Genomic DNA, 55,225 nt, shown 5'->3' on the forward strand with positions numbered 1-55,225 from the left:
CGCGGTGGCCGCCGATGCGGCTTTGCCCTACGAGGGGCGGATGGACGTCGCCGGGTCCATGAACATCACCTTCGAGGCGGACCTCTCCGACCTCGTCCGGCACCGCCCTTCGGTGCTGTACTGGGTGATCCAGCCCGGCGCGAACGTCGGCGGCATCGGTGCCGGGCTCGTGCGGATGGTCCGGCCGTGGAACGAGTGGCTGATCGTCTGGGGCTTCGACCTCGCGCAGGGCGTGCCCGAGGTGACCGAGGACGACGCGCTGCAGATCGTCCGCAACCTCGTCGGTGACCCGTCGCTGCAGGCCAAGATCACCGGAATCTCGTTGTGGGGCAACAACGAGCAGTACGCGACGAGACTGCGGAACGGCCGGGTGTTCTGCGCAGGGGACGCCGTGCACAAGCACCCGCCGAGCAACGGACTCGGCTCCAACACCTCGATCCAGGACTCCTACAACCTGGCGTGGAAGCTCGCCGCCGTCCTCACCGGACAGGCCGGGGAGGCCTTGCTGGACACCTACTCCGACGAACGGGCCCCGGTGGCGCGGCAGATCGTCACACGGGCCAACAAGTCCGCGCGTGAGTTCGGCGCTCTCTTCGAGGCGCTCGGGCTCGACGCGTCCCAGTCGGCCGACGAGATGGACGCGCGCATCGAGGAACGCAAGGACGGCAGCCTCGCGGGTGCCGCCAAGCGCGTCGCCGTCCGGGAGGCCATGGAGCTGAAGAACTACGAGTTCAACGCGCACGGCGTCGAGATGGGCCAGTCGTACGTCTCCAGCGCCGTGGTGGCCGACGGGACCGAGAAGCCCGAGCCGTCACGGGACCCGGAGCTGTACTACGAGCCGTCGACCTGGCCGGGAGCGCGGCTGCCGCACGCCTGGGTCGGCGACAGCCGGAGCAAGGTCTCGACGCACGACCTGGTGCCGTACGGGCAGTTCACGCTGTTGACGGGGATCACCGGCGAGGCGTGGGCCGACGCCGCCCAGAAGGCCGCCGACCGGCTCGGCGTACCACTGCGGGCCGTGGTCGTCGGTCCCGGACGGGCGGTCACCGACCTCTACTTCGACTGGTCGCGACTGTCCGGAGTGGACGAAGATGGAGCGGTGCTCGTGCGTCCGGACAAGCACGTCGCCTGGCGCAGCCGGTCGTTGCCCGCAGACCCCGAGGCCGAGCTGATGGCCGTCCTGACCACGGTCCTGAGCCGGGAGGAGAGCGCATGACCTGGCAGTTCGAGCACGTCACGCTAGGCCAGCGGGTGCGGTTCGGCACCGGAACGGCGGCCGCAGACCTGGCCGACGAGGTCGACCGCCTGGGTGCGCGACGAGTTCTGCTGATCTCGGCGGAGCCCGTCGCCGCCGAGGTGACCTCGAAGATCGACGTGGCCGCGCACTGCACGGACGTCGCACCGCACGTGCCGGTCGAGAACGCCGGACGGGCCCGCGCACTGGCCGCGGAGTCCGGCGCGGACCTGCTGGTCAGCGTCGGCGGCGGCTCCACGACGGGACTGGCCAAGGCGATCGCGCTGACCACCGGCCTGCCGATCGTCGCCGTGCCCACCACGTACGCGGGGTCGGAGGCGACCAACGTCTGGGGCCTCACCGAGGCGTCGCGCAAGACCACGGGCACCGACGACCGGGTGCTGCCCGTGACCGTCGTCTACGACGCCGCGCTCACCGCGTCCCTGCCCCGGGAGCTCGCGATCGCCTCGGGCTGCAACGCGCTGGCGCACTGCGTCGACTCGATGTGGGCGCCGCGCACCGATCCGATCAACCAGGCCCTGGCGCTGGAGGGCGTCCGGGCGCTGAGCCGGGGTCTGCGCTCGCCGGAGGACCGCGAGCGGATGCTCTACGGCGCCTACCTGGCGGCGGTGGCGTTCGCGTCGGCCGGTTCGGGCCTGCACCACAAGATCTGCCACGTCCTGGGCGGCGCCTACGATCTCCCGCACGCCGCGACCCACACGGCGATCCTCCCGCACGTGCTGGCCTTCAACTCCCCCGCGGCTCCTGAGGCCGCTGCCCGGATCACCGAGGCGTTGGGCGGCAGCCTGATCGGCCTGTACGACGAGGTGGGTGCCTCGCACGTGCTGCGAGGTGTTCCCGACGTGCGTGAAGCCGCCCGTCTGGTGCTGCCGTCGGTGCCGCCGTCGAACCCTCGCGCGGTCACCGAGGACGACCTGATCTCCCTGCTCACCGCTGCCCAGAACCCGAGTGAGGCCTGAATGACCACCGCCCAGGAACGCGTCGAGGAGCAGCTGACCGCCGACGTGCTCGCGTCGTTCGCAAGCACACCGGACGCGCGGCTCAAGGAGCTCATGGAGGCGCTCACCCGGCACCTGCACGCGTTCATCCGCGAGACCCGCCTGACCGAGGCGGAGTGGACGAAGGCGATCGAGTTCCTGACCGCGGTCGGGCACATCACCGACGACCGGCGCCAGGAGTTCGTCCTGCTGTCGGACGTGCTGGGCGCGTCGATGCAGACCATCGCGGTGAACAACGAGGCCTACGAGAACGCCACGGAGGCGACGGTCTTCGGCCCGTTCTTCGTGGAGGAGTCACCGATGGTCGGCGTGGGCGGCGACATCGCCGGAGGCGCCGCCGGAACCCCGTGCTGGGTCGAGGGAACCGTCCGCGACACTGCGGGTGACCCGGTGCCGGGCGCGCGGATCGAGGTGTGGGAGGCCGACGAGGACGGCTTCTACGACGTGCAGTACACCGACTCGCGGGTGGCGGGGCGCGGCCACCTGTTCTCCGGCGAGGACGGCGGTTTCTCCTTCTGGTGCACGACTCCGGTGCCGTACCCGATCCCGCACGACGGCCCGGTCGGTGCGCTGCTCGACGCCGTCGGCCGCTCTCCCGTGCGTGCCGCTCACCTGCACTTCATGGTGTCCGCCACCGGTTTCCGCACGTTGGTCACGCACGTCTTCGTGGAGGGCGACCCGCAGCTGGAGATCGGCGACTCGGTGTTCGGGGTGAAGGAGTCGCTGGTCAAGCGGTTCGAGGAGCAGCCGGCCGGGGCGCCTGCGCCGGACGGGAGGGCCCTCGGCGACAAGCCTTGGGCACGCTCCCGTTTCGACGTGGTCCTGGCGCCTCAGTGATCGCAGCAGACGCGCTCGGCCCACTCCGGCTCGTGCCACCAGTGCTTGTTCTCGGCTGAGGGCAACGGGTCGAGCGCGGCGGTCGTGGTCAGCGGCTGGACCTGCTGCCGGTAGGGCGCGAGCAGGTCGGGGACGCTGTGCAGCACGCCACCGACCATGACCTGCCGGACGTTCGCCGCCGCCTTGATGTCGGCCAACGGGTCTCCGTCGACGAACGCGATGTCCGCCGGCGCACCGGGCTTGATCGCGCCGAGCGGCAGGCCGAGCCACTTCGCCGGGTTGCGGGTCGCGGTGATGAGCGCCTCCCTCGGCGTGAAGCCGTACTCGACGAGTGCGCGCAGGTTCTGGTGCGTCGCGGTGGCGGGGCTGTCGAGCGGCGCGTCGGTCCCGGTGATGACGAACCCGCCGCCGCGGTGGACCCTCAGCGCGAACTCCACCCAGCCCTTCAGGATCGCGCGGGACGACGACCCCGCCGGGGTGCCCTGGTTGTTCGCGTCGGCCAGGTTCCGCTCGTACTCCCACGGCGGGTAGAGCACTCGGGTGCGTTCGTCGGTGGCGAGCGACTTGTCGTTGTCGTACAGGGCACGCGACTGGAACAGCGTGGGTGTCATCGACATGCCGGAGGCGGTGAACAGCGCCACCACGTCCTGGTACGCCCTGCCCTGGCGGGTGATGGTGTGGGAGTAGCCGAGCCGGTTGGTGGCGCCGACGTGTTCCATGCCGTCCATGCCGATGTTCGCGGCCGGGTACAGGTAGTGCGACGACAGCGGTACCCGGGACCGTTGCACGGCAAGGCGTTGCAGCTCGACGGGCAGCCGGACGTAGGTCTTGATCATGTCGTAGCCGAGCTCGTGGGCGCGGCGCAGTTCGAGGTCGAGCTGGGCCCTGCTCAGGGTCGGGCGCATGAAGTTGTAGTAGACGCGGGAGCCGTCAACGGCCTCGCCGGTGGCGTAGAACCGCGGCCCCGTCAGGGTTCCCGCCGCGAGCGCCTCCCTGGTCTCGATCATCTGGTAGACCGGGTCGCCGGGTGAGCGGACGGTCGTGATGCCGTAGGCGAGCCAGACGTTGCCCTGCCGCGCACCCCACTGGCGGCCGCGCAGGTGCCAGTGGTTGTGGGCGTCGATCAGGCCGGGGAGGGCGGTGAGCTTCGAGGCGTCGACGTCGGCCTTGCCGCGCTGCGGGCGGATCTCCTCGACGGTGCCGTTCCCGACGACGATGTCGACGTTGCGCTTGAGCTCGTGCGCCTCACCGTCCCAGTAGGCGCCGACGCGGACGACCTTGCGTTCGGGCTTGGCGGGCCTGCGCCAGGTGAGACCGTGCCGGATCGTCGACACCCTGCCGTCCAGAGTGGACTTCCGGAGCCGGCCGTTGTTCAGGTGCACCAGCGCGTCGTTGCCGTGCCAGGCCAGCGAGTCCGTGACCTCCCGGGTGACCTGACGCGGTTCGCCCTGGAAGGTGCCCTTGGCGTCGACCGGGACGACCCACGCGACGCTCTCGACGACGAACGCGATGTGCCTGCCGTCCGGCGACCACACGGGTCCGTCGTCGCCGCGGGTGGCGATCGACCGGAACGGCATCGGCTCGGTGTACTTCAGCTCGCCGCTCGTGAGGTCGACGCTCAGGATCTGGCTGGTGCCCTCGCGGAACCGGCGTGAGAACGGCTTCACGGCGGCCAGCGCGACGGTGTTGCCGTCCTTGGACCACGTCGGGCGCCCAGGCTGGAACAGCGTCGGCGTGACCTGCCTGCGCGCCTGCCGGTCCGTGATCCACACCTGGCCGTCCTGGTCCAGGTAGGCGACCTTCGTGCCGTCCGGCGAGAAGCGCGGCGTGGTCTGCGCGTGCGGGGCGGGCGCGAACTGCTCGTCCTCGTTCGTCGTCAGGTCGCGGACCCACAACTGCGCGACGCCCGTGCGGTCGCTCGCGTAGACGATCTTCTTGCCGTCGGGCGAGAAGTCCGGGTCGGAGTCGAAGTACCGGCTGTCCGTGAGCTTCGTGGCTCTGCCGTCTTTCAACACGTACAGCGCGTTCAACGCGCGGAACGCGATCTTGCCGTCGCTCGACACCACCGGGCCGGCGATGCCCTTGACCGCACCCCCGGTGAGGTTCCTGGTGCGGTGCGGCCTCCGGTCGGTGCGCACGGGAACCGTGGCCTCGAACGCGATGTCCTTCGCGGACCCGTTGGCACGGCTGCGAATCCGGCCGTCCGCGGTGTAGAGAACGCTGTCGCCGTCCCAGACGGGCGCGAACCCGAAGACGTCCTCCCCGGTGACCACGGCGGCCGTCCCGAGCACCAGTTCGGCCTGCCCGGGTCGCATCCGCGTGTAGCTGGGCTGGTCGCCGGGCCCGAAAGCCGCCCCGAACAGCTGCGTGCCGGCCGGCGCCGTGACGAGCCGCGCGCGTTGCCCGTCCAGCGTCACGGTGTCGACCGCCGCGTTGCCGACGGTGAAGATGATCCGCTTGCCGTCCCGCGACCACTGCGGCGCCGCGGCCTCGTCCGGCACGCCGGTGAGCTGCGTGATCTTGCCGGTGGCCAGCTCCAGCAGGTGCACGCCGTAGCTGCCGGCCCGGTCGCTGACGAACGCGAGGTGCTTGCCGTCCGGCGAGAACGCGGGCTCGCGGTGGTCGTACCGGCCGTGCGTGAGCTGCTTCAGCCCGCGCCCGTCGAGCCCGATCACGTGGAGGTGGTAGTTGCCGTCCCGATAGGACTGGAACGCGATCTGGTTGCCAGGCCCGAAAGACGGCAGCGTGGCGTCCTGCAGCTCGTCGGTGAGCTTGCGCGCTTGCCCGCCTGTGGCAGGCAGAACCCAGATGGCGGTGACGAGGTCGATGGCGAGCCACTTGCCGTCACGCGAGCGCGACACCGAGATGTTGGTGCCCTGCGTCAGCTTCACTCTCGTACCGGACTCGGCCTGCGCGGCACCGACGGTGAGCGTGGACGCTGCGGTGGCGACCGCGGCGGCCTGGCCGGTGCGGGTCAGCAGTTCACGGCGGGACAGTTCCATGGCGGCACACTCCCCAGTGTCTTCTCCCCTAGGAGATCCACCCTGGCACCGCCGAAGCGTTGCGCCATCGACCATTCGGACCAGCATCCACCACGTGGGACGCTGGTCCCGGCCTGAAGGGAACTGGGCTACAGGGCGAGCGCGCCCTCGATGCGGGCCACCATCGCGTCCTCGGCCTCCACCACCACGCCGTCGGCCTCGGCGACCTCGCGGCAGATCGCCAGCACGGCACGCGGGAAGTCCCAGGCGTCCTCGGGCGACTTCGACGACAGGGTCTTCATCGACGAGCGCAGCGCCTCGAGGATGACCGGCTCGATCTCCTCGTCGGTGCCCGCGGGCACGGACGGGCGGGCGCCGCCCAGCACGCCGCGCAGGTCGGGCGACAGGTTCGCGAGCGCGCGCAGGCCGGCGAACCGCTCCTCCAGCACGGGGCCGGGGTCGGCGTGGGAGACCAGCAGCATCGCGCCGTACACGGCGGTGCGCAGCGTGCGGCTCTCCTCGTCGGTGTAGAAGATCATGTGGCCCACTCTAGGTCGTCGGGTCAGGCGGTTGTTCCGGTGTTGATTAGAAGACTCTCCAGCCCTCGCGCGGTTGCCTCCCAACTGGGAAAACGCCTGTGACGGAGGTCTAAGCGCCCAGAAGCGAACAAACTGGGTGGATTGTGCGTTGAGATGGGTTACACACCCACTCCCAGGAGGATGTCCGCATGACGACCACCGCTACCCGGCCCCGCATCACGGTTCGGCGGGTGGTGTTCACGCTCGTCCTCTTCACCGTGACGACGCTGCTGTTCTGGGTGCCGTTCGAGGGGCTCTTCGCGGCCAGCGCCGAGTGGCCCGACCCGGTCCGGCCCGTCGCCGCGATCGTGTTCGCCGCCGCCGCCATCTCGATGATCGTGCTGTTCACGCAGCGCGGCAGCGACCGGGCCGCGCGGATCTCCCAGTTCCTGCTCGGGTTCGTGTGGATCGCGTTCGTGTGGACGCTCCTGACGGACCTCGTCCGGCTCGGCATGGCACTCGGCGGCGTCGAGAACCCGTTCCGCTCCCGTTTCATCGCCGTGCTGCTCGCCGTTCTCATCGTCACCGTGACGGTCTACGGGGTGTATGAGGCGATGCGCGTGCCTCGGATCAAGCGGCAGGACGTGACGATTCCCCGGCTCGACCCCGCGTTCGACGGCCTGACCGTCGCCGTCATCACCGACACGCACTACGGCGCCATCAACCGCGCGAAGTGGTCCCGGGGCATGGTCGACGCCGTCAACGGGCTGAACGCGGACGTCGCCGTGCACGTCGGGGACATCGCGGACGGCACCGCCGAGCAGCGCCTGGAGCAGGCCACCCCGCTCGGCGACGTCACCACGCCGCACCGCTTCTACATCACCGGCAACCACGAGTACTACTCGAACGGCCAGGGCTGGGTCGACCTCATGGGCCGCCTCGGCTGGAAGCCGCTGCGCAACGAGCACGTGACGCTCGAGCGCGGCGGCGCCAAGCTCGTGTTCGCGGGCACCGACGACATCACCGCGAGCCACTCCGGCGAGCCCGGCCACGCCGCCGACCTCGCGCACGCGCTGCACGGCGCCGACTCCACCGCGCCGGTCGTGCTGCTCGCGCACCAGCCGTCGGAGATCAAGAAAGCCGTCGACGCGGGCGTGGACCTGCAGCTGTCCGGGCACACGCACGGCGGGCAGATCTGGCCGTTCCACTACCTGGTGCGGTTGCAGCAGCCGGTGGTCGCCGGCCTGAGCAGGCACAGCGACCGCACCCAGCTCTACACGAGCCGCGGCGCCGGCTTCTGGGGCCCGCCGATGCGCGTGTTCGCGCCCAGCGAGATCAGCCTGCTGACGCTCAAAGCCGCGTGAGGTGCCCGCTGTCGTTGAACCGCACCAGACGGGGTGACTCGCCGGCCGTGTAGCGGATGACCGTGAGCGCCGCGTTGTCGTGGTTCAGCGTCAGCCAGCGCTCGGGCGGGGCGTCGAGGGCGTCCCGCACGAGCCAGCCGATCAGGAACGAGTGCGTCACGACCAGCACCGGGCCGTCGCCGGGACGCGCGAACCGCGTCTCGGCCTCGTGCGCCAGGGCGGGCCCGCGGGTGCGTTCCGACTCGGGGAACCGGTCGAAGAACTCGTCGTGGTCGGGGACGAAGTGCGGCACGTAGTCGTCCGCCGCCGCCTCGACCCGGCAGGGCACGCGCAGAACTTCGGCGATGATCGACGCGGTCTCGGTCGCGCGGGGCGCCGGGCCGTGGTGCACGGCCGCGAAACCCGTGCCGCGCAACCGTTCCGCCAGCGCCTCCGCCTGCTTGCGGCCCCGTGCCGTCAGCCGGGACTCGTCCTTCGTCGCTTCGCCGTGCCGGACCAGGTGAAGATCTCGTGTCACGCCGTGCAGTCTGCCTTGACGGCACTGGCGGCGTGATGGGCGTAGGTGGGTCCGGAGTTGTTCCAGTCCTGACCTCGGGTGACGAGCTGGATGGTCAGGTTTCCGCTGGCCTTGAACTTCCCGGCGCTGACCCACTGGCCGCGCTTGTCGACCTGCTTGATCGCGAACGACGCCATCGGGGTGCCGCCGACGCCGTTGCGGTCGAACACGTAGTACACGGTCGGGTTACCCCCGACTTCCTCCGTACCGCCGTTCGGCACATGGACCGAGACGTCGCACGAGCCGTTCACCGCGAACGTCCACATGCCGTAGGCGGAGGTGTCGTCCCGGCGGGTGTCCCCCGACATCGGGATCGACACGAACGTCGAGCCGCACCTGCCGTCGCCGTGGTCGACCCAGCCCTTCTTGCCGTCGCGGTACGAACCGACGCTCGTGAAGCCGCCGCAACCGGGTCCCGTCGTGAACGACCTGGCACCACCGGGTGCCCTCCCGGTGTCCCCGGCGGGCGGCGGGGCGGCGTTCTGCGTCGTCGACGGCATCAGGCCCAGCGCGGACGAGGCGAGCGTCGGGTTCTGGCTGGTCGACGCCGGCTCCTCCGGCAGGTCCTCCGGCGGGGTGATCAGGCCGGGGATGTAGCTGTGCGAGGGCTGCGCCACGTCCGTGCCGCTCGTGCCGGAACCGCCGTCGAACGTGCCGATGGCGATCACGCCGAGCACGAGCAGCGCGGCGATCGCGGCGATCGCGGCGGTGCGGGGCTTGAGCGGACCGGCCTGCTTCGTCTCCACCTGCTTCGGCAGCTCACCGGCCGCGGCCCAGCGGGCAGCACCCCGGGCACGGGCGGCCTCCATCAGCGCTGGGTCGGGCCCCGGGTGGCGCTCGGTCGGGTCGTCGGGGAACTGGGTCGGCACGGAGCGCAGTGTGCCAGGGACTCAGGGCCACCCAAACGCGTGGCTCTTTCACAATCGGGTCGTTTGAACTCAATGGACCGCACGCCGTGGCGGCGGTTGGGCCGTTTCGTCCACGCACCGTGACGGCGACCGGTCGAATCCGAGCCCATTCCTGACTCGTGAGTCAAGCTAAGCACCGTCCCGCACCTGCGCACACCCGCCCCGGCGGGCCCCCAAAACCGGATCTTGTCCCGGTTTTCTTGTCACAGAACGAAAACACCTGCAGAACGCCTTGATCTCGCTGAATTTTCGGGCAGCTCCGAGACCTGTCAGCGGTTCGATCTCCGTGGCGGCGGCGGTGGTAGCCAAGCTCGTCCGGCCCGCCTAGGGTGCCCGCCATGCCCTCAGGTAGACAGGCCGTCGTGCTGCTTGCCGCCCTCGTGGCGGGTTGTGGCACGGCGATCCCCGGTTCCCCCGTCGCAGGCCCGCAGTTGCCCCAGACCTCGGCGTCCCAGACCGTCACCGTCGTGACGACGACGCCCGCGCCGAGCAGCAGCGCCTCTCCGCCGTCCGCGCAGCCGCCGCCCCCGCCTCCTCCTGCCGCCGCGAAGTTCGGCAACCCGAACGGCACCGCCGCCGTGCCGCCGGAAGCCGCCGCCGAGGACACCTCGAAGCCCACCCGCGTGATCGGCACCGGCACTCCCGCGACCTGCACGTCGCAGGCCGTGGTCGACGCCTTCGCCGCCGGCGGGGTCATCACCTTCAACTGCGGCCCGCAGCCGCACACCATCCCGATGGCCGCGACCGCGAGGGTCCGCCAGCGCACCGTGGTCGACGGCGGTGGCCGGATCACGTTGAGCGGGCAGGGCCAGCGCAGGCTGATCGACCAGAACGGGCCGCGCCTGGTCGTCCAGAACATCACCCTGGCCGACGGCAACTCGACCGGTGACCAGGCCGAGGGCGGTGGCGGCGGCGCGATCATGGTGCTGGGCGGTCAGCTCAAGGTCGTGAACTCCCGCTTCGCGAACAACAGGTGCGACGCCAACGGTCCCGACCTCGGCGGTGCCGCGATCCGGGTGACCGACTGGGCGCAGAAGACGCCGATCTACATCACCGGCAGCACGTTCGAGGGCGGTGTGTGCTCCAACGGCGGAGCGCTCAGCAGCATCGGCGCCTCGTGGATCGTGCTCAACAGCCTCATGAAGAACAACAAGGCCATCGGCCGCGGCGCCAACCCGGCCCGCGGTGGCACGCCGGGCGGCGGCAGCGGTGGCGCGATCTACAACGACGGCAACACGTTCACGCTGCGCGTCGCCGGCACGCTGATCGAGGACAACCAGGCCAACGAGGGCGGTGGCGCGGTGTTCTTCGTCAGCAACGACAGGTCCGGCTCGATGTCCGTCGAGGGCTCGACGCTGCGCCGCAACCCGAGCCTCGGCTTCGAGACCATCAAGGGGATCTTCTACCTAGGCACGTCCGAGAAGCCGAAGGTCACCGGCTCGACGGTCCAGTGAGCCCGCGACGAGCAGCAGCGCGAGGCCGAACACGGACATCGTCAGGCTGAAGCCGTAGACCCAGCGGAAACCCAGCCCCTGGGAGACGCCGAGCAACGCGCCCGCGACCATGCTGCCGACGATCTGGGTGTTGCTGAACATCGTCGTGGCGTGGCCGGGCCGCAGCGGGTCGAGGCTCTGGAAGTACGTGATGCCGACGCCCATGATCAACGAGATGACGGTGGCGTGCAGCAGCTGCGCGGCCATCACCTGCCAGATGGACTCGGTGAACACCATCAACCCGTGGTAGCCCAACGCGATCACCGCGCCGATGAGCACGAGCCTGTGCTGCGACATCCGGTTCGCCAGCGAGCCGAACCAGAGCATCATCGGGATCTCGAGCGCCGCGCACAGCCCCATCGCGAGCCCGGCGTCCCCGGCCGTGCCGTTCAGCTCGGTCGTGATGAACAACGGCAGTCCGCTCACCGCGAGCGCCACGGCCCCCTGCAGGAACAGGAAAGCGGCGGACACGACCGTCATGCTGCCGCGCGTCGGCCCTGCCGCCTCCTCCTCGGTCCTCTCCTCTTCGACCCGCGCGGGCGGAATCGGCAGGGTGAGAGCGAGGACCGCGACGCCGAGCTGCAGCACGGCGGTGGAGGCGAAGAGACCGATCCAGCCGGTCTGCGCGACGAGCAGCGCGGCCACCGGCGGTCCGGCGACCCACGCGACCGAGAGCAGCGTGCGCAGGACGCTGACGACCATCGACGGCCCCTGCGAGACCTGGCGGCCGTAGGCGAACAGCTGCGGCAGCAACGCTCCCGTGATCGCGATGAACACCACGGACGTGCCGAGCAGGAACCAGTAGTCGCGCAGCACGGCGAACAGGCCGTAGCCGATCGCGCCGGCGACACCGCCCGCGGCGAGCATGTACCGGCGCTGCACCCGACCGTCGGACAGCCTGCCCATGATCGTGCTCGCCACGACCTGCGCGACCGGGCTCACGATCAGGAAGAAGCCGAGCTGGAACGGCGTCACCTTGATCTCGCTCGTGAGGAACAGCGAGCCGAACGGCAACGCGAACGCCATCGAGAGGCCCGACACGACGCTGATGCCGGAGAGTTGGAGGAACGTGCGGGACAGGAGCGGCGAGGATGTTCTCTCGCTGAGAGCCGTCACCCGCCAATCGTGCTCTTTGAGCGGGCGATCAGGAAACCAGATATCCCATTATGCGGGCAATATCTCACACAACGACGATCGCGCCGTCGCGGCGGTGATCTGCACCACCCCTGAGCAGGCCGGATCCGGTCATTTCGACCACCTGGCACCCACCGAAGAACATGTTCGGAGCGCGGAACCGGGTGACCGGCAGTTCGCTTTCCGGTCGAATTCCCGGTTCGACGTGGAGGTGGTCTCCGCTCAGGTGCATTCGAGGCGCGTCGACGGCTGGCTGGGCCGGCATGCCGCGGTCGAGGACGTTCACGAGCACCTGCAGGATCGCGCCGCAGATCCGGCTCGACCCGGCGCTGCCGAGCACCAGTTCGGTGTGCCCGCGGTGCGTCACGACGGTCGGCGCCATCATCGACGGCAGCCGGTCGCCCGGCGCGTGGCTGAAGAACCCGTCCGGTGACAGGTCCTCCTCCCCCATCATGTTGTTCAGGTGCACGCCCGCGATCGAGATGCCCGAGCCCGCGCCGTTCGTGGTCGTGACGCTGCACGCCGTGCCGTCCGCGTCGAGCACGGAGATGTGCGTGGTGGAGCCGAGGCGGTTCAGATGCGCCTTCGGGGTGGCCAGCGCGCGGATCAGGTCCTGCTGCGACGGGGAGTCCGGCAACGCTTCCAGCATCTGTGTGAGCAACACACCGCCCGCCGCGGGTGGTGGGTTCGTGTGGATCTCACGGCCGCGATGCCACACGTGCAACGGTTCGCGCCGCACGGCTTCGTACGCCTGAAGGTCCTCGCGGGTGAGGTCGCCGCCCTTGCTCCCGATCCACTCGGTGACGGCGGCCGCGATGTCGCCGCTGTAGAACGGCTGCGCGCCCTCGTCGCCGAGCCGGTCGAGGGCCTCGGCGAGCTCGGGCTGGACCAGGAGTTGACCTTCCTCCACCGCGTTCAGTCCCGCGCTGCGGGCGAGCGGCAGCAGCAACGACGTGACGTACGCCTGGTACCGGTTGACCCGATGGCCTTCACGCGCGTGCAGCGCCGCCGTGACCACGAGTTCGTGCAACGGCGCGCGACCGTAGGTGGCGGCGATCGCCGCACCGGCGGGCATTCCGTAGGCGGCGACCGACGACGGTCCCACGTGGAACTCCTGCTCCGCGTCGCCGAAGTGGACGGTGATCGGGTCGAGCGGCGCGCGGTCGCCGGTCCTGCCGCGACCCGGCGCGACGGCCGAGAAGTCCAGCAGCACAGGGGTTTCGCCGGCCGGCGCGATCATCATGTACCCGGCGGAGCCCAGCCCGGTCAGCAACGGCTCGGTGACGCACGACGTCAGCATCGCCGCGACGGCCGCGTCCACGGCGTTGCCCCCGGCGCGCAGCATCGCCGCGCCCGCCTGAGCGGTGAGCGGATGACCCGCCGCGATCGCGCCTCGCACCGTCGACCTCCAGAAGTGAAGGCGGTCAACGGTAGACCCGTGCGCCGCGGTCGTGCCAGCCGGGCTCAGCCCCGCAGCGAGAGTGCGAGCCTCACCGCGTCCGCCCGCGAGTGCAGGCCCGCCTTGGCGAACAGGTTGTTGATGTGGGTCTTCACGGTGGCCTCGCTGATGAACAGCCGCCGCGCGATCTCGCCGTTGCGCAGGCCCTGGCCGATCAGGTCGAGCACCTCGCGTTCCCGCGTGGTCAGGTCGAGGCCGGGATCCGCCGCGGGCCGCCGTCCGGCGAGGTCGAGCAGCCGTGCCTGCACCGCGGGGTCGAGGATCGCGTTGCCCGCGTGGGCGGCGCGCACGGCTTGCACGATCGTGGCCCGGTCCGCGTCCTTGGTCAGGTAGCCGCGCGCGCCGGCCCGCAACGCGGCGAGGATCGACTCGTCGTCGTCGAACGTGGTCAGCACGACCACCGGCAGGTCCGGGTGCGAGGCGCGCAGCACGCCGGTGGCCTCGGCGCCGCCCATGATCGGCATGGTGAGGTCCATGAGCACGACCTCGGGGGCCAGTTCCGCCACGGCCGCAACGGCTTCCCGGCCGTTGGAGGCGGTGCCGACGACCGTGATGCCCGGATCGAGGTCGAGCATGACGGCGAGCCCGTCGCGCACGGCGGCCTGGTCGTCCACGATCAACAGCCTGGTCATCGGGGCAGCTCCATCCTGACCGTCCATCCCGGACCGCCCGGGCCCGCGGACAGCGTTCCTCCCAGCAGGGCGGCACGTTCGCGCATGCCGGTGAGCCCCATCCCGCTCCCCTGTCCACGACGCGTGCCGTTGTCGGTCACGGTCAGCCTCAGCACCGAGGCCTCGTACTCCAGCGACACCTCGACGTCGGAGCCTGGCGCGTGCCTGTGGGCGTTCGTCAGGGCTTCCTGCGCGGCCCGGATGACGGTCTGCGCGATCTCGACGCTCACCGGTCCCCCACCCGTCACCCGGCACTTCGCGCCGTGTGACTCCGCCAGCCGTGCGATCGTCTCGGGCAACGGCACCGTGTCTTCTCGCAACGCGTGCACAGCGCGACGAGTCTCCTTCAGGCCGGACACCGCCAACGCCCGTGCGCGCACCACGGCCTCGTTCGCCTCCGTGGTCTTGCCCGCCGCGTGCAGTGCGTCGGCCATGTCCAGCTGCACGGCGATACCGGACAACGAGTGCCCCACGACGTCGTGGATCTCCCGGGCGATGCGGCCGCGTTCCTCCAGCACCGCCGTGTACTCGGCGGCGGCCGCGGCGGCGAGGCGGTCGCGCCGGACCAGGCCGAAGAACACCGGCAGCCCGACGGTGAGGCCGAGCCACCACGGCGGGACCTCGGAGGCCCCCGACACCTCCGCCACCCACGTCGAGAGCATCGCGAGCAGGGACGCCACGAAGGCCAGTGCGACCGCGGTCCGCCGGGACGCGAGCCGACGGCCGGCCGTGCTGGTGGCGAGGAAGACGAACGCCACCCCCGCCGTGGACGGGACGAGGGCGAACAGCGGCGCGCTCGCCACCACGAACAGCGCGACCACCGCGACCCGCCCCTGCTCGCGCAGCCGGTCGATCGCGAACACGGCCGCGACCGCCGCGGTGATCACCACGGCGGTCAGCGCCCAGGTCGGGGCGAGCAGGCCCGGCGGCCGGTCGAGCAGCTGGACCACGGTGATCGTGGAGATCACGAGCGTGACCAGCGGCCGGAACATCTCGTCGGCGAACGTCATCGGGAGGAATCATGCCGGGTTCCGCGCGCCTTCTCCTGCCAGGAGTCGACGAACGCGGACGTGCGGTGCGGAGCGCCGTCGCGGCCCTTGGACCAGACGACCTGGCCGCCCACCCGGACGGCCTTCGACATCACGACCAGTCCCTCGGCGAGCAGGCCGGCGCCGACGACGAGCATCAGCCCGGTGCCCTGCGCACCATCCGGAGCCAGCAGGAACCCGACGGCGAACCGCGCGGCGATGCTCGCCACCCACAGCACGATCGTCATGGCCGTGTAGCGCAGCATCACGATGCCGTGCTGCTCGTACGTGCGGGTGGTCAGTCCGCGCAGCACACCGAACACGACGCTGAACGCGGTGCTGACCAGCAGGAACACGAATGCGCCCTGCTGGATCTGGGTCAGCCCGATCACTCCGAGGATCACCGGGAGCAGCAGCAGGCGCTTGCCGACGGCGGGCTCCCCGAGCAGCCTGCGGGCCATCACGTAGACGATCGCGGCGGCGATCAGGACGATCTCGACGGTGGTGTTCATGCCGTCAACGTTAGGAATCCGCGCAGGTCAGCGCGTGGACCCGGCGCCGTAGCCCGGGTGGAGATCCGTCTCCACCCGAGGGTTGAACGACGGGGCAAAACGGGTAATTCGACAACCATGGAGTGGATCACTCGGCTGATGGAGGCGTTGGGCTCACCCGGCGCGGGGTTGCTCGTCGCGCTGGAGAACGTCTTCCCGCCCGTGCCGAGCGAGGTGATCCTGCCGCTGGCCGGGTTCACCGCGGGACAGGGCAAGATCTCGCTGATCGCCGCCATCGTGTGGACCACGATCGGCTCGACCGTCGGCGCCCTGGTGCTCTACGGCCTGGGCGCGTGGCTCGGGCTCGAGCGGTTGCGGAAGCTCGCGGACAAGATCCCGTTCGTCACGGTGTCCGACGTGGACAAGTCCGACGCGTGGTTCGACAAGCACGGCAGCAAGGCCGTGTTCATCGGGCGGATGGTGCCGGTCGTGCGGAGCCTGATCTCCATCCCCGCCGGCGTGTCCGGCATGCCGATCGTGAAGTTCACGCTCTACACGGCGGCGGGCAGCCTGGTGTGGAACAGCGCGCTGATCCTCGCCGGGTACGCGCTGGGCGACAACTACGAGCTCGTCGACCGCTACCTGGGCTGGCTCTCGACGGCCGTGCTCGCCGTGCTGGCCATCAGCGTCGCCTGGTTCGTGGTCGCCCGCGTCAAGGAACGCCGTTCGTAGACCAGCGCCGCCGCCGCGATCGCGAGGCCCGCGACCGACAGCGCCACGCCGACCCACGCCGTCGAGGTGTAACCCCAGCCCGCCGCGATGGCCAGGCCGCCGAGCCACGCGCCCGCGCCGTTCGCGACGTTGAGCGACGAGTGGTTGGACGAGGCCGCGAGCGACGGCGCGTCCGGAGAGGCGTCCATCAGCTTGATCTGCAGCGCCGCCGCGAGGATCTGGATGGTGAAGCCCAGCAGGAACAGGAGGACGAACAGGAACACCGGCATGGTCGCGGTGAGCCCGAAGAGCGCCAGGATCACGGTGACCGCGATCAGCCCGCCGAACACCGAGCCCGTCACGGACCTGTCCACGAACCGGCCGCCGAACGTCGCGCCGAGCGTCATGCCGAGCCCGAACACCGCGAGGATCCACGGCACGACCCCGGACGCCAGCCCGGCGACCTCGGTCGTCAGCGGGGCGACGTAGGAGTAGACGGCGAACATGCCGCCGAAGCCGATCATGCCGGTGAAGATCGCGAACCAGACCGTAGGCCGGCCGAAAGCGCGGACCTCGTTCTTCATCGACGCGTCCTCGACCTTGGGCACCAGCGGTACCCAGGCCGCGATCGCCGCGGCCGTGACCAGGGCGATCACCGCGACCGCCAGGTACGCCGTGCGCCAGCCGATCTGCTGCCCCGCCGCCGTCGCCAGCGGCACGCCCACCAGGTTTGCCACGGTCAGACCGACCATCACACGCGCAACAGCCGTACCGCGCCGTTCGGGAGCGACGAGCGTGGCGGCGACCACGGCCGCGATGCCGAAGAACGCACCGTGCGGCAGTCCGGCGACGAACCGAGCGATGAGCAGCAACGTCTTGTCCTGGGCGATGGCAGACAGCCCGTTGCCCAGGGCGACCGCGAGCATCAGGCCGATCAGCATGCCCTTGCGCGGGAGCTTGGCGCCGAGCACCGCGATCAGCGGCGCGCCGACGACGACACCGGCGGCGTAGAGGCTGATCGCGTGGCCGGCCTCGTAGTCGGGGATGCCGAACGTCTCCGCGATCTGCGGCAGCAGGCCCATCGTCGCGAACTCGGTCGTACCGATGCCGAACCCGCCGAGCGCGAGAGCGGTCATGGCGCGGGTGGTGTTCAAGGCTTCCCCATGGTCGGTGAGCAGCGAGACCAGTTAGCTACCGCATCGACTTTACGGTCCTTCTGAAGCGCTTCAAAAGACTCCGGACCGGTGCCGATGCTCACACGCCGATCGAGGAATACCGACACCAGCGCGATGACGAGCCCGCCGAGCGCGAGCAGGGCCCCGATCCAGTTCGGCGCGGTGTAGCCGAGACCGCGTTCGATCGCGAGCCCGCCGAGCCACGCGCCACCGGCGTTGCCGAGGTTGAACGCCGCGATGTTCGCCGCGCTGGCGAGCGCCGGCGCGCCCTCCGCGGTCTGCATGACCCGCATCTGCAGCGGCGGCACCGTCGCGAACCCGGCCGCGCCGAACAGCACGATGGTGATCGCGGCGAGCACCGGCGAGTGGGCCGTGAACACGAACGCCGTCAGCACGGCGGCGAGCGAGACCAGGATGACGATCACGCTCTTCATCACCGAGCGGTCGGCCGCTTTGCCGCCGATCAGGTTGCCCGCGAACAACCCGACGCCGAACAGCACCAGCAGCCAGGTCACGGCACCGGACGAGAAGCCCGCGACCTCGGTCATCATCGGCGCGATGTAGGTGAACGACGCGAAGACGCCTGCGAAGCCGAACGCGGTCATCAGCAGTGCGAGCCACACCTGCGGATTGCGGAACACGGCGAGTTCGCTGCGCAGGTCGCCACCCTGGGCCTGCTGCTTCGGCACGAGGAACACGATGCCGAGCAGACCGATCACGCCGAGCACGGTCACCGCCCAGAACGTCGAGCGCCAGCCCAGTTCCTGGCCGAGCGCCGTGCCCATCGGCACGCCCAGAACGTTCGCCACGGTCAGACCGGTGAACATCAACGCGATGGCGCTCGCCCTGCGGTGCGGCGCCACGAGGTCAGCGGCGACGACCGAGCCGACGCCGAAGAACGCGCCGTGCGCCAGCGCCGCGACCACACGGCCGCTCATGAGCACGCCGTAGGTGTCCGCGAGCGCGGAGACGAGGTTGCCGGCGATGAACAGCACCATCAGCCCGAGCAGCATCTTCTTGCGGGGCAGGCGTCCGCCGAGAACGGTCAGCAACGGCGCGCCGATCACCACGCCGAGCGCGTAACCGGAGATCAGCAGCCCGGCACTCGGGATGGAGACACCGAGGTCGGTCGCCACCTCAGGCAGCAGCCCCATGATCACGAACTCGGTCGTGCCGATGGCGAAGGCGCTGATCGCGAGGGCGAGCAGGGCGACAGGCATGTCACACGGTCCTTGAAGTCGAGGGTTGTCAGCGCGAGCAATAGTTGCACGCGCGGGCAATTGCTTGCGACTCCTGAATCGGTGAAGCGCATCACCCCGGACATGGCGAAGGCCGGCCGCGGACGCGGGACCGGCCTTCAGGAACCTCAGATGCGCGGGACGTCGACCAACGTCCGGCCGTTGAGCGGCTGCGTCGCACGGGCGTTGCCCGCGGTGAACAGCCCCTTGAAGCGCGCGATGGTCGCGGCCGTCACGTGCTGCTCACCGGTGAGGTACCACTCGACACCCTCGGTGAACGGCGCCGTGGTGAGCGAGCCGGTGTAGTGCAGCGTGTGGTGACCCGCCGGCAGCAACCGGCTGAGGTCGATCGGCTCGATGTCGACCGGCGCGCCGCACTCGGGCGAGAGCGTGGCCAGCACGTCGTCCACGACGGAGTGCGAACCGACGACCAGCGGAACGCCGACCACGAGAAGCTTGCCCTCGGCGCTGCGGTGCACGAGGTGCATCTCGAGCGGCGTGTGACGGCCACCGAACGCGTGCTCGGACGGCGTGTGGAAGTGGAACTGGACCAGGTCGTACCTGGTGCCCGCCACCGTGACGTGGCCGGATCCGGGTTCGACCTCGGCCTCTTCCGTCTCCTCGTGGTCGCGGGTCGTGCAGCCGTCGGCCTTGGCCAGGTCCTTGCGGATGTACTTCAACTCCAGCGCGGAGTGCCCGTAGGACACGTCGAGCTTCGGCACGTGCGGGTCGAACCGGATCGCGTTGGGCGTGACGTTCACGGGACTCTGCGTCGGCGTCGCCGACTCGGCCGCACCGGACGCGAAAAACGTCGCGGTGAGCACGAGCGGAAGAAGCGCCGGAAGGGACCGCTTGATGTTCATGGCGTCACTTTTCACCCGATCGAGTGAAATGGGGAAGTGAAGTGTGTTCGCGCTCTCATCAGCCGAAAAATTCCCGCGACACCAATCGGGACAGGACTGAAGTGCTTCAGCTCCCATACGTGCGTACTTGCAGGTCAGATTACCTGCAAACACCTTGCAACAAGACCTCTCCACGTCATTTCGTTGACTGCGCAAATTCGAATTGAGACAACGCGGAACCAAGGGTGCGAATTGAAGAACGAGAACGTTCTTGATCACCATTGTCCGATTCAGTCTGATTTGCCGAATTTGCCTGAAGTGGCTCCATTCACGGAACGTGTGCGGCAGGATGGACCGATGGTGACCGTCGCCGACATCCGCGCCGTGGCGCTCACGCTGCCGCGCACGACCGAACACCTCATCCGCGACCGGGTGAAGTTCCGCGTGGGCCAGATCGTCTACGCGGCCCTCTCGCGGGACGAGACCGTGCTGGGCTTCGGCTACCCGCGCGAGGAACGGGAGGCGCTCGTCGCGAGCGACCCGGTCAAGTTCGCGTTCCCGAGCCAGTCCGACATGCGCTTCCAGTGGGTGCACGCCTCGATGGCCGAGCTGGACGTCGAGGAGATGACGGAGCTCGTCATCGGCGCCTGGGTCATGTGCGTGCCCAAGAAGGTCATCCGCGAGCGCCTCGGCGAGGACTACATTTAGTCAACACTGAAGCTATCGAGCACACCATCGTTGAGCGAGAGGAACGTGCCGTCGCGGTGCGCGGTGGGCCGGAACCCCTGCACGACACCGATTCGCGCGCCCCGGTCCGGGTCCCAGACCTCCAGCCCGTCCGCGGTGGCGACGTACAACAGTCCTTTGTGGCCCCACATCGGCCCGGCCGGTCCCGCGAACGCACCCACACGCCGTCCGCCCGGCATCGCGTAGAGGGCGACACCATCGATCATCAGCAGGTCGTCTTCGCCGAGGCGCTGGACGGCCACGACGTCCTCCGACACCCAGGCGGCCGGCTGACCCCAGGCGTACCAGCGCTGTGCGAGCCTCTCCCCGTCCGGTTCACCTCCGTCGCGCTGCCACGCCTCCAGGTCGACGACCTCGGGCACACCGGCGGGGCCCCACGCCCACCGGTCGCCGAGCAGCCACCGGCCACCAGGACTCAGCGTGAGGCGCCCCTCGAACAACCGGCCTCTCGGTTCCCGCTCGGTCAGCAGCTCACCGGTGGGCAGGGCGAAGACGTCGAGCCGGTTCCAGGCCGTCGCCGCGACGACCCGGTCCCCCGGCAGGAACGCGAGCGGGTACGCCGTCTCCTCGACGTGGTACCCGCCGCGGTCCAGCCGCAGCAAGACGTCCCCGGACCGGGCGTCGAGCACAACGGCCTTCTGCCCGTGGTCGTGGACCGCGGCCGCGTACCGTCCGTCGGCCGAAGCGTGCAGAGCCGACGCCTGCTCCAGCGGCACCTCGTGCCGAGCGCCGCCGGACCCCGCCAGCCCCTGCGCCGTCAGCATCAGCCAACCGTCCCGCACGAGCACCAGGCAGCGGTCGTCGAGCGGGCTGAGGTCGCACGACTCGGTCCGCACGGTCCCCGCCACGAAGCGGTCGTCGTGGCGGACCTCGGGAGTCCCCTTCCAGCCGAGACTCTCGCCCCAGTCCTCCGCCCGCTCGACACACCCCTCGCAGACGGTCAGCAGCGGCTCGTCGACGCACTTCTCGCACGCCACGTCGTACCGCACACCCGAGCCCGTCAGCATCCGGTAGTAGTCCGGCGCCTCCTCCACCACCATGTGCTCACACACGCGCGATGGACCGGCGACGGCCGGGTGGCCGCAGTCGAGGAGCTTCACCAGATCGAGGCTACTCAGCGCAGAAGCAGCCCACCCCGCGTTCGATCCATTCCCGCCCGGCCCACTCGGGATGCCGTTCGATCAGCACGGCCTGCACCTCGGCGACGATCTCGTCGAGACCCATCGCGGAGTCGCGGCGCTTCCACGTCTCGTCCCGCAGCTCGCCCAGGTAGTCCCGGACCCCTTGCAGCACACCGATGTCCCCCACCGACCCGTGTCCCGGCACGACCACGCGCGGCGCGGCGGCGATCAGCCGGTCCATCACCTCGATCCACGCGAGACCGGAGACGTCGGTGTCGTGCGGCGGGAACCACGGGAAGATCGCGAACTGCCCGGTCTCGGCGAGGTCGCCGGTGAACAGCACGCCCGCGTCCGGCACCTCGACCACCTGGTCCCCCAGCGTGTGCCCGCGGCCGGTCGGGCGCAGCAGCACCGTCCGGCCGCCGAGGTCGAGCGCGCGGACGCCGTCGAACTCCTCGTCCGGCACCGGGATCTCGACGCCGGTCAGCCGTTCGGCGATGGTGCCGCCGAACCCGCGGAACATCTCCAGGTAGCTCTTCCCCTTGCGCCGCAGGTCGTCCGCCTGCGTTCGGTTCACCAGGTACGAGTCTTCGAACACGGACGCGCCGAACGCGTGCTCGGGGTGGAAGTGCGTCGTCGTGAGGTGGATCCTCCGCCCGCGTGCCACCTCCTCCGCGAACTCGCGCACGACAGATGCATTGGAGAGGCCCAGTCCTGTGTCCACCACGAGGACCGCCTCGGTGCCGCCGATGATGCCGATGTTGGGCACCAGGCTCGTGTGGTCGTTGGGGATCACCAGCACGTCCGGGGCGACGTCGACGGCACCGGAGATCTGGACGACGGGGTCGGGGAGGTTCATGTCCTCCACTCCACCGGCGGACGGGCCCGGCGTCCAAGACCGTCTGCGCACACCCGATACCGCGCGAGTATCGTGCCTGATCATGGAGCTGCGGACCCTGCGGTACTTCGTCGCGGTCGCCGAAGAGCTGCACTTCGGCCGTGCCGCGCGTCGACTCCACCTGAGCCAGCCTCCGCTGAGCCGGGCGGTCAAGCAGCTGGAACAGGACCTCGGCGCCGTCCTGCTGCACCGCTCCCCCGCGGGCGTCACGCTGACCGAGGCGGGCCGGGTCCTGCTGGCCGAGGCGAGGACTCTGCTCGAGCACGCCGACCGCATCCGCGCCAAGCTCGCCAGGACCACGATCACGGTCGGCCTGCTCGGCGACCACGCCGCCGGGCTCGCCGAGGCGTTCCGGCGCCGCCACCCGCACGTCGAGATCCGCGTCCGCGAGACGGACCTGACCGACCCGACGTGCGGCCTGCGCACCGGCCAGGTCGACGTGGCCCTGACGCGCGGCCCGTTCGACGAGAGCGGCCTGAAAACCCTGGTGCTGCGCGAGGATCCGGTCGGCGCGGTGCTGCGGGCCGACGATCCGCTCGCCGGTCGTGAGCAGATCACCACCGAGGACCTGGCGGGCCGCGACTGGTTCCAGTTCCCGGAAGGCACCGACGAGATCTGGCAGAACTACTGGAACGGCGGGAGACCCCGCACCGGACCGGTCGTCCGCGCGGTGCAGGAGTGCGTGCAGTCCGTGCTGTGGAACGGTTCCGTCGGCCTGGCGCCGCTCGGCCACGACCTGGGCGAGCTCGTCGTGGTGCCGCTGGCCGACCTGCCTCCCAGCCCCGTGGTGGTCGCGTGGGTGGAGGACGACCAGCTGACCCGTGACTTCGTCGAGACGGCGGCTCAGGTCCTGTCGAGACGGCTGACGGTGACCGCGTAGTCGCCGCCCTCGAACGGCTTGCGGTCCCACGTCGCGAACCGTTCGACCAGCGTGAGCCCTGCCTGGGCGCAGTGCTCGTCGTAGTCCTCGGCCGTGTAGCCGCGGTCGAGGCTGAACCCGGCGATCAGGACGTTCCCGACGTGCCTCGCGACACCGGCGACGAGCGCGCCCTGCGTCCCGGGCGGGGTGAACAGCGGCACGTTGCCCGCCATCACGACCACGTCGAACGTGCGTTGGAGATCGAGCGCGGCCAGGTCGGAGCGCACCCACGTGATGTCCGGCGCCAGCTCACGAGCGTGGGCGAGCATCGACTCGTCGAGGTCCGCCCCGACCACCTCGATGCCGTGCCTGGCGAGCTCGATCCCGACCCGTCCGGTGCCACAGCCGGCGTCCAGCACCGAGTCCGGTCCGAACGCGCGCACGAACGTCGCCTCGCCGTGCACGTCCATCCCGGACGCCGCGAGGGAGTCGAACCTGCGCTGGTACTCCGCTCCGTTCCACACGAGACGCATCATAGATCCGAAGATCGGCGGATACCGCCCACCTGAGAGCGCTGCCAAGGTCGAAGGCATGACGCGCTTTCTGCTGGCAGTGGCGTTGCTCGTGGCCGCGGCCTCCCCCTCCCAGGCCGCACCGCCGCGATGGGTGGGCACGTGGGCCACCGCGCCGTCCTCCGCCGTCCCCGGCACCGAGAACGGCTATCCGAACTTCTCGATCCGCAACATCGTGCACGTCAGCGCCGGGGGCAAGGAGATCCGGGTGAGGCTCTCCAACGCCCATGGCCGCACCCCGGTGGTGTTCGGCCAGGTCACGGTGGCCCGCGCCGCCGGCCCGGACACACCACTCGCGTTGCCCGGCACGATGCGCACGCTGACGTTCGGAGGCGCCCAGTCGATCACGGCCCCGGCCGGCGCCGACGTGGTGAGCGATGGCGTGCCCCTGACCGTCCCGGCGGACTCCGACCTGCTCGTGAGCGTCTACACGCCCGAACCCGGCGGCCCGGTCACGCACCACAACCTGGCCATGCAGAACTCGTACTTCACCCGCGACGGCAACCACACGACCGAGGAGTCCGCCGCCGCCTTCCGCGAACGCACCACGAACTGGCACTACGTCTCCGGCGTGGACGTGCGCAGCTCGAAGTTGCAGGGCAGCGTCGTCGCACTGGGCGACTCGATCACCGACGGCGCCAACTCGACCTGGGGCGCGAACCTCCGCTGGCCGGACCAGCTCGCCGACCGCGTCAACACCCGCCTGGGCGTGCTCAACGCGGGCATCAGCGGCAACCGCCTCCTGCGCGACGGCGACTGGGCGGGCCCCAACGCCCTGGCCAGGCTGAACCGCGACGTGCTCACCCAGTCCGGCGTGCGCACCGTGATCGTGTTCGAGGGCATCAACGACATCCAGCAGACCCCGCACGAGACGGACCCGGCCAAGATCATCGCCGCGCTGAAGCAGATCGCGTCCCGCGCGCACGACCGAGGGCTGCGCGTGGTCGGGGCGACGATCACGCCGTTCAAGGGCTGGAACAGCTACACGGAGGAGCTGGAGGCCGTGCGGCAGGCCGTGAACTCGTTCATCCGCACCAGCACGGACTTCGACGCGGTCGTGGACTTCGACGCCGTCATCCGGGATCCGGCGGACCCGCAGCGGATCCGGCCGGACTACGACCAGGGTGACCACCTGCACCCCGGGGACAAGGGGTTCGAGGCGATGGCGAAGGCGGTGAAGACCGCCACTCTCTGACGCTCACCTCGACCGGACCTCCCTGAACCACATCGCGACTCCCTGGGCATCGAGCGTTCCGGTGTCCAGGGAGACCTGCCGACACATCTTCAACCGCGACCGAAGCGCCTGCTCCAGCACGCGTTCCTCAGTGGACAGCACTCCTGCCACGGCCTTCTGGCTCAAGCTCCGCCACAACACGGGAGCAGGCGTCGATCACGATCGGCGCGGACCGGAGGAGGCCGGGATCTGTGCGCCCCACACGATCGGGGCATCCAGGTTTGCGAGACCCTGTGCTCCGGTTATTCGATGGAGATCCACACGAACACCGCGAAGGGGTCCTCGCATGCGTCTCACGATCCTCGCCGCCGCTCTAGCGCTCGGCGCCTCGGCTTGCGGGTCGCCGGCTCCGGCGCAGTCCGAGGGTCAGGCGACGACCACGACGGCCACACCGACCTCCAGCGCGACCAGCGACAAGCAGGCACCCGCGGTGAAGGCCGAGCTGACCATGCAGGGCAAGCCCGGCCTGGGTCTGCTGACCGCGACGAACCAGGGCACGGCGCCGATCACGTTCCAGGGCTGGCCGAAGCTCGCCTTCACCAACCCCGCGAACCAGCCCGCCGCGATCCCCGTGGAGCAGAAGCTGGTGCCGGGTGAGGGCCCGTCGATCACGCTGCAGCCCGGTCAGACCGCGTTCGCCGGGGTGCTGCTCGACGTGGAGAACGACGCCAACTCGTTCGCCATCAACGAGATGACCGCCGAGCTGCCGGGCATGGTGCCGGTGAAGGTGACGTTCATCGGGACGGACGGCCGGCCGATCGCCGACCTGACCAAGCTCGAGGTCAGCGAGGCCAAGGTCGGGACGATGCAGCCGGCCGCCCAGGGCGTCACGGTGTTCGACTAGCCCACAGGTGTTGCAGGCGCACCTCCCACGGGTGGGCGGCCCGGTCCAGGAACATGAGGCCGTCCATCCGACAGTTGCAGGCGTTGCCCTCGCGGGTGTTCTGCGGGTAGCTGCCACCGATCTTGAGGCCGCGCGGGTCCGTGGACGTGGCGAGGTCGGGTTCCGGTTCGCCTTCGAGCTTCCACGGGTCGCCGGGCGTGACGTACCTGCCCGCCAGCGGTTTTCCGTTGCGGTACAGGGCCATCGTGCCGGTGTCGAAGTCGAACGTCGCGGCGAGGAACACCCATTCGTTCTGCGGCAACAGCGTTTGCCAGTCCTCTGTGGCCGCGAACGTCTGCGAGTCGCCGCCGTCGAGACGACGGGCCAGGGCGACCAGTTTCAGCGCACCGTCCACCTGGATGAGTTCCAGCAGCGCGCGGACGGCGTGGCCGTTGGAGTCGCCGGTCAGGACGCCCGCGAGGCCGATGGCGCCGTAGAGGTCGTCGGGCGCGGCGGTGTTCGAGTTCGGGGCCGGGTTCTGGCCCGTCATCTTCACCCAGCCCAGGATCGAGGCTTGGCGTGCGCCGTTGAACGCCCTGAGCGTGGGCACGCCGGTGTCGCTGTAGAGGCCTGCCTTCCAGTCGTCGTTGCCCGCGACGTCGGGATTGATCTGCTTGAGCTGCACCGAGTTGCGGCTGAACGCTCCGTCGCGCACGCGCATGCCGGCGCCGCCGTTGATCAGGTGCAACGCGGTGCCCGAACGGCCGCGGTCCTGTTCCAGGGCCTCCGCGCCACGCACCGGGTGTTCGAAGTCGTAGTACGACACCAGGTTGCGGGACAGCGTCGGCAGCACCGGGCCGACCGTGGCGTTGGCGGGCGCCGCCAGACCCGCGCCGAAAGCGGCCACCAGGCCGAGAAGGACCAGCCGCCTCATCGGATCCCCTTGCCCTGCACACGGAGGTCGCGGAGCCGGCCGACGTTGTCGAACGAGCCGAAGCCGACGCGGCCCGAAGCGAACGTCTTGTCCACCGCGGTCATCAGCGGGTGACGCGAGCCGTCCATGTAGACGGCGATCTCGCCCGTGTCGGCGCAATGCTTTACCCGCACGCGATGCCACGCCGTGTCCGTCACGGCAGGAGACGCGCCTACCGAACGCACGGCGTCCCATTGGTGGTCGAGGCGCAGGCGGTCGGCGTTGTTCACCGCGAAGATGCCGTTGTGCGGGTAGATCTTGTTGTCCGACGAGAGATGCGCGTAGTAGAACTCCGTGTCCGAGCGGTATCCGAAGACGATGATCACGTCCCGGTTGGACTCCGTCACCGGGGTGTCCAGCCGCACCGAGGCGTCGACCTGGACCGAGCCGAACTCGGGCCCCTTGGTCAGCACCGCGTACTCGAACGGGCGGCGCGGGCCGGGACGGGCGGCTCCGGCCTGGGCCAGCACGACCTCACGGCCCGGGAACTGCCACAGGTCCGGCGTCACCGGCTGCCACGAACGCGCACCGGCGGCACCCAAGACGTGGTCGTGGCCGGAGCGGCACGAGGCGAACGTGCGCGCGCCCGTCACCTTCCAGATCTTGCCGTTCGCCTTGGCCAGCACGTAGAGCTCGCCGGCCGCGTCCTGGCCGAAGCGCAGGTCGACGCGGTTCGGGTCGCCCACCAGGGCCTTCATCGTCGTGAGCCGGCCACCCGAGTACACCATCAGCTCGCGCGTGACGGCCATCGGCCGCCCGGCGCGCATCTCGCGTTCGTCGGCGACGTAGAGCAGGCCCTTCACGCCCTCGCCGTAGATGTACTTGCCGCGCAACGAAGGGATCTTCGAGCCGCGGTAGACGAAGCCGCCCATCAACGCGTTGCCGCTGTCCGCGCAAGGCCTCTGGGCCGAGGTGCGGTTGTGGTCGAACGCGGTGACCGGGTAGGTGTAGCCGTACTTGGCGTCGTCGGCGGGCAGCGGGAACACGCCGCACGACGGGTCGCCGCGGCGGTACTCCCAGATGCCCTCGCGTTCGCTCCAGCCCAGGTTGGCGCCCTTGCGGACCTCGTAGACCGCGTCGACGGCCTTCTCGCCGATGTGCCCCATGAACATCCGGCGCGTCACCGGGTCCCAGCTGAAGCGGTACGGGTCGCGCATGCCGTACGCGTAGATCTCGCCCAACGCGCCCGCCTTGCCCACGAACGGGTTCGAGCGCGGCACGCCGTACCGCCCGTTCACGCCGTTCGTCCCGGCCGGGTCGATGCGCAGGATCTTTCCCTGTGGCAGCGCCAGGTCCTGGGGCACCGTCGTGGTGTAGCCGATGCCGCCGTCGCCGGAGGCGATGTAGAGCAGATCGCGGTCCTCCTCCCCGAGGCGGGCGGTCGGGTTGAAGCCGATCTCCTGGAAGCCGTGGATGAACGACGCGAAGCCCACGCGCAGCAGTTCGCGGCGTGTGCCGGCGAAGACGTCCGCGCTCGGGTCGGAGGCGGTCCACTCGGTGATCACACCGTGCACCTCGGTGGTGGCGGGTGAGGGCAGATCGGGCTTCTTCGTCGTCAGCGCGGAGCCGGTCTCGGTGTGCACGGTGTAGAACTTGCCGTTGCGCCGGAAGTCCGGGTGGAACGCGGCGAACCCGAAGCCGCTGCCCAGGCCGCGATGGGTGTGGAAGTCGGGCCCGACCGCCGCGCCCAGGTCCAGGAACGCGTGCTGGACGCCACCGTCGAGCAGGTAGAGCCTGCCGTTCATGTCCGGCACGAACATGCGGCCGGAGCCGTCCGGAACCTCGCCGAGGTAGTTGATCCTGTTGTAGCGCACCAGTCTGGTGTCGGTCGGCGGCGGCACGGGCTGCGACCTCGGCAGCTGCGCGACCTCCGTCAGCTCCAGGCCGACACCGGAGGCGCCCGGTGTCGGCAGCGGGTCCGCGATCGGCACGTCGGCCTGCGCCGACGCGAGCGGAACGAACAAGGCGGACAGCAGCAAGGTTGTTGCGGTCACCCGGGACAAGCGTCGGTACATCCCCACCACCCTGTGGGCCAGGCCGTGGCCAGCACGGCGACGGAAAGCGCTTTCCAACGCGGCGGAACTCGGACGCTACCCAGCTAATAAGGTGGTTACAACCCTCAGTCGTGTCCTGTCACGGTTCCCAGCAGCTCGCGGATGCGCGCGGTCGCCGAGGCGAACTCCGGACGGGCCATCGTCGCGGAGTAGTCCCTGGTGCCCGGCAGGTCGACCTCGATGACCTCGTGCACCACCGCGGGACGGCGCGTCAGCACGATCACCCGGTTGGCCAGGTACACCGACTCCGCGATCGAGTGCGTCACCAGCAGCACCGTCGTGCCGGTCTCCCGCCACACCCGGTGCAGCTCCACGTTCATCTGCTCGCGCGTCAACGCGTCCAGCGCGCCGAACGGTTCGTCCATCAGCAACACCCGCGGCTGGTGCAGCAACGCACGGCACAACGCCACGCGCTGCTGCATGCCTCCGGACAGCTCGTGCGGCAGGGCGTTCTCGAACCCGGCGAGTCCCGTCATCTCGATGAGCTCGTCGGCGCGCTTGCCCGCCTGAGCCGAGCTCATCCCGCGCATCTCGGCCTGCAGCAGGATGTTCCGGCGCGCCGACCGCCATTCGAGCAGAGCGGCCCGCTGGAACACGAACCCGATGTCGTGCCGCGGCCCGCTCACCGGCTCGCCGAGCAGCGTCACCGAGCCCGACGACGGCGAGAGCAGGCCCGACACCAGCTTCAGCAACGTCGACTTGCCGCAGCCCGAAGGGCCGACGATGGACACGAACTCGCCCGGTGCGACGTCGAGCGAGACCTGCTGGATCGCCGTCACCTCCGCGCGCTTCGACTGGAAGCGCACGGACACGTCGTCGATCGAGACCGCGGGAGTCGTCAAGGTGCCGGTCATCCCTTGGGTGCCACGCTTTCTTCCCAGTAAGCCGAAGGCTCGGAGGCTTCCTTGATGATGCCGGTCTTCTGGAAGGTCTCGATGGTCTTCTTCCAGTCCTCCACGGAGTTCACGCCCGGCGCCTTGCCCTTGGTGGCGTCGGTGTGCAGCAACGTCAGCGTCGTCTTGAACTGCTCCAGCACCACGGTCGGCGACGGCAGCTGCTCGGCGGCGCCCTTCATCGACTCGGCCGCGGCCTCCGGTGCCTTCTCGGCCTCGGCCCACGCCTCCTGGGTCGCCGTGACCATCTTCTTCACGAGCTCCGGGTCCTTCTGCAGCATGGACTTCGACGTCAGCAGCCCGTTGCTGAAGTAGTTGAGCCCGAACTCCGAGAACCGCAGGTAGCTCACGTCCTTGCCGGACTTCTCCTTGATCGTCGGCCCCTGGTCGGACGCGAAGCCCAGCAGCACGTCGGTGCGGTTGGAGATGACCGCGGCCATCTTGCCCGCCGGGTCGATGTTCTGGATGGAGACGTCGGACTCCTGCATGCCGTTCTGCTTCAGGAAGGCCGGGAACGTCTTCGTCAGCGCGTCACCCGCCGTCGTCGCGACCGACCTGCCCTTCAGGTCCTCGGGCTTCTTGATGTTCTTGTCGCTGAAGAACTGCACGGACGCCGGGGTGGTCTGCAGGAACACGCCGATGCTCTTGGCCGGCACGCCCTGCTCCACGGCCGTGGCGAGCGCGGACGTGTCGGCCCAGCCGAAGTCGGTCTGGCCCGCGCCGGTCGCCGTGACGGTCTTGCCGGAGCCCTGGCCCGCCTGGATCTTCAGGTTGATGCCGTGCTTGGAGTAGATGCCCTGCTTGACCCCGTAGTAGAACGGCGCGTGCTCGCCGTACGGGTACCAGTTGAGGGTCAGCGTGACGTCCTGGGCCTCACCGCCGGACCCGGAGGTCGTGCCACCGCCTCCACCGCAGGCGGCGACCACCAGCAACGCGGGGAGTAGACCTGCGAGCAGCTTCTTCATGATCCGCCTTTCGCGAGAAGGGTTGTGACGGCGGCGCCGCGCCGGCTGGCGTGCCACGGCAGCATCAGCTTTTCGGCGAGGTCGAGCAGGAGGAAGAGCAGGACGCCGACCAGCGATATGACGATCAGGCCGGCGAACAGCATCGGGGTGTCCATGTTGCCGTTGGCCTGCAGGATCACGTACCCGAGGCCTTCGTTGGAGCCGACGAACTCACCGACCACGGCACCGGTGACGGCGAGCGTGACGGCGACCTTCAGGCCCGCGAACAGGTGGGGCAGCGCGGCCGGGAAGCGGATCTTCACGAACGTCTTGACCGGGCCTCCGCCCATCGTGGCGGCGAGCTCGAGCATCTCGGTGTCGACGGACTTCAGGCCGGTGACGGTGGAGATCACCACGGGGAAGAACGCCATCAGCACGGCCACGATCACCTTGGGCTCGAAGCCGAACCCGAGCCACACCACGAACAGCGGCGCGATGGCGATCTTCGGGATGACCTGCGCGAACAGCAGGATCGGGTAGGCGGTGCTCTCGATCGTCCGCGAGTAGACCATCGCGACGGCGACGAGGACGCCGAGCAGGCCCGCGATGACGAACCCGAGGATCGTCTCGTAGGTGGTCACCCAGGTGTGGCCCCACAGGTACGACCACTTGTCCACCAGCAGGCCGAAGGTCTTGGCCGGCGACGGCACGAGGTAGGCCTCGACCAGTCCGGTGACGGTGACAAGGTGCCAGATCGCGAGGCAGGCGGCGAGCAGCGCGGCCGGACGCCACGTCCGCTCCACGACACCTCGCCAGCGGTCCGTCTGAAGCTTGTCCACGAAGCTCCCTCGGGTTCGGGAAAGCGCTTTCCAGGTACGCTATGTCCGGTCCACTGAACGGTCAAGACGGAGGTTCGATGAAGCTGGACCTGACGATCGACCGCGTGGACGTGTACGCCGTCGCGCTGCCCACGCTCCGCTCGTTCGGGGTGGCGGGCGGAAGTGTTGCCACCAAAGGCCGTCCGAGCATCCGCGTTCTCACGAAGATCAGCGCGGACGGCGTCTGCGGCTGGGGCGAGGCGACCCCGATCCCGGCTTGGACGTACGAGACGACTGAATCGATTTTCACGACTATTGGCAATTATCTGGCCCCCGCGGTCGTCGGCCGGCCGGTCTGGCAGCTCGACGGGATCAGCCGGATCTTCGACCGCACGATCAACCGCGGCTTCTCGATCGGCGCGCCACTGGCCAAGTGCGCGGTGGACGTGGCGCTGCACGACCTCGTCGGCCGGGCGCTCGGGATCCCGCTCGGCGCGCTGTGGGGGCAGCGCAGGCACGAGGAGGTCGAGCTGGCGTGGATCGTCTCCGGCCACACGCCTTCGGAGGTGGCGGAGTGCGTCGCGGAAGGCGTCGAGAACGGCTACCGGTCGTTCAAGGTGAAGATCGGCCTGCACGACGAACGCACCGACCTCGACGTCGTCCGGTCCGTCCGCGAGGCCGCGCCGGACGCGCCGCTGTGGGTCGACGCGAACCAGGCCTACGCGGTCGACGAGGCGATCAGGATCGCGGGCAGGCTGCAGGAGCTCGACGTGTTCGCGTTCGAACAACCGCTGCCCGCCAACGACGTCGCCGGCCAGCGCCGGTTGCGCGCCGCCTCTCCCCTGCCGGTCGCGCTGGACGAGAGCCTCCGGCACCCCAGCGACCTCGCCACGTTCGTCAAGCTGGACGCCGTCGACGTGGCGGTGGCGAAGGTGCAGCGCTCCGGCGGGCTCACGTTGTCCCGCCGCCTGTGCCAGCTCGCGGAGGACTGCGGTGTGCGTCTGCTGGGCTCCGGGCTCACCGACTCCGACATCGGGCTCGCGGCCTCGTTGCACCTGTTCGCGGCGCACGGGATCGCCGGCCCCGCCGACCTCAACGGCCGCCAGTTCGTCTCGTCGCCCTACGCGTCCGGCATCACGGTGAAGGACGGCGTGGCGCAGGTGCCGTCCGGCCCGGGGCTCGGCGTGGAGGTGGACGAGAAGGTCGTTCAGGAGCTCGCGGTCGAGCTGTAGGTGTTGCCCGCGTGGTCACGGCCCCGCGCGAGGTAGATCCTGTGGCTGCCGGCCTTCAGGAACCGCACGGTCGTCGGCATGTACCGCATCGTGTAGCCGCAGCGGCGCAGGGTGCTTCGGTTCGGCGGACTGCCGTGCACCAGCATCGCCGAGTGCACACTGCACGCCCCGCGCTCCAGCTCCACGTCGACGGCCCGGGACTCGTCGACCGCCGTCTCCTGGTTGAAGAACGAGTCGGCGGTGCCGGTGTGCTCGGCGGCGGCGAGGTGGCTGCCGGGGATCACCCGCAGGCAGCCGTTCTCGACCGTCGACGGGTCGATCGCCAGCCAGACCGTGACCGCGTCCCCGGCGGGCTCGATGCTGTCGCGCCAGAAGTGCGCGTCCTGGTGCCACGGCACGGGTTTGCCGTCGCCCGCGGGCTTGCAGATGAAGTGCGACGAGAACAACGCGATGTCCGGGCCGATCAGCGACTCGACGAGGTCCAGCACGTCCGCGTCGAGCAGCCACTCGAACAACGCCGGGTCGGTCAGGTGCGGCACGTCCATGTGCTCGGGACGCTGCCCCTCCGGCAACGCCGCCAGCCTGGCCTCGAAGTGAGCGGCCAGCGCCTCGAACTTCGCCGGTGCGAGCACGCTGGGACGCGTCTCGTAGCCGTCGGTCTGGAACATCGGGCTCACCTCACGAGTAGGCCGGTCTCCTTGTCGTACCGCAGAACGCGTGCGGGCGGCGCGTCCACGGTCACCGTCGTGCCGACGGCGGGTTCCTCGTCCTCCGGCACGACGTAACCGATCTGGTCCTCGCCGCAGTCGAGCGTCACCAGCGACGTCACGCCGAGGTTCTCCACAATGGACACCTCGCCGGTGAACAGCCCTTCGGCCGCCGGTGACAGGTACTCCGGCCGCACGCCGATGACCTCCGAGCCGCGTGGCACGAGGTTCATGGGCGTCGAGCCGATGAAGTTGGCGACGAACGTGTCCGCGGGGCGTTGGAACACCTCGCGCGGAGTGCCGAGCTGCCGGATCCGGCCCGCGTCCATCACCGCGATCCGGTCGGCCAGTGCGAGTGCCTCGGCCTGGTCGTGCGTCACGAACACCGTCGTCAACGCCAGCTCTCGCTGCAGCTTCTTGAGGAACGTCCGCGCCTCCAGCCGCAGCCGGGCGTCCAGGTTGGACAGAGGTTCGTCCAGCAGCAGCACCTCGGCCGACGCGGCGACGGCACGGGCGAGCGCCGCCCGTTGCTGCTGGCCGCCCGAGAGCTGGCCGGGCCGCCGGTCCAGCAGCTCCCCCAGGCTCAGTCCGGCGGCGGTCGTCCGAGCCGTCTCCTGCCGCACCGGCTTCGCGGCACCCCGCACCCGCAGCGGGTAGGCGATGTTCTCCGCCACCGTCATGTGCGGGAACAGCGCGTAGTCCTGGAACACCATCGCGACCCGGCGCTCGCCCGGTTGCAGCCGCGTGACATCGCGGTCCCCGATCGCCACGGCCCCGTCGGTGGCGCCCTCCAGGCCCGCGATCGTGCGCAGCAACGTGGTCTTGCCGCACCCGGACGGGCCGAGCAGGGCGAACAGCTCGCCGTCGGCGATCTCCAGGTCCAGTGCGTCCACCGCCCGCACCCCGTTGGGGTACACGGTGGACAGACCCTCGACAGTGATACCCGCCATCAGCTCTTGATGCCTCCGTGGAATCGGAACCCGTACCGCTTGCTCACGAACAGGTACAGCACGACCACCGGGATCGAGTACAGCAGCGAGAACACCGGGATCACCGTCAGGTTGGCGCTGCCGCCCTCGTCGTAGAGGGTGCGCAGCAGCACGGCCGCCGGCTGCCGGCCGACGTCGCGCAGCAGCAGGAACGGCAGCAGGAAGTTGCCCCAGGCGTTGACGAACGCCCACACGAAGATCGTCGCGACACCGGGCCGCGCGACCGGCAGCACGACGTGGCTGAGCACCTGGCGAGGCGAGGCACCGAACACGCGCGCCGACTCCTCGTACGAACGTGGCACGGCGTCCATGAAGTCCTTGAGGATGAAGATGGCCGCGGGCAGCATGCCGCCCGCGATCACCAGCGCCGTGCCGAACTGCGAGTTGATCAGGCCGAGCTGCAGCATCATCACGAAGATCGGCACCATCGCGGCCGTGCCCGTGACGACGCTGGAGAGCAGCAACAGCAGGTACAGCAACAGGTCCCGGCCGGGAATCCGCACCCGCGACAGCGCGTAGGCCGCCAGAGCAGCCAGCACCGTCGTCACCACGGTCGCGACCACGCACAGCACCAGCGAGTTCACCAGTGACGTCAGCGTGTACGGGTGCTCGAACGTCGTCACGACGTTGTCCAGCGTCCAGTCCGGCCACCGCAAACCCAGGCCGGGCTTCGCGTCGAACGGCGCCGACGCGAGCCACAGCATCGGCACCGCGAAGAACGCCAGCACCACCGTGATCAGCACGTAGAAGCCGATCCGCCGCACGATCCACAGAGGACTCATGACCGCCTCCGCAGCAACCTCAGGTACACCAGGGCGATCGCCAGGTTGCCCACCAGCAACAGCATCGACATCGCGGACGCGTACCCGAGCTGACCGCCCTCCAGCGCCTGCCGGTAGATCAGCACGGGCAGCACCTCGGACTGGTGGTTCGGCCCGCCGGACGTCAGCAGGAACGGCGTGAAGTCGTTGGCCGTCCACAGGCTGATCAGCAGCGTGTTCGTCAGCACGTGCCCGCGGATGTGCGGGAAGACCACGTCCCGCACGGTCTGCCAGCCGGACGCGCCCATCAGCCGCGCGGTCTCGAGCTGCGACGGCGGCACCGCGGCCAGCGCCGAGGTGTAGAGCAGCATCGAGAACGCCGTGCCGCGCCAGACGTTGAAGATGATGAGGCTGGTCATCGGGTACTCCACCAGCCACGACGTCTCCGGCGACCCGAGCAGCAGCCCCAGCGTGCCCGTGTCGCGGCTGAGCACCGCGAACCACAGGAACGCCACCACCGTGCTGGGCAGGATCCACGAGAGCAGCACCAGGCCCTCGGTCGTGCGCCGCAGCCACGGGCTCACCGACCGCAGCAGCCAGGCCAGCACGAACCCGAGCACGTTCTGCCCGATCACGGCCGAGAACAGCACGAACAACGCGGTCAGCCACACCGAGTTGGTGAACAGCGGGTCGCGCACGGCCTCGACGACGTTGTCCAGCCCGACCACCTGCGGATCGGCGGCGGCGGGCCCGGTGAGCTGGTAGTTCGTGACGCCGATGTAGAGCGTCCACAGCGCGGGGAAGACCAGGAAGATCCCGATCAGCACCAGCGCCGGCGCGACGAACCCGACCGCGCGCCGGACGCCCAGCCCCGCGCTATCCAACGTTCTGCTCGCCGACCGCCTTCACCAACGCCTCTCTGTACGCCTTCGCCACCTCGTCGGGGCTCCTGCCGGACACCACGTCCGCGGTCGCCTGCTGCAGGGCCGCCGACACCTTGGGGTAGTCGGCGAGACCCGGCCTGTACCGGGTGATCGGCAGGACCTTCTCCGCGATGAACGACAGCATCGGGTCGCTCGACAGCACCTGGTCGTTGACGTCCTGGCGCTGGGTGAGCTGCGCGGTGCCCGCCAGCGACTCCCTGACGGCCTCCGCGGAGTTGAGGAACTGCATGAACTCCCAGGCCTGCCGCGGGTACCGGGTGTTGGGGTTGATCACCCGCACGCCGCCGCCGGACATGCTGACGAAGTCCTGCCCGCCGACCCCGGCCTTGGGCCGTTGCGCCGGGACGAGCGCCCACCCGACCGCCGAGTCGCGGTCGGCCATCTTGGCCACGCCGTTCTTCGGCTCCACGACCGAACGCCAGAAGTAGTCGCTCTCCAGCAGGATGCCGATCTTGTTCTCGCTGAACAGCGTGAACGACCGCTGCCGCCCGTTGGCCTCCTGCTGCAGCACGGGATCACCGAGGCCGCCGCCGTAGATCTTCTGGTACAGCCCCAGCACGTCCTTGACCTGTGCCGAGTCCCCCTGCCACTTGCCGTTGTCGTAGATCGGCCTGCCGGTGCCCGCGAGGGCGGGCAGCACGCCCTGCATCGTCGTGGCCTCGCCCATCGCGGAGCCGCCGTTGAGCTGGATCGGCGTGACCCCGGCGACGCCCTTGAGCTTCGCGCCGGCGTCGAGCACGTCCTGCCACGACTTCGGCTGCCAGTCCGCCGGCAGCCCGGCCTGCGCGAACAGCTTCTTGTTGAAGAACAGGACACGCCCGTCCGTGCCCATCGGCACGCCGTACCGCTTGCCGTCGAACTGGCCGAGTCCCTGCACCGCTTCGGGGATCTGGTTCCAGCCGTCCCAGCCCGTGTCGCCCACGACCTCGTCGAGAGGCTTGATCTGCCCGGCCTGCGCGAACTCGCCGAGCCAGATGCCGTCGATCTCGACGATGTCGCCGCCACCGCCGGTCTTGAGGTCCAGGGCCACCTTGGTCTTGAAGTCCTCGTCGCCGGTACCGTTCTGCTCGAACTCGATCGTCGCCGTGACGCCCTTGGCCTTCTGCATCTCGGTGAACCTCGGGATCACCCAGTTCTGGATCCAGTTCGCCCCGCGCGCGTTCTTCCCGCCCACCGCCGCGTTGGCGACGATCGTCAGGGTGATCTCCTTGGCGTCGGCGTTTCTCGCCTGATCACCGGTCTGGGTCTGCCCCAGACATCCCGCCACGAGCCCGCACACCGCCAGCAGTCCGAACGCCTTTGTTCGCCCCATCGGTCCAACCTGGCACTGGATCACGGCGGCCACAAGCTCTCAGCGCCCTCTCAGTGCTCGGCTGCGACGCTGACGCGCGGAGGGGGTAGATCAACCATGCAGCTACTTCTGGCGGCCGTCCTGGCCGCCTCGGCACTGACGACACCGCAGCTCACCGGCCCGTTCGCGGTCGGCACGTTCGACGCCCACCTGACCGACACCACCCGCGCGGACCCGTGGCAGCCGGCGAAGAACCGCGAGCTGATGGTGTCCGTCAGCTACCCGGCGAAACGCAACGGACAGCAGGCGCCGTGGCTCGGCCCCGGCTTCGCGACGGCGCTCGACCCGATCCTCACCAGCCCGGCCTACCTCGACATCCCCGCCGGGACCGTCGACTGGTCCGGCACGAGGAGGCAGGCCCGCGTCGACGCCCCGGCCCTACCGGGCAGGTGGCCGGTCGTGCTGTTCTCACCGGGTCTGCAGACGCCGCGCGAGTTCTACGCGGGCACGGCGGACGACCTGGCGAGCCGCGGCTACGTCGTGGTCACGGTGTCTCACACGCACGAGTCGGTGGCCGTGGAGTTCCCCGGCGACCGCATCGAGTGGGGCCTGATGCAGGACGCGAGTCAGGCGACGATGAAGAAGGCCATCGACGCGCGGGTTGCCGACATGCGGTTCGTGCTCGACGAGCTGCCGGGCCTGCACAAGGGTGCGGACGTCAGCCGGGCCGGCATCGCCGGGCATTCGTACGGCGGTTACACGGCGGCCGAGACCATGGCGAACGACCGCAGGTTCGACGCGGGCATCAACATCGACGGCGCCATGGAGCACACCGGCGAGGACGGGCCGTACGCGCCCGGCAAGGCGGTCGTCGAAGGCTTGGACCGGCCGTTCCTGCTGTTCGGCGGCGACCGCGGCGAACGCGAGCTGAGCCACGTCGACACGAGCCTGACCAGGTCGTGGGCCGACTTCTGGCCGCACCAGCGCGGGTGGAAGCGGGACGTGCACCTCGACGACGGCGCGCACCTCGGGTTCAGCGACCTGCAGTGGTCGGTGCCGCAGATCGGCGCCATGTCGCCAGAACGGCGCGAGAGTCTCATTGGGACGATCAACTCGCGGGCCGCGCTGAAGGCCCAGCACGACTACGTCGCCGCGTTCTTCGACCTGCACCTCAGGCACAAGGGCACGAGGCTCTTCGACCGGCCGCGGCACGAAGGCATCCGTCTCGTGCGGTGATCGGCGGTATGGTCCAGACCGATGTCTGTCGAGTTCGCGGTGCTCGGTCCCCTGCAGGTCCGCGTGAACGGCAGGGACCACCGGGTCGGCGGGTTCACCCGCCGGGCGACGCTGGGTTTCCTGCTGCTCAACGCGGGCCGCGTGGTGTCGATCAGCGAGCTCACGGCGGCGGTGTGGCCTGGCGGGGACCCGCCCACGGCGCGCGGGATCCTGCTCAACGTCGTGTCGGCACTGCGCAAGGCCGGGCTCGACATCGTCACCCGCAAGCCCGGTTACCTGCTGCGCGTGGAACCGGACCGCGTCGACCTGCACCGGTTCCGCGCCGCGCTCGCCACGGCCTCGGCGGCGGAACCGGAGCAGGCCGCGGAGATCCTGCGGGAGGCGCTGGCGTGGTGGCGCGGGCCCGTGCTCGCGGACCTGGTGGCGGACGGGGTCGCGTGGCCCGCTCTCGTGGAGATCACGCACCTGCGGGACACGGCGGTCGAGGACAGGGTCGACGCCGAGCTGGCGTGCGGGCGGCATCGCGAGGTGATCGCGGAGCTCGAGGCGCTGGTGGGCGAACAGCCGTTGCGCGAACGGGTGCGGGGGCAGCTGATGCTCGCGCTCTACCGGTCCGGGCGGCAGGCCGACGCGCTCGCGGTGTTCCGCGCGGCACGGGAGCGGTTCGCCGCCGAGCTCGGCCTCGATCCCGGGCCCGAGCTGGTGCGGCTGGAACAGGCGATCCTCACCCAGGACCCGGCGCTCGACGCCACCCCGGCGCAGGCGCTGACCGTGCTGGAACGCAAGAAGGTCAGCGTTCTCGTCGTCCGGCTGGAGCTGCCCGGAGCGGACGAGGCGGCCGACGAACGGCTCGGCGCCGCGGTGGCGGAGGTGCGCCGGCACGTCGAGGACCTGGGCGGGACCACGGTCACGACGCTCGGTTCGACGGTGTGCGCGGCGTTCGGGGCGCCGGTCAACCGCGAGGACGACGCGGCACGGGCGGTGCGCGCGGCGTTCGAGATCACCGGCGCGCACCCCGCCGCGGCCGCCGTGGCCACCGGGCCCGCGCTCGTCACGTCCGGCGACCGGGTCGAGGTCGGCGGCACCGTGCTCGACGCCGGGCTGCGGTTGCTGGCCCAGGCCGGGCAAGGCGAGGTCAGGACGTGCCCGGTGACCGACCGAGCCCTCGCACCGACGGCCGACGACGCGCCGTTCGTGGGCCGCTCGGCCGAGTTGGCCGCGCTCGTCGGGGCGTACGAACAGGTCCAGGAGACGCGCCGGCCGAGGCTGGTCACGCTCGTCGGTGAGCCGGGGGCGGGCAAGAGCAGGCTCGTCCGGGAGTTCGCCACGGGCCGCCGGACGCTCGTCGGCCGCACTCCCCCGTTCGCGCGTGACGACGTCTTCGCGCCGCTGGCGGAGATCGTGCGGAGCCACGCGGGGATCCTCGGCACCGACACCGCCGGCGAGGTCACCGCGAAGATCCAGGCGATCAGCGACGACCCGTGGATGGTCACGCAGCTCTGCGCGCTCGCCGGGGTCGGGGACGGCAGCGACGTGCTGATGGCGTGGCGCAGGCTGGTCGAGCACCTGGCGGAGGAACCGCTGGTGGTGATCGTCGAGGACGTGCACTGGGCCGACGAGCTGCTGCTCGGGTTCCTGCGCGGACTCCCCGGCACGGCCGAGCACGTGCCGTTGCTGGTGGTGCTCACCTCGCGCCCACCGGCCGGGGACGGGGCGATCACCGTGCCCGCGCTGTCCGAAAAGGACACCACGCTGCTGCTCGAAGCGTTGCTGCGCAAGCACGGCGTGACGGCCGACCTGCCGGAGTTGCTGCACCGCGCCGGTGGCAACCCGCTCTTCGCCGGCGAGTACGTCCGCCTGCTGCGCGACGGCGCCCCGGACGCCCTGCCCGAGACGGTCCAGACCGTCATCGGCGCTCGCCTCGACTCCTTGCCGGCGCTGGAAAGAGCGGTGTTGCAGGACGCGGCGGTGATCGGGCCGACCGTCTGGCCGGGTGCGGTCGCGGTCGTCGCCGAACGGGACGTCGCCGAGGTCGCGCGCTGCCTTGAGGTGCTGCGGCAGCGGGACTTCCTGACCCGCCGCACGACGAGCGACGTCGCCGGCGAGATCGAGTACGCCTTCAGCCACGTGCTGGTCCGCGACGTCGCCTACGACCGGGTTCCGCGCGGCACCAAGGCGATGAAGCACTACCACGCGGCGGAATGGGTGCAGGCGCTGCCGTTGGAGCACGTTCCCCTGCTGGCACACCACTTCCAGGAAGCGGTGTGGATCGCCGAGGCGTCCGGCAGGCCGTGCGACATCATGGGCCGGGCGGCGCGAACAGCGCTCACGGACGCAGGCCGCCGTGCGACGGCGCTGGCCGCCAAGGACACCGCGATCCGGTGCTACCGCGCCGCACTGGCGGTCTGCCCGCCCGGCCACCCCGACACCGCCGCGTTGCTGACCTCGCTGGGATCGAGCCTGGCCCTCGGCGGCGAAGGGCTCGCCGAACTGGCCGAGGCCGTCGAACTCCACTTGAGCGCCAACGACTTCGCGGGTGCGGCCGCGGCCGCGAGAGCGTCCTGGCGAGCCTGCTGGCACCAGGGTGATCACGCCGCCGCCGAACGGCATCTCGACCGCACGATCGAGTTCCTCGCGCGGACCGAGCACGCGTACGGCGTGCGGGCCTACCTCGCCCACTCCCTGACGCTCGCGGACCGGCCGGCCGAGGCGATCAGCGCGGCACGGCAGGCGTTGCGGGGCGCCACCGGTGTCGAACGGGCCATCGCGCTCGAAGCCCTGGGCCTCGCGAGGGTCGACCAGGGCGACCCCGAGGGCATCGGCGACGTGCGGCGAGCCGTGCGGGAACGCAGGAAGGCCGGGATCTCCGCGGGCCTGTGCCTGTTCAACATGAGCACGGCCTACACCGTTCTCGGCGACACGAGGGCACGACTGGCGGTACGGGCCGAGGCGCGGGCGGCCGCCCGGCGGCACGGCGACCAGGACACGATCGCCTGGCTCGACTCGACCCGGTACCTGGAGCTGTTCTGGGACGGCCGCCACGCCGAGGCGCTGGAGAACCTGACCGAGTCGATCGCCCGCACCCCGGGCCAGTCCCACCTGCACGCCTTCCGCGGCCGCGTCCGGCTGCTGACCGGCGACCTCCCCGGCGCCATCGAGGACGCGGCCCTCGGTGGCGGCACCGGTGACGCACTGGTTCTCGAGGCCTCGATCGCACTGCACCAGGGCGAACCGGTCGTGGTCGACGGCCTGCTCCCCTGCGGCCAGGTCACCGGGACGGCCGGCGCGACCCTGCCGATCGTCCTCGCCGCCGCCGGGTACGGCCCCGAGTGCCTCGCCGACGCGCCCTGGTCGCGCTGGAAGGACGCCGCCGTCGCCTACCTCGGCGGCGACGTGGACGAGGCTCGCCGGATCTACCGGGAGATCGGCTCGAAGCCCGACGATGAGTCGCTGGTTATCGACCGCCCCTAGCGTCCGGACCGTGATCCCCCGCTACTACCAGGCGAAGGCCCGGCTGCTCGACCTGCTGGGCGACCTGCCCGGCAACAGCACCTTCCCGCCGGAGCGCGAGCTCTCGGACGTGTTCGGCATGTCCCGCACCACGATCCGCAAGGCGCTGGAAGAGCTCGTGCTGGAGGGCAGGCTGGTGCGCGGGACCGGCCGTCAGGGCACTTTCGTCGCACCACGCGGGAAGGTCCAGCGGATCAGCCTCGACGCACTCGTGCGAGACCTCGTCCCCCGCGAACGCACCACCGTCCGGGTCGTCAAGGACCTGGTCAACGTCGAGTCGGTCCTCGTCCGCGGCGACGAACCGGTCGGCGTGCGCTCGGCGTACCTGCGCGCCGACCGGTTCCCGGACTTCGCCGAGCGCTACGACGACACCCCGTTGCGGAGGTTCCTCGCGGACACCTACGACCTCCGGTGCGGCGACGCGGACCCGTGGTGCACCACCGCTCGCGCGACCCCGCGGGTCGCCGGGCTGCTCGCCGTCCGGCCCGCCACCCCGGTGCTGTCGGTCTCGTGGCTCGGCACGGACCTCCGCGGGGTGGCGGTCGAACGGTCGTGGGTCGTGCTGCGCGGCGATCGCGCGCAGCTCGGGCTCAGCGCACCTGCTCGGCCTTGAACTGCATCCGCGGTTCCGCGTAGAACTCCTGGGCCTGCACCAGCCGCAGCTCGCGCTCCCCGGAGCGGTAGGTCAGGTCGATCAGGTCGAAGACGCTCGACGCGGTGCGCTCCAGCGCCAGCGCCGCGTCCTTCGTCTGCACGTAGTGGGCGGTGAACAGCGCGGCCGTCACGTCGCCGGACCCGTTCGCCTTGAACGGCAGGTGCGGCGTGCTCACGAGCCACGACCCGGCGGTGTCGACGACGAGCATCTCGATCGTGCCCTCGTCCCGGTCCGGCCGCTCGACGCTCGTGACCAGCACGGTCGACGGACCCATCTCGCGGGCGAGGTCGGCCGAGGCGAGGGTGGACTCGACGCTCGCGGGCTCGGTGCCGGTCAGGAAACCCAGCTCGAACTGGTTCGGGGTGATGATGTCGGCCACCGGCACGACCCGGTCGCGCAGCAGCACGGGGATCTCGGGCGCGACGAAGCAGCCGGACTTGGCGTTGCCCATGACCGGGTCGCACGCGTAGAGCGCCGCCGGGTTCGCGGCCTTCACCCGGCTCACCGCGTCGATGATCACGTCGGCGATGCCCACGCCGCCCTGGTACCCGGACAGCACGGCGTCGACCTGCGGGAAGACCCCGCGTTCCTCCACCCCGAGCAGGATCTCCGCGACGTCCGGCGGCGGGATCAGCGGGCCCCGCCAGGCGCCGTACCCGGTGTGGTTGGAGAAGTTCACCGTGGGGATGGGGACGACCTCGACCCCGATGCGCTGCAGCGGGAACACGGCGGCGGAGTTGCCGACGTGGCCGTGGGCGACGACGGACTGGATGGACAGAACCTTCATTCTCCCAGCCTAGAACGCCCGCCGGAGCGTCGCCGAGGACCCGTCGCGATGCCCCGGCGAGATCAAATAGTGTGACTGAGTGGCCGACCGACGATCAGTCCTGAAAACCCTCGCCCTGCTCCCGCTCGCCGGGTGCGCCACACAGCCCGTCACGCAGGCTCCCCAGACGACAATGACGACGACCACCACCACCAGCGCCGCCCCCGTGCGGCACGACGCGTTGGTGGAGCTGGAGAAGAAGTTCGACGCAAGGCTGGGCGTCTACGCGATGAGCGACAACGGCGGCACGATCGAGCACCGGGCGGACGAGCGGTTCGCGTTCTGCTCGACTTTCAAGGGTCTCGCCGCAGCGGCCGTGCTGCACGGCAACCCGCTGTCCCACCTGGACACCGTCGTCACGTACACCGAGGCCGAGCTCATGAAGAGCTCGACCATCACCAGGCAGAACGTCCGCAGCGGCATGACGTTGCGCGACCTGTGCGACGCCGCCGTCCGCCACAGCGACGGCACGGCGGGCAACCTGCTGCTGCGTGACGCCGGCGGCCCGGCCGGGCTGACGAGCTTCCTGCGCGGGCTCGGCGACACCGAGACGCGGATGGACCGGATCGAGCCCGACATCACCTCGGCCACGCCCGGCGACCCGCGCGACACCGCCACCCCGCGCTCGCTCGGCACGGACTACCGGCGGATCGTGCTCGGCGACGCCCTCGACCCGGCGAAGCGCGACTTCCTGCGGGACCTGCTCGAACGCTCGGTGACCGGGGCGAAGCGCGTCCGGGCGGGCGTGCCGCATGGCAGCAGGGTCGCGAGCAAGACCGGCACCGGCGGGTACGGCACGGTCAACGACATCGCCGTCGTGTGGCCGCCGGGCCGTGAGCCGCTCCTGGTCGCGATCATGTCGAGCAAGGCGTCCGCGGACGCGAAGTACGACGAGGCACTGATCGCCGAAGCCGCGGCCTACGTCGTGAAGACCCTCACCTGACGGACGACACGTCCGCCCACACGGTCTTGGAATCCGGGAACCGGTTGTGGCCCCACACCTGCGCCAGGCCGTTGACCAGCAGCAGACCCCGCTGGCGCCGCCCGAGGAACCCCATCCGCCCGAGTTGCGGGAACCGGCCGGGAGTCCCGTCGTCGACCTCGACCCGCACCACCTCGCGCTCGGGAAGGCGCAGAACACGGGCGCGTCGCGCCGGCGCGGCATGGTGGTACGCGTTGCTCACGAGCTCAGTGGCGACGACCATCACGTCGACCACGACGTTCTCGTGCATCCCTCTCAGGAGACGGCGCACCTCCGCACGCACCTCGGCGAGCGGCAGAACCCCCTCCGGTAGGACGAGGTCCAGTCGTTCGCTGGACCGTCCTGCAATACCCATCAGCATCTCCCCGCGCCCTGCTTTTTCAAGGCACAAGCCCTCGTACCCCGGGACGCGTAAATCGAAACCCACCGAACTTGCGGTCATGACGTTCTCGGCAGATCGGCCCAGACCACGGTGCCACCGTGAGCCCTATCTACACCCCAGCGGTCGGACAGCCGGGCCACCAGGACCAGGCCGTAGCCGCGCTGCGGACGGGACACCTTGCGCAATGGCGGGTGGGCCTGGGCGTCGTGCGCGATCTCGACGCGGATGCGCTGCACCTCCACGACGACGCGCAGGAACGACGGCTCCGACGTGTACCTGTACGCGTTGCTGACCAGCTCGTTCACCACCAGCAACACGTCGGCCACCGCGTCGGTGTCCTCGCCCATCAGCTCCAGCCGCACCCAGCGCCGGACGGCCGCGAGACTCGGCCTTTGCCTGCCCAGGGGCAGATCAGCCGCCTCGCCCGTCCTCGCTGCCTGGTCGCGCGCCAAACCGCTCCTCGGTCAGATGATCAGTTCGGGCGCCGGTTACCCGAGTGCATCAGGTGCCAAACCATTCGTTCATCAACTTGAACTACCCTCACGGCTCCGCCGCAACTCCAGGGGGATCCGCGTGCCCAGATCTCTGACGCCTCTGCTGGTCGCACTGCTGGTCGTGTACTCGGTGCACCAAGGACTCTCCTCGGTCTCCGCACCGGTCGTCCGCGTCCTCTCGCTCACCCCGACCCAGCTGGGGCTCGTGTTCACGATCGCCTCGGTGGTGATCACGCTGGCGGGCCCGCTCTGGGGGCTGCTGATCGACTCCGCCGGGCTGCGTCCCGTGCTGGCCGTCGGGCTCGGCCTGTGCGTGGCCGGGACCGCCGGGTTCGCCGCCGCCGTGACGTTCGGACTCGACGAGACGCTGACGTCCGACGTGGCCTTCGCGTTCGTGCTGGTGTTCCGCAGCGCGCTGTTCTCCGCGGGACTCGCGGCGGTGCTCGTCGCCACGCTCGCCGTCGCGGGCCTCTCGACCCACGGCGAGATCGCGCGCGCCCGTGCCGTCGGTTTCGTCGGTGCGACCCAGGGACTCGGCGCCGTGGCCGGTCCGATCGTCGGTGGCGCGCTCGCGGTCGCGTCCCTGTCGTTGCCGCTGTACGTCGCTCCCGTGGCCACGTTGCTGCTCGCGGTGCTGGTCTTCGCCACCCTCGCCCCTCCCGCCGGGGAGCCCGCGCCCCCGGTGCGGGTCCGGCCGCTGGAGCTGCTGCCCGCGTTCGGTGCCGGGTTCTTCCTGCACCTGTCGATCGCGATGGCGCAGGTCGTCATCGTGCACCTGGCCGCGGACCGGCTCGGCTCCGGCTCGATCGAGGGGCTGCTGCTCGCCTCCGGCCTCGGGCTCCTCCTGGCCCAGGGCCTGTTCGTGCCGTTGCTGAAGTGGTCTCCCTCGCGGCTGTTGAGGACCGGCGCACCGGTCGCGGCGGCCGGGTACGCGCTTCTCGCGCTCGCGCCGTCGGCGGCGCTGGTCACGCTGGCCCTCCTGGTGGCGTCGGTGGGCGTGGGTCTCGCGGTCACCGGGTTCGCCGCCGCGGCCTCGCTCGGGGCCGGGCCGGAGCGCCAGGGTCTGATGGCGGGGCTCGTCACGGCCACGAGCGGACTCACGTTCCTCGGCGGGCCGCTGCTGAGCGCGCTGCTCTTCGAGGTGCAGCCGCTGCTGCCGGTGCTCGCCGCCGCGCTGGCCGCCGGGATCGCGGCCGCGCTGGCGTTCCTCTCGCCCGCGGCGGCACCGCAGTTCGAGGGCGGTCCCGGTCCGAACTGAGGCTCCCGGACTGATCGACTCAGCCGTTACGCTGCGCACGTGACCCGTTACCTGACGGCGCTCGTGCTGGCGCTGCTCGCCGCGACGGCCGCGGTCGTCCCCGCGCAGGCCCACGCCGAGCTCAAGAGCAGCAACCCGGCGACCGGCGCGGCCCTGGACGCCCCTCTGAAGAACGTCGAGCTGGTGTTCAGCGCGGCGATCCAGCTGCCGGACGGCGACGCGGTCACCGTCACGGGGGCGGACGGCACCAAGCTGCCGGTCACCCAGGTGCACGCGCTCGACAACACGATCACCGCGACGGTCGACGCGGCCGCGGCCAAGTCCGGCGCGCACACGATCGCCTGGGCCGCCAAGTCCGACGACGGCGACACCATCACCGGCACGATCGCGTTCACGATGACCGTCGTGGCGCAGACGACGTCGGCGAGCGCGCCCGCGCCGGCCACCTCGGCCGCACCGGTGTCGAACGCTCCCCCGTCGACCGCGCCGGAGGAGTCCGGGGGCGTGCCGATCTGGGTGTGGATCGTGATCGGGCTAGCGCTCGTCGTCGGCGCGATCCTGCTCGTCGGGCGCCGGAACAAGACCGAGAGCCCCTAGCCGTTTGCGCAGCAGGGCGCGTTCGGCCGGGTGTTCCGCCCGGTCGAACGCGGCCTGCAGCGCCGCTCTCGGGTCCTCGCCCAGACGTTGCAGCAGATCCGCGCGCACGGCGTGGAAGAGGTGGTAGCGGTCGAGGTCGAGCGCATCGACCTCTCTCAGAGCCGCGGCCGGGCCTCGGGTCTCGGCGAGCGCGACGGCGCGGTGCAGCGCCACGACCGGGCTCGGTGTGATCGCCAGCAGCTGGTCGTAGAGGGCGACGACCTGGTGCCAGTCGGTCGGCGGGTCGCTGTGCACGGCGTTGATCGCGGCCTGGAGCTGGTACGGGCCCGGCCGGTTCCAGCGCAGGCAGCGGCGGACGAGGTCCTGGCCCTCGCGCACGAGGTCCGCGTTCCACAACGCCCTGTCCTGGTCTTGGAGCAGCACGATCTCGCCGTCGCGCAGCCGTGCGTCCCGGCGTGACGCGACGAGCAGCATCAACGCCAGCAGCCCCCACACCTCGGGTTCGTCCGGCATGAGGTCCGCGAGCACCCGGCCGAGCCGGATCGCCTCCTCCGCCGGTTCCGCGCGGTCGAGGTACCCCTCGTTGAAGATCAGGTAGACGACGGCGAGCACGGCCTTCAACCGGTCGGGCAGGTCGGCGTCGCGCGGCACCCGGTACGGGACGCGGGCCGCGCGGATCTTGCCCTTCGCCCGCACGATCCGTTGCGCCATCGTGGTCTCCGGCACCAGGAACGCGGTGGCGATCTCCGCCGTCGTCAGGCCGCCGAGGAGTTTCAGCGTCAGCGCCACCTGAGCCGGCAGCGCCAGCGAGGGGTGGCAGCAGGTGAAGATCAGCCTCAGCCGGTCGTCGGCCACGTCCCCCACCTCCTGCTCTTCCGGTTCGTGCTGGAGCAGCTTGGCCTGGGCGTGCTTCTCCTGACCCTTGGCGTCGCGGCGGAGCCGGTCGATCGCGCGGTTGCGGGCGGTCGTGATGATCCAGCCCGCGGGCGCGGGAGGGACGCCGTCGACCGGCCACCGCAGCACGGCCGTGGCGAAGGCGTCCTGCACCGCCTCCTCGGCGAGGTCGATGTCGCCGAGGACGCGGGTCAGGACGGACACCGCGCGGCCGTACTCCGCACGGAAGATCTCCTCGATCATCAGAACGCGATCGGCCTGACCTCGATCGACAACGGGCTGAGCACGCCCGCGAGCCGGCGGCCCCACTCGAGGGCCTCGTCGAGGTCGGCGGCCTGGATGACCGTGAACCCGCCGATGTGCTCCTTGCCCTCGGTGAACGGCCCGTCGGTCATCAGCACGTCGTCGCCCTTCGCCCTCAGCACGGTCGCGGTCGACGGCGGGTGCAGACCGACGGCGAACACCCACGCGCCCTTGGCCTGCATCTCCTCGTTCAACGCGGCCAGGTTCGCCATGATCGGGTCGAGCACCTCGGGTGGCGGAACCTCACCGTCGGGCTGGTAGATGCTGAGCAGGTACTGCTGCGTCATGGTGGTCTCCTTTCACCCTTCGTACGAACGGGAGAGAGCCGTTTCGACAACCATGGCGACATGATCCCGTTGATTCTTCCGCTCGACGACTCGCGAGCGGTGCTGGGCGCGGCCGGGGGCAAGGGCGCGTCGCTCGGGCGGCTCGTCCGGGCGGGTCTGCCGTCACCTACCGCGAGCACAACGGGATCGTCTCGGCCGACGGTGCGCGCCGTTGCCGTTCATCGCGCCGACCGCGAACTCGTTGGCAGTGCTGTGCATCGTCTCGTCACGCATGGTGCCGAACGGAAAGTCCCCGTCGAACGCCGTCAACGGCGCCAGGGCGATCGGCCCGGTGCGGCCCGCGTCCGTGAACTCGTCGTTCGCGGAGTTGATGCTGTTCGTGATGTCGGCGTCCGCCGCCGAGTGGTGGGGTCACCGCACCGAGGTCAGTTGTGCGCGAGCACGCCCTGCATCGAGACGAGCTGACGGCGCATGCGTTCCCGCACCAGGTCGATCACCTCGGTGACCGTGCGCCCCTCCGCGTACGCCTGCACCTCGACCCATTTGAGGTCGAGCCGGGCGTGCGCGTGGATCACGGACTTGTCCGAGGTCAGGTTGACCCACGCGAAGTCGACGCGGTCCGGCGCGTAGCGGTCCAGCGAGCCGATCCGCGCGGACGCGTAGTCCCTGGCCTGCTCGGGGATGGCGTCCGCGAGCGAGACCTGGATGTAGTCCATCGAAACCTGCCTCCTCGACGCCACGCGACAGCGCCCGCGGCCTCGTCGACCCTACGGATCCGGCCGCGTCGCCGAACCAGGCCTTGGTCCCGACCGCGCAGGGACTTTCTGCCGAGGCTCAGGTCTTTGGCACCAAAGAAGAAACGCGTTGGTCGAGCTGCTCCTCGGTGGGCGAGCCGGTGAGCAGTTCGACCGAGCCGTCGGTGCCCACGAACGCGAACGTCGGCTGCGCGGTGACGCCGAACCGCTTCCACACCGAGCCGTCCAGATCCGCTAGATGCGGGAAGCTGCCCATCTTGTGGTCGCTGACGAACTTCTTCATCGCGTCGAGCTGGTCCTCGGCCGCGACGCCGACGAACTGGACCTTGTCGTGGCGCTTGGCCATCCGCTCGACCGTCTCCGCCTCGGCGTTGCAGGACGGGCACCAGGGCGTCCAGAACCAGAGCACGGCGGGCTGGCCGACGAGCTTGTCGCCGCGGAACTCCGCGCCGTCCAGGGTCTTGGCGGTGAACTGGAACTTCTCCGGTGGCGGCGTCTTCTCCGCACAACCGGCGAGCAGCAGGATCCCTAGCAGCAGTCCGAGGATGCGCATTCGGCTCCTCACCTCCTGTCCGGACGTACGGCCTTGCGCCTCCTCCGGTTCAGCCACCACGCGCCGGCGACCACGAGCACCACCACGAACGGCCACGGCCCGAGCCCGCCGACGATCTGCACCAGCGCGTTCTGGAACCGCCCCGCGCCCCGCACCACCGGGTCGACCGCGCTGCCCCCGGCCAGGAACAACCGCAGCTCGTAGACGCCGTAGTACGTCACGTACGCGCCGACCACGACGAGGACCGCGCCGCCGATGCGGCCGACGTGCGGCAGCACCTTCCTGATGTGCGGTGCGAGTGCCGACCCCGCCACTGCCAGCACGGTGACGATGAGGCCCATGCCCAGCGCGTAGGCGAAGAACGCCATCACGCCCGTCTGAAGTGATGCACCCACCACGGCGAAAAACGGGCCGATCGCGCACGAGAGAGAGGCGATCGCGAACGCGATGCCGTAGCCGTACATGGACCACAGGCTTTTCGGCGCCGCCTGGAGTTTCGGCAGCCGGACGTAAAGGTCCTTGCCCAGGAGCAAAAGCACGCCGACGACGACCATCGCAAGCCCGATCGCGACCGTCACGAACGGCAGGTAGCGCTTGAGCGTCGCGGCCACCGGGCTGACCAGAATCCCGAATGCGCCGAAGAACGTGACGAATCCGGCTGTCATCACCAAACCGGACATGAAGGCCCTTGCTGGACTGTCTCGTGCCACCAGCGCCAAATAGGCGGGCAGCATCGCGAATCCGCACGGGTTGACCGTGGCCACCATTCCCGCGACGACCGCGAGTGCGAGCTCGTTCACGGCCCTGAGGTTAGAGTTGCGGGGTGCCGATCGAACAGTGGCTCGAAGCCATCCCACCTCTGCTCGTGTACCTGATCGTCGGCCTGGTGATCGGCTTCGAGTCGCTCGGCATCCCGCTGCCCGGCGAGATCGTGCTGGTCACGGCCTCGCTGCTGGCGTCGCAGCACGACGAGCTGAGCCCGTTGTGGATCGGTGTGTGGGCGAGCGCGGGCGCCATCATCGGCGACAACTTCGGCTACCTCATCGGGCGGCGCGGCGGACCGCGGTTGTTCGCGTGGATGGGCCGGAAATTCCCGAAGCACTTCGGGGAAACGCAGCTCGGCCACGCCCGCCGCGTGTTCCAGAAACGCGGTGCTTGGGCCGTGTTCTTCGGCCGGTTCGTCGCATTGCTGCGCATTCTCGCCGGGCCGCTGGCCGGGTCGATGCACATGAACTACGGCAAGTTCCTGGTGGCGAACGCGCTGGGCGGCATCGTGTGGGCGGGCGGTACCGCGGCGGCCGTCTACTACCTCGGCGTGGTGGCCGAGAAGTGGTTGAAGGGCTTCTCCTACGCGGGTCTCGCGCTCGCCGTGGTGTTCGGCGTCGCCGGTGTGTTCATCGTGAAGAAGAAGCTCGCGAAGGCCGCCGAGAAAGAAGACGCCGAGAAGGAGGGCGAGGTCACGGCCGCGTAGTCCAGGCGGCGATCTGGGCGCGCGAGCGCACGCCCAGCACCGACTTGAGGTCGCGCACGTCCGCCTCCACAGTCCGCAGCGACACGTGCAGCCCGTCCGCGATCTGCTTGTTCGTCAGCCCTTCCGCGACCATCGTGGCGACGCGCAGCAGCCGTTCGTCGCGCCACGAGAGCGCGGTCTCCTCCGGTTCGGCCTGCGGGCGCGGCGGCGTGACGGCGACGCCGGGCAGCGCGAACTGCCGGACCGACTCGAGCATCGCGAAGCCGGCTTCGAGCATCGACCGGGCCTGCAGCCGTTCGGCCATCGCCGGTTCGACGGTCCCCGGCATCAACGCGAACTCGTGCAGCGCCACCTTCTCCTCGTCGCCCAGCAGCTCGTAGGCACGGTCGAACGCGGTGTGCAGTGAGCGGTGGTGCGCCGGAGCGTCCCGCGGTGCGTCGGCGAGGACGGCGAACCGGTCGTCCAGGCGCGCCACGATCTCGTCCAGCGTCAGCACGCGCACCAGCCGTGCCGCCAGCTCGAGCGCGAGCGGCAACCGGTCCAGCCGCTCGCACACGACGTCGAGCAGCGCGGCGTTCTCGTCGAACTCGCTGTCGAGTGCCGTGGCCCGTTCGGTGAACAACCGCTTCGCGTCCCGCGCGGCCAGGGGCTTCAGCCGGTACACCTGCTCTCCCGGCACGTTCAGCGGCGCGTGGCTCGTGGCCAGGACGCGGAGGGCGGGATGGGCGGCGAGGAGGGTCGCGCAGTCGTCCAGGACGTGCTCGCACCCGTCCAGCACCAGCAGGCCGGGCTTCGGGTCTGGTAGCTGCGGGACCGTGGTGACGTCCGTGAGCTCGATCAGCGTCACGTGCCGCCGGGTGGCGACGAGCTCGTGCACGAGGCGCGACTTGCCGACGCCGGGAGGGCCCGTGACGGTGACGATCCTGTTGCGCGCGAGCAGTTTCGTGAGCTCGGCCAGTTCGGTGGCGCGGCCGGTGAACGTGTCGAGGCGTGGTGAGACCGGGACGACGTCACGGGCCCGCCTTCGGTAGGCGCGCTGGCGGCAGGCGCCGGAGCAGTACTTCGCGGTGGCGGTCAGCTCGGCGGCGCACTCCTCGCACCGCGTCACCGCGCCCTCGCCGTCCGGGCCGCCAGCTGGGTCCGCGAGCTCACTCCCAGCCGCGAGAGCATCTGCGTGACGTGCGACCGCACGGTCGCGACCGAGATCCCCAGCCGCACCGCGATCTCCGGGTTCGTCAGCCCTTCCGCGACGAGGCCCGCGATCTGCCGTTGCCGTGCCGTCAGCGGTTCGTCCCGCCGCGCCGTGCTCACGTACGCCAGCAGCCCGGCGTGGTCGAGCCGCTCCCCCAGCGACCGGGCCCGTGACGCCCGCTGCGGCCCGGCGGAGGCCAGCGCCAGCTCGCGTGCGTCCGCGACCATGTGGTTCCACGGTTCCTGCTGCCGTGAGCCGCGCGTCCGGCGGGTGACGTCCGCCGCGGCCATCAGCACCACGGCACGGTCCGCGTCGCCCCTGCGCGCCGCCACCACGCCGAACCCCTCGAGCAGCCCGGCCTCGGACACGGCCGTGGGGGTGCCGACGCGCAGGGCGGTCGTGAAGTGGTGCTCGGCCTGGTCGACGTCGTTCGCCGCCAGTGCGATCACGCCCGCGGTGTGCCGGGAGGCCATCAGGCGGAAACCGTCGAGGACGCCGAACGAGAGCGACTCCAGGGCGGCCGCGAGCGCCCCCGTCAGGTCGTCCAGGCGCATCAGGAGCCAGGCGTGGTTGTTGAGGAAGGTCATCAGCAGCAGCGGGTCGCCCAGCGACCGCGCCGCCGCCAGTGATCGTTCGTTCGCGGTGCGGGCGCCGGCGAGGTCGGAGTTGATCCCGCGCGCGTAGCCCAGGGTGTTCCACCCCCGTGCCTCCCACGCCGGACGGCTCATCGCCGGGTGGGCGACCAGTGCCTCGGCGTACCGCAGCGCGGTCACCTCGTCCCCGGTGAAGCCGGCGAGCCAGACCGCGCGAAACAGCAGCATCTCCGCGTGCGACGTCAACGGACCTTGAGCCAGGGTTGCGGACGCCATGCGCAGGGCCTCGCTGTAGGAACCGTGCAGCGACCAGACGTGCACGACGCCCGCGACGAGCCACGAGTGCCGCGGATCGGTGCGCGGCACCCGTTCCACGGCTTGCAGCAGCTGGTGTTCCCGTCCCGTCAGCCACTTCTCCATCTCCCCCGTGGCCACCGTGGCCGCCGCGATGGACTGGATCGTCCGGGTCAGCGAGTCGGCCAGCAGGTCGAAGATCGCGTCCGACTCACCGTGTTCCTCCAGCCGCGCCAGGCCGAACGTGCGGATCGACTCGAGCATCCGGAACCCGCCGGACGGCGTGCGCATCACCAAGGACTTGGCGCGCAGGGAAGACAGCAGTCGCAAGGCGTCCCTACCGCACACCGCGGTGGCCAGGTCCAGGTCGAAGTCGCCTGTCAGCGCGGAAAGTCCGCGCAACGCGGCCTGCTCGTCCGGCGGCAGCAGGTCGTAGCTCCACCCGATGACGGCGTCGAGCGTGCGGTGGCGGGCGGGCACGTCCGTGCGGGCCGCGGCCAGTTCGATCGCCAGCGGCAGGTGGTCGCGCACCGAGCAGGCGAGCTCCGGCGCGCCACCGCGTTCCACGAACAGCTGCCGCGCGTCCGCCGGGGACAACGGTCCGATCTCGACGCACATCTCGCCGGCCAGGTCGAGGGGTTCGCGGCTCGTCACCAGGACGCGCAGGCGCGGACATCCGGCCAGCAGCTCCGCGACCGCCGAGGCGGCCTCGTCGACGAGGTGCTCGCAGTTGTCCAGCACCAGGACGCGATGCTCCGCCAGCGCACGCTTCACGGTGGCGTGCAGCGGTGAACCCGGTTCCTCCCAGACGTTCAGCGCGAACGCGATCACGTGCCACAGCAGGTCGGGCCTGCGCACGGGCTCCAGCTCGACGACGGCGTCACCGAGGCGCAGTTCGGCCGCCAGCCGCGACTTCCCCGCCCCACCGGGCCCGACGAGCGTCACCAGCCGATGACCGCGCAACAACCGTCGCACGGTGGTCAGCTCCCGTTCCCGCCCCACCAGGCGAGTTCGCGAGTCCACCGGCCACCCCATGCGCGCGATTCTAGGAGCGGAGGCGGTGCGGACACACGTCGTCCGGGAAATGCAGCGACGCTCACAAACGGGTTTGAACTGCACGGACAACGGTGACGACAGACGCCAACCGAGACGCTGTTCTCACCCTCCGTCGCCGAACCGCCGAGATTCCGGTCCTCGTTCCGGTCGGTCCGCGCGGCCCGGAAACCCCGCACAAGCCGACGCCGACACTCAGGCCTCAGCGCCAGATCCCACAGAACCCCACGACTTCACCCACGTCCGGACAGCACTTCGCCGCTCCACAAAGCCCGGAACCGGTCGGTTACCTGACTGATCTGTCGGACACGTCTTGTGGCTCCGCGATTACGCGCGGTATGGTCTAGACCTTCAACCGCCGCCGCGATGTC

Annotated in this window: 53 protein-coding genes (1 of these 53 cut by a window edge); 18 read left to right on the top strand and 35 right to left on the bottom strand. The window is 70.3% G+C overall.

All coding sequences use genetic code 11. From position 1 onward, the window contains the following. The 3 genes in view from ACWF7A_RS24750 to ACWF7A_RS24760 are tightly spaced (each overlapping or abutting the next) and all read left to right on the top strand, a layout consistent with a single transcriptional unit that may run on beyond the window. On the top strand, positions 1-1,216 hold the 3' portion of the coding sequence (locus ACWF7A_RS24750) for an FAD-dependent oxidoreductase (RefSeq protein ID WP_452252855.1). It extends 545 nt beyond the left edge of the window; 1,216 of the gene's 1,761 nt are visible here — the last part of the coding sequence; the start codon falls outside the window, past its left edge; its stop codon occupies positions 1,214-1,216. Next, positions 1,213-2,214 (top strand): maleylacetate reductase, encoded by a 1,002-nt coding sequence (locus tag ACWF7A_RS24755; RefSeq protein WP_452252856.1) that lies wholly within the window; start codon positions 1,213-1,215, stop codon positions 2,212-2,214. The genes ACWF7A_RS24750 and ACWF7A_RS24755 overlap by 4 nt, the downstream gene beginning before the upstream one ends. Then, on the top strand, positions 2,215-3,090 hold the full coding sequence (locus ACWF7A_RS24760; RefSeq protein ID WP_452252857.1) for a dioxygenase family protein: 876 nt from the start codon (positions 2,215-2,217) through the stop codon (positions 3,088-3,090). On the opposite strand, the gene ACWF7A_RS24765 is transcribed toward ACWF7A_RS24760, so the two are convergent. Next, positions 3,084-6,092, bottom strand: coding sequence for an amidohydrolase family protein (locus ACWF7A_RS24765; protein ID WP_452252858.1), 3,009 nt, complete (start codon positions 6,090-6,092; stop codon positions 3,084-3,086). The genes ACWF7A_RS24760 and ACWF7A_RS24765 overlap by 7 nt on opposite strands. Before the next feature lie 128 nt (positions 6,093-6,220). Next, positions 6,221-6,610, bottom strand: a complete 390-nt coding sequence (locus ACWF7A_RS24770; RefSeq protein ID WP_452252859.1) for a hypothetical protein — start codon at positions 6,608-6,610, stop codon at positions 6,221-6,223. A 188-nt stretch (positions 6,611-6,798) separates the two neighbouring features. On the opposite strand from ACWF7A_RS24770, the gene ACWF7A_RS24775 reads away from it, so the two are divergent. Further along, positions 6,799-7,953, top strand: coding sequence for a metallophosphoesterase (locus ACWF7A_RS24775; RefSeq protein WP_452252860.1), 1,155 nt, complete (start codon positions 6,799-6,801; stop codon positions 7,951-7,953). Here ACWF7A_RS24775 and ACWF7A_RS24780 read toward each other — a convergent pair. After that, positions 7,940-8,470, bottom strand: coding sequence for a histidine phosphatase family protein (locus ACWF7A_RS24780; protein ID WP_452252861.1), 531 nt, complete (start codon positions 8,468-8,470; stop codon positions 7,940-7,942). The two genes, ACWF7A_RS24775 and ACWF7A_RS24780, sit on opposite strands and share 14 nt — an antisense overlap. Next, entirely contained in the window at positions 8,467-9,378 is a 912-nt protein-coding gene (locus ACWF7A_RS24785) for a hypothetical protein (protein ID WP_452252862.1), read from the bottom strand. The genes ACWF7A_RS24780 and ACWF7A_RS24785 overlap by 4 nt, the downstream gene beginning before the upstream one ends. Positions 9,379-9,755: 377 nt before the next feature. On the opposite strand from ACWF7A_RS24785, the gene ACWF7A_RS24790 reads away from it, so the two are divergent. After that, positions 9,756-10,871 carry a hypothetical protein gene (locus ACWF7A_RS24790; RefSeq protein WP_452252863.1) on the top strand — a complete coding sequence of 372 codons (1,116 nt, stop codon included), beginning with the start codon at positions 9,756-9,758 and terminating at the stop codon, positions 10,869-10,871. On the opposite strand, the gene ACWF7A_RS24795 is transcribed toward ACWF7A_RS24790, so the two are convergent. The 5 genes from ACWF7A_RS24795 to ACWF7A_RS24815 form a co-directional block, all read right to left on the bottom strand. Continuing rightward, positions 10,824-12,026: an MFS transporter gene (locus tag ACWF7A_RS24795; protein ID WP_452252864.1), complete on the bottom strand. Its 1,203-nt coding sequence runs from the start codon at positions 12,024-12,026 to the stop codon at positions 10,824-10,826. The genes ACWF7A_RS24790 and ACWF7A_RS24795 overlap by 48 nt on opposite strands. Positions 12,027-12,090: 64 nt before the next feature. Then, the gene (locus tag ACWF7A_RS24800; RefSeq protein WP_452252865.1) at positions 12,091-13,443 is read right to left on the bottom strand and encodes a gamma-glutamyltransferase; all 1,353 of its coding nucleotides are present in this window, start codon (positions 13,441-13,443) and stop codon (positions 12,091-12,093) included. 65 nt (positions 13,444-13,508) lie between these two features. After that, on the bottom strand, positions 13,509-14,135 hold the full coding sequence (locus tag ACWF7A_RS24805; RefSeq protein WP_452252866.1) for a response regulator: 627 nt from the start codon (positions 14,133-14,135) through the stop codon (positions 13,509-13,511). After that, the gene (locus ACWF7A_RS24810; protein ID WP_452252867.1) at positions 14,132-15,184 is read right to left on the bottom strand and encodes a sensor histidine kinase; all 1,053 of its coding nucleotides are present in this window, start codon (positions 15,182-15,184) and stop codon (positions 14,132-14,134) included. The genes ACWF7A_RS24805 and ACWF7A_RS24810 overlap by 4 nt, the downstream gene beginning before the upstream one ends. Next, positions 15,181-15,714: a DUF1453 domain-containing protein gene (locus ACWF7A_RS24815; RefSeq protein WP_452252868.1), complete on the bottom strand. Its 534-nt coding sequence runs from the start codon at positions 15,712-15,714 to the stop codon at positions 15,181-15,183. The genes ACWF7A_RS24810 and ACWF7A_RS24815 overlap by 4 nt, the downstream gene beginning before the upstream one ends. Before the next feature lie 117 nt (positions 15,715-15,831). On the opposite strand from ACWF7A_RS24815, the gene ACWF7A_RS24820 reads away from it, so the two are divergent. Further along, the gene (locus ACWF7A_RS24820; protein WP_452252869.1) at positions 15,832-16,425 is read left to right on the top strand and encodes a DedA family protein; all 594 of its coding nucleotides are present in this window, start codon (positions 15,832-15,834) and stop codon (positions 16,423-16,425) included. Here the strand turns inward: ACWF7A_RS24820 and ACWF7A_RS24825 are convergent. From ACWF7A_RS24825 to ACWF7A_RS24835, 3 genes are all read right to left on the bottom strand, one after another. Then, positions 16,332-17,558 (bottom strand): MFS transporter, encoded by a 1,227-nt coding sequence (locus ACWF7A_RS24825; protein WP_452252870.1) that lies wholly within the window; start codon positions 17,556-17,558, stop codon positions 16,332-16,334. The two genes, ACWF7A_RS24820 and ACWF7A_RS24825, sit on opposite strands and share 94 nt — an antisense overlap. Next, entirely contained in the window at positions 17,555-18,799 is a 1,245-nt protein-coding gene (locus ACWF7A_RS24830) for an MFS transporter (protein WP_452252871.1), read from the bottom strand. The genes ACWF7A_RS24825 and ACWF7A_RS24830 overlap by 4 nt, the downstream gene beginning before the upstream one ends. Positions 18,800-18,945: 146 nt before the next feature. Next, the gene (locus tag ACWF7A_RS24835; RefSeq protein WP_452252872.1) at positions 18,946-19,680 is read right to left on the bottom strand and encodes a carbonic anhydrase family protein; all 735 of its coding nucleotides are present in this window, start codon (positions 19,678-19,680) and stop codon (positions 18,946-18,948) included. A gap of 336 nt (positions 19,681-20,016) precedes the next feature. Here ACWF7A_RS24835 and ACWF7A_RS24840 point away from each other — a divergent pair, with 336 nt between their 5' ends. Then, entirely contained in the window at positions 20,017-20,367 is a 351-nt protein-coding gene (locus ACWF7A_RS24840) for an MmcQ/YjbR family DNA-binding protein (RefSeq protein WP_452252873.1), read from the top strand. Here the strand turns inward: ACWF7A_RS24840 and ACWF7A_RS24845 are convergent. Both ACWF7A_RS24845 and ACWF7A_RS24850 read right to left on the bottom strand, forming a co-directional pair. Further along, positions 20,364-21,506, bottom strand: a complete 1,143-nt coding sequence (locus ACWF7A_RS24845; protein ID WP_452252874.1) for a hypothetical protein — start codon at positions 21,504-21,506, stop codon at positions 20,364-20,366. The two genes, ACWF7A_RS24840 and ACWF7A_RS24845, sit on opposite strands and share 4 nt — an antisense overlap. A gap of 10 nt (positions 21,507-21,516) precedes the next feature. After that, positions 21,517-22,386, bottom strand: a complete 870-nt coding sequence (locus tag ACWF7A_RS24850) for an MBL fold metallo-hydrolase (protein ID WP_452252875.1) — start codon at positions 22,384-22,386, stop codon at positions 21,517-21,519. Positions 22,387-22,468: 82 nt separating this feature from the next. Between ACWF7A_RS24850 and ACWF7A_RS24855 the strand changes: the two genes are divergently transcribed. Continuing rightward, a complete protein-coding gene (locus tag ACWF7A_RS24855; protein WP_452252876.1) occupies positions 22,469-23,305 on the top strand; it encodes a LysR family transcriptional regulator in 837 nt (278 codons plus the stop codon). Here ACWF7A_RS24855 and ACWF7A_RS24860 read toward each other — a convergent pair. Then, on the bottom strand, positions 23,269-23,808 hold the full coding sequence (locus ACWF7A_RS24860) for a class I SAM-dependent DNA methyltransferase (RefSeq protein ID WP_452252877.1): 540 nt from the start codon (positions 23,806-23,808) through the stop codon (positions 23,269-23,271). The genes ACWF7A_RS24855 and ACWF7A_RS24860 overlap by 37 nt on opposite strands. 67 nt (positions 23,809-23,875) lie before the next feature. On the opposite strand from ACWF7A_RS24860, the gene ACWF7A_RS24865 reads away from it, so the two are divergent. Continuing rightward, a complete protein-coding gene (locus ACWF7A_RS24865) occupies positions 23,876-25,051 on the top strand; it encodes an SGNH/GDSL hydrolase family protein (protein WP_452252878.1) in 1,176 nt (391 codons plus the stop codon). Between the two features lie 325 nt (positions 25,052-25,376). Beyond that, positions 25,377-25,934: a DUF4232 domain-containing protein gene (locus ACWF7A_RS24870; RefSeq protein WP_452252879.1), complete on the top strand. Its 558-nt coding sequence runs from the start codon at positions 25,377-25,379 to the stop codon at positions 25,932-25,934. Here the strand turns inward: ACWF7A_RS24870 and ACWF7A_RS24875 are convergent. From ACWF7A_RS24875 to ACWF7A_RS24895, 5 genes are all read right to left on the bottom strand, one after another. Next, the gene (locus tag ACWF7A_RS24875; RefSeq protein ID WP_452252880.1) at positions 25,918-26,847 is read right to left on the bottom strand and encodes a LamG-like jellyroll fold domain-containing protein; all 930 of its coding nucleotides are present in this window, start codon (positions 26,845-26,847) and stop codon (positions 25,918-25,920) included. The two genes, ACWF7A_RS24870 and ACWF7A_RS24875, sit on opposite strands and share 17 nt — an antisense overlap. Beyond that, positions 26,844-28,880: a PQQ-dependent sugar dehydrogenase gene (locus ACWF7A_RS24880; protein WP_452252881.1), complete on the bottom strand. Its 2,037-nt coding sequence runs from the start codon at positions 28,878-28,880 to the stop codon at positions 26,844-26,846. The genes ACWF7A_RS24875 and ACWF7A_RS24880 overlap by 4 nt, the downstream gene beginning before the upstream one ends. Before the next feature lie 125 nt (positions 28,881-29,005). Beyond that, the gene (locus ACWF7A_RS24885; RefSeq protein WP_452252882.1) at positions 29,006-29,794 is read right to left on the bottom strand and encodes an ABC transporter ATP-binding protein; all 789 of its coding nucleotides are present in this window, start codon (positions 29,792-29,794) and stop codon (positions 29,006-29,008) included. Next, on the bottom strand, positions 29,791-30,798 hold the full coding sequence (locus ACWF7A_RS24890) for an ABC transporter substrate-binding protein (protein WP_452252883.1): 1,008 nt from the start codon (positions 30,796-30,798) through the stop codon (positions 29,791-29,793). Before ACWF7A_RS24890 ends, ACWF7A_RS24885 begins: the two co-directional genes overlap by 4 nt. Further along, positions 30,795-31,616 (bottom strand): ABC transporter permease, encoded by an 822-nt coding sequence (locus ACWF7A_RS24895; RefSeq protein WP_452252884.1) that lies wholly within the window; start codon positions 31,614-31,616, stop codon positions 30,795-30,797. The genes ACWF7A_RS24890 and ACWF7A_RS24895 overlap by 4 nt, the downstream gene beginning before the upstream one ends. A 77-nt stretch (positions 31,617-31,693) precedes the next feature. On the opposite strand from ACWF7A_RS24895, the gene ACWF7A_RS24900 reads away from it, so the two are divergent. After that, positions 31,694-32,827, top strand: a complete 1,134-nt coding sequence (locus ACWF7A_RS24900; protein ID WP_452252885.1) for a mandelate racemase/muconate lactonizing enzyme family protein — start codon at positions 31,694-31,696, stop codon at positions 32,825-32,827. Here the strand turns inward: ACWF7A_RS24900 and ACWF7A_RS24905 are convergent. Genes ACWF7A_RS24905 through ACWF7A_RS24925 form a run of 5 tightly spaced genes read right to left on the bottom strand, consistent with a single transcriptional unit; the run spans position 32,803 to position 37,540 of the window. After that, positions 32,803-33,495, bottom strand: coding sequence for a phytanoyl-CoA dioxygenase family protein (locus ACWF7A_RS24905; RefSeq protein ID WP_452252886.1), 693 nt, complete (start codon positions 33,493-33,495; stop codon positions 32,803-32,805). The genes ACWF7A_RS24900 and ACWF7A_RS24905 overlap by 25 nt on opposite strands. Positions 33,496-33,500: 5 nt before the next feature. Continuing rightward, entirely contained in the window at positions 33,501-34,484 is a 984-nt protein-coding gene (locus ACWF7A_RS24910; RefSeq protein WP_452252887.1) for an ABC transporter ATP-binding protein, read from the bottom strand. Next, entirely contained in the window at positions 34,484-35,305 is an 822-nt protein-coding gene (locus ACWF7A_RS24915) for an ABC transporter permease subunit (RefSeq protein WP_452252888.1), read from the bottom strand. Before ACWF7A_RS24915 ends, ACWF7A_RS24910 begins: the two co-directional genes overlap by 1 nt. Further along, the gene (locus ACWF7A_RS24920) at positions 35,302-36,168 is read right to left on the bottom strand and encodes a carbohydrate ABC transporter permease (protein ID WP_452252889.1); all 867 of its coding nucleotides are present in this window, start codon (positions 36,166-36,168) and stop codon (positions 35,302-35,304) included. Before ACWF7A_RS24920 ends, ACWF7A_RS24915 begins: the two co-directional genes overlap by 4 nt. Next, positions 36,161-37,540, bottom strand: coding sequence for an extracellular solute-binding protein (locus tag ACWF7A_RS24925; protein ID WP_452252890.1), 1,380 nt, complete (start codon positions 37,538-37,540; stop codon positions 36,161-36,163). The genes ACWF7A_RS24920 and ACWF7A_RS24925 overlap by 8 nt, the downstream gene beginning before the upstream one ends. Before the next feature lie 96 nt (positions 37,541-37,636). Between ACWF7A_RS24925 and ACWF7A_RS24930 the strand changes: the two genes are divergently transcribed. From ACWF7A_RS24930 to ACWF7A_RS24940, 3 genes are read left to right on the top strand one after another with little or no spacing between them, the layout of a single operon-like run. Then, complete coding sequence (locus tag ACWF7A_RS24930; RefSeq protein WP_452252891.1) at positions 37,637-38,755, top strand: alpha/beta hydrolase family protein; 1,119 nt, start codon at positions 37,637-37,639, stop codon at positions 38,753-38,755. A 21-nt stretch (positions 38,756-38,776) separates the two neighbouring features. Next, the gene (locus ACWF7A_RS24935; RefSeq protein WP_452252892.1) at positions 38,777-42,226 is read left to right on the top strand and encodes a BTAD domain-containing putative transcriptional regulator; all 3,450 of its coding nucleotides are present in this window, start codon (positions 38,777-38,779) and stop codon (positions 42,224-42,226) included. 10 nt (positions 42,227-42,236) lie between these two features. After that, positions 42,237-42,878 carry a GntR family transcriptional regulator gene (locus ACWF7A_RS24940; RefSeq protein WP_452252893.1) on the top strand — a complete coding sequence of 214 codons (642 nt, stop codon included), beginning with the start codon at positions 42,237-42,239 and terminating at the stop codon, positions 42,876-42,878. On the opposite strand, the gene pdxY is transcribed toward ACWF7A_RS24940, so the two are convergent. After that, positions 42,856-43,707 (bottom strand): pyridoxal kinase PdxY, encoded by an 852-nt coding sequence (pdxY, locus tag ACWF7A_RS24945; protein WP_452252894.1) that lies wholly within the window; start codon positions 43,705-43,707, stop codon positions 42,856-42,858. The genes ACWF7A_RS24940 and pdxY overlap by 23 nt on opposite strands. Before the next feature lie 79 nt (positions 43,708-43,786). Between pdxY and bla the strand changes: the two genes are divergently transcribed. After that, positions 43,787-44,689 carry a class A beta-lactamase gene (gene bla, locus ACWF7A_RS24950; RefSeq protein ID WP_452252895.1) on the top strand — a complete coding sequence of 301 codons (903 nt, stop codon included), beginning with the start codon at positions 43,787-43,789 and terminating at the stop codon, positions 44,687-44,689. Here the strand turns inward: bla and ACWF7A_RS24955 are convergent. Further along, positions 44,682-45,083, bottom strand: a complete 402-nt coding sequence (locus ACWF7A_RS24955) for an ATP-binding protein (RefSeq protein ID WP_452252896.1) — start codon at positions 45,081-45,083, stop codon at positions 44,682-44,684. The genes bla and ACWF7A_RS24955 overlap by 8 nt on opposite strands. Before the next feature lie 83 nt (positions 45,084-45,166). Beyond that, a complete protein-coding gene (locus ACWF7A_RS24960; RefSeq protein WP_452252897.1) occupies positions 45,167-45,562 on the bottom strand; it encodes an ATP-binding protein in 396 nt (131 codons plus the stop codon). A gap of 121 nt (positions 45,563-45,683) precedes the next feature. Between ACWF7A_RS24960 and ACWF7A_RS24965 the strand changes: the two genes are divergently transcribed. Continuing rightward, positions 45,684-46,862: an MFS transporter gene (locus ACWF7A_RS24965; protein ID WP_452252898.1), complete on the top strand. Its 1,179-nt coding sequence runs from the start codon at positions 45,684-45,686 to the stop codon at positions 46,860-46,862. A gap of 39 nt (positions 46,863-46,901) precedes the next feature. After that, positions 46,902-47,459: a copper resistance CopC family protein gene (locus ACWF7A_RS24970; RefSeq protein ID WP_452252899.1), complete on the top strand. Its 558-nt coding sequence runs from the start codon at positions 46,902-46,904 to the stop codon at positions 47,457-47,459. Here the strand turns inward: ACWF7A_RS24970 and ACWF7A_RS24975 are convergent. The 5 genes from ACWF7A_RS24975 to ACWF7A_RS24995 form a co-directional block, all read right to left on the bottom strand. After that, on the bottom strand, positions 47,397-48,596 hold the full coding sequence (locus tag ACWF7A_RS24975; protein WP_452252900.1) for an RNA polymerase sigma factor: 1,200 nt from the start codon (positions 48,594-48,596) through the stop codon (positions 47,397-47,399). The two genes, ACWF7A_RS24970 and ACWF7A_RS24975, sit on opposite strands and share 63 nt — an antisense overlap. Then, positions 48,596-48,943, bottom strand: a complete 348-nt coding sequence (locus ACWF7A_RS24980) for a YciI family protein (protein ID WP_452252901.1) — start codon at positions 48,941-48,943, stop codon at positions 48,596-48,598. The genes ACWF7A_RS24975 and ACWF7A_RS24980 overlap by 1 nt, the downstream gene beginning before the upstream one ends. 425 nt (positions 48,944-49,368) lie before the next feature. Next, on the bottom strand, positions 49,369-49,659 hold the full coding sequence (locus ACWF7A_RS24985) for an HPF/RaiA family ribosome-associated protein (protein WP_452252902.1): 291 nt from the start codon (positions 49,657-49,659) through the stop codon (positions 49,369-49,371). Between the two features lie 118 nt (positions 49,660-49,777). Beyond that, positions 49,778-50,251, bottom strand: coding sequence for a redoxin domain-containing protein (locus tag ACWF7A_RS24990; RefSeq protein ID WP_452252903.1), 474 nt, complete (start codon positions 50,249-50,251; stop codon positions 49,778-49,780). 8 nt (positions 50,252-50,259) lie between these two features. Next, the gene (locus tag ACWF7A_RS24995; RefSeq protein WP_452252904.1) at positions 50,260-51,051 is read right to left on the bottom strand and encodes a cytochrome c biogenesis CcdA family protein; all 792 of its coding nucleotides are present in this window, start codon (positions 51,049-51,051) and stop codon (positions 50,260-50,262) included. A 23-nt stretch (positions 51,052-51,074) separates the two neighbouring features. Between ACWF7A_RS24995 and ACWF7A_RS25000 the strand changes: the two genes are divergently transcribed. Next, the gene (locus ACWF7A_RS25000) at positions 51,075-51,722 is read left to right on the top strand and encodes a DedA family protein (RefSeq protein ID WP_452252905.1); all 648 of its coding nucleotides are present in this window, start codon (positions 51,075-51,077) and stop codon (positions 51,720-51,722) included. Here the strand turns inward: ACWF7A_RS25000 and ACWF7A_RS25005 are convergent. Then, positions 51,709-52,830, bottom strand: a complete 1,122-nt coding sequence (locus ACWF7A_RS25005) for a helix-turn-helix transcriptional regulator (RefSeq protein ID WP_452252906.1) — start codon at positions 52,828-52,830, stop codon at positions 51,709-51,711. The two genes, ACWF7A_RS25000 and ACWF7A_RS25005, sit on opposite strands and share 14 nt — an antisense overlap. After that, a complete protein-coding gene (locus ACWF7A_RS25010; RefSeq protein WP_452252907.1) occupies positions 52,827-54,836 on the bottom strand; it encodes an ATP-binding protein in 2,010 nt (669 codons plus the stop codon). The genes ACWF7A_RS25005 and ACWF7A_RS25010 overlap by 4 nt, the downstream gene beginning before the upstream one ends. Positions 54,837-55,225 lie beyond the last annotated feature (389 nt).

The organism is Lentzea sp. NPDC055074 (assembly GCF_053608005.1).

Coding starts and splice junctions, on each gene's coding strand:
- ACWF7A_RS24755 (WP_452252856.1), top strand. CDS start 1,213: ATGACCTGGCAGTTCGAGCACGTCACGCTAGGCCAGCGGGTGCGGTTC.
- ACWF7A_RS24760 (WP_452252857.1), top strand. CDS start 2,215: ATGACCACCGCCCAGGAACGCGTCGAGGAGCAGCTGACCGCCGACGTG.
- ACWF7A_RS24765 (WP_452252858.1), bottom strand. CDS start 6,092: ATGGAACTGTCCCGCCGTGAACTGCTGACCCGCACCGGCCAGGCCGCC.
- ACWF7A_RS24770 (WP_452252859.1), bottom strand. CDS start 6,610: ATGATCTTCTACACCGACGAGGAGAGCCGCACGCTGCGCACCGCCGTG.
- ACWF7A_RS24775 (WP_452252860.1), top strand. CDS start 6,799: ATGACGACCACCGCTACCCGGCCCCGCATCACGGTTCGGCGGGTGGTG.
- ACWF7A_RS24790 (WP_452252863.1), top strand. CDS start 9,756: ATGCCCTCAGGTAGACAGGCCGTCGTGCTGCTTGCCGCCCTCGTGGCG.
- ACWF7A_RS24805 (WP_452252866.1), bottom strand. CDS start 14,135: ATGACCAGGCTGTTGATCGTGGACGACCAGGCCGCCGTGCGCGACGGG.
- ACWF7A_RS24810 (WP_452252867.1), bottom strand. CDS start 15,184: ATGACGTTCGCCGACGAGATGTTCCGGCCGCTGGTCACGCTCGTGATC.
- ACWF7A_RS24815 (WP_452252868.1), bottom strand. CDS start 15,714: ATGAACACCACCGTCGAGATCGTCCTGATCGCCGCCGCGATCGTCTAC.
- ACWF7A_RS24820 (WP_452252869.1), top strand. CDS start 15,832: ATGGAGTGGATCACTCGGCTGATGGAGGCGTTGGGCTCACCCGGCGCG.
- ACWF7A_RS24830 (WP_452252871.1), bottom strand. CDS start 18,799: ATGCCTGTCGCCCTGCTCGCCCTCGCGATCAGCGCCTTCGCCATCGGC.
- ACWF7A_RS24835 (WP_452252872.1), bottom strand. CDS start 19,680: ATGAACATCAAGCGGTCCCTTCCGGCGCTTCTTCCGCTCGTGCTCACC.
- ACWF7A_RS24840 (WP_452252873.1), top strand. CDS start 20,017: ATGGTGACCGTCGCCGACATCCGCGCCGTGGCGCTCACGCTGCCGCGC.
- ACWF7A_RS24850 (WP_452252875.1), bottom strand. CDS start 22,386: ATGAACCTCCCCGACCCCGTCGTCCAGATCTCCGGTGCCGTCGACGTC.
- ACWF7A_RS24855 (WP_452252876.1), top strand. CDS start 22,469: ATGGAGCTGCGGACCCTGCGGTACTTCGTCGCGGTCGCCGAAGAGCTG.
- ACWF7A_RS24865 (WP_452252878.1), top strand. CDS start 23,876: ATGACGCGCTTTCTGCTGGCAGTGGCGTTGCTCGTGGCCGCGGCCTCC.
- ACWF7A_RS24870 (WP_452252879.1), top strand. CDS start 25,377: ATGCGTCTCACGATCCTCGCCGCCGCTCTAGCGCTCGGCGCCTCGGCT.
- ACWF7A_RS24875 (WP_452252880.1), bottom strand. CDS start 26,847: ATGAGGCGGCTGGTCCTTCTCGGCCTGGTGGCCGCTTTCGGCGCGGGT.
- ACWF7A_RS24885 (WP_452252882.1), bottom strand. CDS start 29,794: ATGACCGGCACCTTGACGACTCCCGCGGTCTCGATCGACGACGTGTCC.
- ACWF7A_RS24890 (WP_452252883.1), bottom strand. CDS start 30,798: ATGAAGAAGCTGCTCGCAGGTCTACTCCCCGCGTTGCTGGTGGTCGCC.
- ACWF7A_RS24900 (WP_452252885.1), top strand. CDS start 31,694: ATGAAGCTGGACCTGACGATCGACCGCGTGGACGTGTACGCCGTCGCG.
- ACWF7A_RS24905 (WP_452252886.1), bottom strand. CDS start 33,495: ATGTTCCAGACCGACGGCTACGAGACGCGTCCCAGCGTGCTCGCACCG.
- ACWF7A_RS24910 (WP_452252887.1), bottom strand. CDS start 34,484: ATGGCGGGTATCACTGTCGAGGGTCTGTCCACCGTGTACCCCAACGGG.
- ACWF7A_RS24915 (WP_452252888.1), bottom strand. CDS start 35,305: ATGAGTCCTCTGTGGATCGTGCGGCGGATCGGCTTCTACGTGCTGATC.
- ACWF7A_RS24925 (WP_452252890.1), bottom strand. CDS start 37,540: ATGGGGCGAACAAAGGCGTTCGGACTGCTGGCGGTGTGCGGGCTCGTG.
- ACWF7A_RS24930 (WP_452252891.1), top strand. CDS start 37,637: ATGCAGCTACTTCTGGCGGCCGTCCTGGCCGCCTCGGCACTGACGACA.
- ACWF7A_RS24935 (WP_452252892.1), top strand. CDS start 38,777: ATGTCTGTCGAGTTCGCGGTGCTCGGTCCCCTGCAGGTCCGCGTGAAC.
- pdxY (WP_452252894.1), bottom strand. CDS start 43,707: ATGAAGGTTCTGTCCATCCAGTCCGTCGTCGCCCACGGCCACGTCGGC.
- ACWF7A_RS24955 (WP_452252896.1), bottom strand. CDS start 45,083: ATGGGTATTGCAGGACGGTCCAGCGAACGACTGGACCTCGTCCTACCG.
- ACWF7A_RS24975 (WP_452252900.1), bottom strand. CDS start 48,596: ATGATCGAGGAGATCTTCCGTGCGGAGTACGGCCGCGCGGTGTCCGTC.
- ACWF7A_RS24980 (WP_452252901.1), bottom strand. CDS start 48,943: ATGACGCAGCAGTACCTGCTCAGCATCTACCAGCCCGACGGTGAGGTT.
- ACWF7A_RS24985 (WP_452252902.1), bottom strand. CDS start 49,659: ATGGACTACATCCAGGTCTCGCTCGCGGACGCCATCCCCGAGCAGGCC.
- ACWF7A_RS24990 (WP_452252903.1), bottom strand. CDS start 50,251: ATGCGCATCCTCGGACTGCTGCTAGGGATCCTGCTGCTCGCCGGTTGT.
- ACWF7A_RS25010 (WP_452252907.1), bottom strand. CDS start 54,836: ATGGGGTGGCCGGTGGACTCGCGAACTCGCCTGGTGGGGCGGGAACGG.